General features: G+C 71.5%; 56 protein-coding genes and 1 pseudogene (1 of these 57 cut by a window edge). 24 read left to right on the top strand and 33 right to left on the bottom strand.

Features of this window, described 5'->3' with window-relative positions; translation table 11 throughout:
- The 4 genes from ABZ193_RS00285 to ABZ193_RS00270 all read right to left on the bottom strand — a co-directional run.
- Positions 1-403, bottom strand: the 5' end (the start) of a protein-coding gene (locus tag ABZ193_RS00285) for an SMP-30/gluconolactonase/LRE family protein (RefSeq protein ID WP_354708289.1). The gene continues 707 nt to the left of window position 1, outside the view; only the first 403 of its 1,110 coding nucleotides appear in the window; the start codon lies at positions 401-403; the stop codon falls past the left edge of the window.
- 12 nt (positions 404-415) lie between these two features.
- Positions 416-2,617, bottom strand: a complete 2,202-nt coding sequence (locus ABZ193_RS00280; protein ID WP_237337093.1) for an SMP-30/gluconolactonase/LRE family protein — start codon at positions 2,615-2,617, stop codon at positions 416-418.
- A gap of 69 nt (positions 2,618-2,686) precedes the next feature.
- Entirely contained in the window at positions 2,687-3,763 is a 1,077-nt protein-coding gene (locus ABZ193_RS00275) for a sugar ABC transporter substrate-binding protein (RefSeq protein ID WP_354708288.1), read from the bottom strand.
- 44 nt (positions 3,764-3,807) lie between these two features.
- On the bottom strand, positions 3,808-4,806 hold the full coding sequence (locus tag ABZ193_RS00270; protein ID WP_354708287.1) for an ABC transporter permease: 999 nt from the start codon (positions 4,804-4,806) through the stop codon (positions 3,808-3,810).
- Between the two features lie 293 nt (positions 4,807-5,099).
- On the opposite strand from ABZ193_RS00270, the gene ABZ193_RS00265 reads away from it, so the two are divergent.
- Positions 5,100-5,756 carry a TetR/AcrR family transcriptional regulator gene (locus ABZ193_RS00265; RefSeq protein ID WP_020418636.1) on the top strand — a complete coding sequence of 219 codons (657 nt, stop codon included), beginning with the start codon at positions 5,100-5,102 and terminating at the stop codon, positions 5,754-5,756.
- 228 nt (positions 5,757-5,984) lie between these two features.
- Here the strand turns inward: ABZ193_RS00265 and ABZ193_RS00260 are convergent, their stop codons facing one another.
- Positions 5,985-6,713, bottom strand: coding sequence for a hypothetical protein (locus ABZ193_RS00260; RefSeq protein WP_020418635.1), 729 nt, complete (start codon positions 6,711-6,713; stop codon positions 5,985-5,987).
- Between the two features lie 126 nt (positions 6,714-6,839).
- Here ABZ193_RS00260 and ABZ193_RS00255 point away from each other — a divergent pair, with 126 nt between their 5' ends.
- From ABZ193_RS00255 to ABZ193_RS00245, 3 genes are all read left to right on the top strand, one after another.
- On the top strand, positions 6,840-7,619 hold the full coding sequence (locus tag ABZ193_RS00255) for an enoyl-CoA hydratase-related protein (RefSeq protein ID WP_354708286.1): 780 nt from the start codon (positions 6,840-6,842) through the stop codon (positions 7,617-7,619).
- Positions 7,620-7,734: 115 nt separating this feature from the next.
- Positions 7,735-9,384 carry an AMP-binding protein gene (locus ABZ193_RS00250; protein ID WP_354708285.1) on the top strand — a complete coding sequence of 550 codons (1,650 nt, stop codon included), beginning with the start codon at positions 7,735-7,737 and terminating at the stop codon, positions 9,382-9,384.
- Positions 9,381-10,574, top strand: coding sequence for a helix-turn-helix domain-containing protein (locus ABZ193_RS00245; RefSeq protein WP_354708284.1), 1,194 nt, complete (start codon positions 9,381-9,383; stop codon positions 10,572-10,574). The genes ABZ193_RS00250 and ABZ193_RS00245 overlap by 4 nt, the downstream gene beginning before the upstream one ends.
- Here the strand turns inward: ABZ193_RS00245 and ABZ193_RS00240 are convergent, their stop codons facing one another.
- The 16 genes from ABZ193_RS00240 to ABZ193_RS00165 form a co-directional block, all read right to left on the bottom strand.
- Positions 10,575-12,230: an AMP-binding protein gene (locus tag ABZ193_RS00240; RefSeq protein WP_354708283.1), complete on the bottom strand. Its 1,656-nt coding sequence runs from the start codon at positions 12,228-12,230 to the stop codon at positions 10,575-10,577.
- A 12-nt stretch (positions 12,231-12,242) separates the two neighbouring features.
- On the bottom strand, positions 12,243-12,623 hold the full coding sequence (locus ABZ193_RS00235) for a MaoC/PaaZ C-terminal domain-containing protein (RefSeq protein WP_354708282.1): 381 nt from the start codon (positions 12,621-12,623) through the stop codon (positions 12,243-12,245).
- A 14-nt stretch (positions 12,624-12,637) separates the two neighbouring features.
- Positions 12,638-13,804: a CaiB/BaiF CoA-transferase family protein gene (locus tag ABZ193_RS00230; protein ID WP_354708281.1), complete on the bottom strand. Its 1,167-nt coding sequence runs from the start codon at positions 13,802-13,804 to the stop codon at positions 12,638-12,640.
- 61 nt (positions 13,805-13,865) lie between these two features.
- A complete protein-coding gene (locus ABZ193_RS00225) occupies positions 13,866-14,312 on the bottom strand; it encodes a MaoC family dehydratase N-terminal domain-containing protein (RefSeq protein WP_020418628.1) in 447 nt (148 codons plus the stop codon).
- A 1-nt stretch (position 14,313) separates the two neighbouring features.
- On the bottom strand, positions 14,314-15,297 hold the full coding sequence (locus ABZ193_RS00220) for an NADPH:quinone oxidoreductase family protein (RefSeq protein ID WP_354708280.1): 984 nt from the start codon (positions 15,295-15,297) through the stop codon (positions 14,314-14,316).
- Positions 15,298-15,592: 295 nt separating this feature from the next.
- Positions 15,593-16,492, bottom strand: a complete 900-nt coding sequence (locus ABZ193_RS00215; RefSeq protein WP_354708279.1) for a PhzF family phenazine biosynthesis isomerase — start codon at positions 16,490-16,492, stop codon at positions 15,593-15,595.
- Positions 16,489-16,872, bottom strand: a complete 384-nt coding sequence (locus tag ABZ193_RS00210) for a Rid family hydrolase (RefSeq protein ID WP_354708278.1) — start codon at positions 16,870-16,872, stop codon at positions 16,489-16,491. The genes ABZ193_RS00215 and ABZ193_RS00210 overlap by 4 nt, the downstream gene beginning before the upstream one ends.
- On the bottom strand, positions 16,869-18,341 hold the full coding sequence (locus ABZ193_RS00205) for a leucyl aminopeptidase (protein WP_237340155.1): 1,473 nt from the start codon (positions 18,339-18,341) through the stop codon (positions 16,869-16,871). Before ABZ193_RS00205 ends, ABZ193_RS00210 begins: the two co-directional genes overlap by 4 nt.
- A gap of 329 nt (positions 18,342-18,670) precedes the next feature.
- Complete coding sequence (locus tag ABZ193_RS00200) at positions 18,671-19,759, bottom strand: AraC family transcriptional regulator (RefSeq protein WP_354708277.1); 1,089 nt, start codon at positions 19,757-19,759, stop codon at positions 18,671-18,673.
- 152 nt (positions 19,760-19,911) lie between these two features.
- Positions 19,912-20,955, bottom strand: a complete 1,044-nt coding sequence (locus tag ABZ193_RS00195) for a 3,4-dihydroxy-2-butanone-4-phosphate synthase (RefSeq protein WP_354708276.1) — start codon at positions 20,953-20,955, stop codon at positions 19,912-19,914.
- A gap of 50 nt (positions 20,956-21,005) precedes the next feature.
- The gene (locus tag ABZ193_RS00190) at positions 21,006-21,503 is read right to left on the bottom strand and encodes a flavin reductase family protein (protein ID WP_354708275.1); all 498 of its coding nucleotides are present in this window, start codon (positions 21,501-21,503) and stop codon (positions 21,006-21,008) included.
- Positions 21,504-21,635: 132 nt separating this feature from the next.
- On the bottom strand, positions 21,636-22,445 hold the full coding sequence (locus ABZ193_RS00185; RefSeq protein ID WP_354708274.1) for an alpha/beta hydrolase: 810 nt from the start codon (positions 22,443-22,445) through the stop codon (positions 21,636-21,638).
- Between the two features lie 32 nt (positions 22,446-22,477).
- A complete protein-coding gene (locus tag ABZ193_RS00180; protein WP_354708273.1) occupies positions 22,478-23,209 on the bottom strand; it encodes a dienelactone hydrolase family protein in 732 nt (243 codons plus the stop codon).
- Positions 23,210-23,235: 26 nt separating this feature from the next.
- Positions 23,236-24,189: a 3-carboxyethylcatechol 2,3-dioxygenase gene (locus ABZ193_RS00175; protein ID WP_354708272.1), complete on the bottom strand. Its 954-nt coding sequence runs from the start codon at positions 24,187-24,189 to the stop codon at positions 23,236-23,238.
- A gap of 2 nt (positions 24,190-24,191) precedes the next feature.
- Entirely contained in the window at positions 24,192-25,277 is a 1,086-nt protein-coding gene (locus ABZ193_RS00170) for an LLM class flavin-dependent oxidoreductase (RefSeq protein WP_354708271.1), read from the bottom strand.
- 1,034 nt (positions 25,278-26,311) lie between these two features.
- Positions 26,312-27,238, bottom strand: a complete 927-nt coding sequence (locus ABZ193_RS00165; RefSeq protein ID WP_237339302.1) for a helix-turn-helix transcriptional regulator — start codon at positions 27,236-27,238, stop codon at positions 26,312-26,314.
- A 101-nt stretch (positions 27,239-27,339) separates the two neighbouring features.
- Here ABZ193_RS00165 and ABZ193_RS00160 point away from each other — a divergent pair, with 101 nt between their 5' ends.
- Together ABZ193_RS00160 and ABZ193_RS00155 are read left to right on the top strand one after the other, a co-directional pair.
- Complete coding sequence (locus ABZ193_RS00160; RefSeq protein WP_354708270.1) at positions 27,340-28,257, top strand: MBL fold metallo-hydrolase; 918 nt, start codon at positions 27,340-27,342, stop codon at positions 28,255-28,257.
- A 25-nt stretch (positions 28,258-28,282) separates the two neighbouring features.
- Entirely contained in the window at positions 28,283-29,716 is a 1,434-nt protein-coding gene (locus tag ABZ193_RS00155) for a carboxylesterase family protein (protein ID WP_354708269.1), read from the top strand.
- A gap of 3 nt (positions 29,717-29,719) precedes the next feature.
- Here ABZ193_RS00155 and ABZ193_RS00150 read toward each other — a convergent pair whose 3' ends face one another.
- Both ABZ193_RS00150 and ABZ193_RS00145 read right to left on the bottom strand, forming a co-directional pair.
- Positions 29,720-30,514, bottom strand: coding sequence for an ATP-binding protein (locus ABZ193_RS00150; RefSeq protein WP_354708268.1), 795 nt, complete (start codon positions 30,512-30,514; stop codon positions 29,720-29,722).
- Positions 30,511-31,209: a response regulator transcription factor gene (locus tag ABZ193_RS00145; protein ID WP_354708267.1), complete on the bottom strand. Its 699-nt coding sequence runs from the start codon at positions 31,207-31,209 to the stop codon at positions 30,511-30,513. Before ABZ193_RS00145 ends, ABZ193_RS00150 begins: the two co-directional genes overlap by 4 nt.
- A gap of 142 nt (positions 31,210-31,351) precedes the next feature.
- On the opposite strand from ABZ193_RS00145, the gene ABZ193_RS00140 reads away from it, so the two are divergent.
- Positions 31,352-32,971, top strand: coding sequence for a BBE domain-containing protein (locus ABZ193_RS00140; RefSeq protein WP_354708266.1), 1,620 nt, complete (start codon positions 31,352-31,354; stop codon positions 32,969-32,971).
- Between the two features lie 349 nt (positions 32,972-33,320).
- Positions 33,321-34,370: an NAD-dependent epimerase/dehydratase family protein gene (locus ABZ193_RS00135; RefSeq protein WP_354708265.1), complete on the top strand. Its 1,050-nt coding sequence runs from the start codon at positions 33,321-33,323 to the stop codon at positions 34,368-34,370.
- 2 nt (positions 34,371-34,372) lie between these two features.
- Here the strand turns inward: ABZ193_RS00135 and ABZ193_RS00130 are convergent, their stop codons facing one another.
- From ABZ193_RS00130 to ABZ193_RS00120, 3 genes are read right to left on the bottom strand one after another with little or no spacing between them, the layout of a single operon-like run.
- A complete protein-coding gene (locus tag ABZ193_RS00130; protein ID WP_020418606.1) occupies positions 34,373-35,419 on the bottom strand; it encodes a HAMP domain-containing sensor histidine kinase in 1,047 nt (348 codons plus the stop codon).
- Positions 35,416-36,114, bottom strand: a complete 699-nt coding sequence (locus tag ABZ193_RS00125; RefSeq protein ID WP_237339295.1) for a response regulator transcription factor — start codon at positions 36,112-36,114, stop codon at positions 35,416-35,418. Before ABZ193_RS00125 ends, ABZ193_RS00130 begins: the two co-directional genes overlap by 4 nt.
- A 7-nt stretch (positions 36,115-36,121) precedes the next feature.
- Entirely contained in the window at positions 36,122-37,474 is a 1,353-nt protein-coding gene (locus ABZ193_RS00120; RefSeq protein WP_354708264.1) for a hypothetical protein, read from the bottom strand.
- Positions 37,475-37,640: 166 nt separating this feature from the next.
- Between ABZ193_RS00120 and ABZ193_RS00115 the strand changes: the two genes are divergently transcribed.
- The 3 genes from ABZ193_RS00115 to ABZ193_RS00105 are packed head-to-tail and all read left to right on the top strand — an operon-like array spanning position 37,641 to position 39,546.
- Entirely contained in the window at positions 37,641-38,282 is a 642-nt protein-coding gene (locus ABZ193_RS00115; protein WP_354708263.1) for a glycosyltransferase family 2 protein, read from the top strand.
- Complete coding sequence (locus ABZ193_RS00110; protein WP_354708262.1) at positions 38,279-38,941, top strand: DUF2064 domain-containing protein; 663 nt, start codon at positions 38,279-38,281, stop codon at positions 38,939-38,941. The genes ABZ193_RS00115 and ABZ193_RS00110 overlap by 4 nt, the downstream gene beginning before the upstream one ends.
- Positions 38,938-39,546 (top strand): class I SAM-dependent methyltransferase, encoded by a 609-nt coding sequence (locus ABZ193_RS00105; RefSeq protein WP_020418601.1) that lies wholly within the window; start codon positions 38,938-38,940, stop codon positions 39,544-39,546. Before ABZ193_RS00110 ends, ABZ193_RS00105 begins: the two co-directional genes overlap by 4 nt.
- Here ABZ193_RS00105 and ABZ193_RS00100 read toward each other — a convergent pair.
- On the bottom strand, positions 39,530-39,931 hold the full coding sequence (locus ABZ193_RS00100) for a hypothetical protein (protein WP_354708261.1): 402 nt from the start codon (positions 39,929-39,931) through the stop codon (positions 39,530-39,532). The two genes, ABZ193_RS00105 and ABZ193_RS00100, sit on opposite strands and share 17 nt — an antisense overlap.
- Positions 39,928-41,172, bottom strand: a complete 1,245-nt coding sequence (locus tag ABZ193_RS00095; protein ID WP_354708260.1) for a molybdopterin-dependent oxidoreductase — start codon at positions 41,170-41,172, stop codon at positions 39,928-39,930. Before ABZ193_RS00095 ends, ABZ193_RS00100 begins: the two co-directional genes overlap by 4 nt.
- A gap of 240 nt (positions 41,173-41,412) precedes the next feature.
- Between ABZ193_RS00095 and ABZ193_RS00090 the strand changes: the two genes are divergently transcribed.
- The 3 genes and pseudogenes from ABZ193_RS00090 to ABZ193_RS00080 form a co-directional block, all read left to right on the top strand.
- Positions 41,413-41,805 carry a hypothetical protein gene (locus ABZ193_RS00090; RefSeq protein ID WP_354708259.1) on the top strand — a complete coding sequence of 131 codons (393 nt, stop codon included), beginning with the start codon at positions 41,413-41,415 and terminating at the stop codon, positions 41,803-41,805.
- A gap of 121 nt (positions 41,806-41,926) precedes the next feature.
- Complete coding sequence (locus tag ABZ193_RS00085) at positions 41,927-43,402, top strand: glutamate--cysteine ligase (protein WP_354708258.1); 1,476 nt, start codon at positions 41,927-41,929, stop codon at positions 43,400-43,402.
- Between the two features lie 126 nt (positions 43,403-43,528).
- A pseudogene (locus ABZ193_RS00080) lies at positions 43,529-43,647 on the top strand (IS630 family transposase); the annotation flags it as partial.
- Here ABZ193_RS00080 and ABZ193_RS00075 read toward each other — a convergent pair.
- The 4 genes from ABZ193_RS00075 to ABZ193_RS00060 are packed head-to-tail and all read right to left on the bottom strand — an operon-like array spanning position 43,648 to position 47,246.
- Positions 43,648-44,424 (bottom strand): colicin immunity domain-containing protein, encoded by a 777-nt coding sequence (locus tag ABZ193_RS00075; RefSeq protein WP_354708257.1) that lies wholly within the window; start codon positions 44,422-44,424, stop codon positions 43,648-43,650.
- Between the two features lie 3 nt (positions 44,425-44,427).
- Positions 44,428-46,029: a phosphoenolpyruvate--protein phosphotransferase gene (ptsP, locus tag ABZ193_RS00070; protein ID WP_354708256.1), complete on the bottom strand. Its 1,602-nt coding sequence runs from the start codon at positions 46,027-46,029 to the stop codon at positions 44,428-44,430.
- Between the two features lie 12 nt (positions 46,030-46,041).
- Positions 46,042-46,983: a sugar-binding transcriptional regulator gene (locus ABZ193_RS00065; protein WP_354708255.1), complete on the bottom strand. Its 942-nt coding sequence runs from the start codon at positions 46,981-46,983 to the stop codon at positions 46,042-46,044.
- Entirely contained in the window at positions 46,983-47,246 is a 264-nt protein-coding gene (locus ABZ193_RS00060) for an HPr family phosphocarrier protein (RefSeq protein WP_020418593.1), read from the bottom strand. Before ABZ193_RS00060 ends, ABZ193_RS00065 begins: the two co-directional genes overlap by 1 nt.
- Before the next feature lie 128 nt (positions 47,247-47,374).
- Here ABZ193_RS00060 and ABZ193_RS00055 point away from each other — a divergent pair, with 128 nt between their 5' ends.
- The 10 genes from ABZ193_RS00055 (at position 47,375) to ABZ193_RS00010 (ending at position 55,591) form a co-directional block, all read left to right on the top strand.
- Positions 47,375-48,010 (top strand): PTS glucitol/sorbitol transporter subunit IIC, encoded by a 636-nt coding sequence (locus tag ABZ193_RS00055; protein WP_223843126.1) that lies wholly within the window; start codon positions 47,375-47,377, stop codon positions 48,008-48,010.
- Positions 48,007-49,032, top strand: coding sequence for a PTS sorbitol transporter subunit IIB (locus ABZ193_RS00050; RefSeq protein WP_354708254.1), 1,026 nt, complete (start codon positions 48,007-48,009; stop codon positions 49,030-49,032). Before ABZ193_RS00055 ends, ABZ193_RS00050 begins: the two co-directional genes overlap by 4 nt.
- Before the next feature lie 10 nt (positions 49,033-49,042).
- The gene (locus tag ABZ193_RS00045; protein ID WP_020418591.1) at positions 49,043-49,420 is read left to right on the top strand and encodes a PTS glucitol/sorbitol transporter subunit IIA; all 378 of its coding nucleotides are present in this window, start codon (positions 49,043-49,045) and stop codon (positions 49,418-49,420) included.
- Positions 49,417-49,806 (top strand): transcriptional regulator GutM, encoded by a 390-nt coding sequence (locus tag ABZ193_RS00040; protein ID WP_354708253.1) that lies wholly within the window; start codon positions 49,417-49,419, stop codon positions 49,804-49,806. The genes ABZ193_RS00045 and ABZ193_RS00040 overlap by 4 nt, the downstream gene beginning before the upstream one ends.
- A 175-nt stretch (positions 49,807-49,981) precedes the next feature.
- Positions 49,982-51,283: an SAF domain-containing protein gene (locus ABZ193_RS00035; RefSeq protein ID WP_354708252.1), complete on the top strand. Its 1,302-nt coding sequence runs from the start codon at positions 49,982-49,984 to the stop codon at positions 51,281-51,283.
- A gap of 11 nt (positions 51,284-51,294) precedes the next feature.
- The gene (locus tag ABZ193_RS00030) at positions 51,295-52,257 is read left to right on the top strand and encodes a thiamine pyrophosphate-dependent dehydrogenase E1 component subunit alpha (protein ID WP_354708251.1); all 963 of its coding nucleotides are present in this window, start codon (positions 51,295-51,297) and stop codon (positions 52,255-52,257) included.
- On the top strand, positions 52,254-53,258 hold the full coding sequence (locus ABZ193_RS00025) for an alpha-ketoacid dehydrogenase subunit beta (RefSeq protein WP_020418587.1): 1,005 nt from the start codon (positions 52,254-52,256) through the stop codon (positions 53,256-53,258). The genes ABZ193_RS00030 and ABZ193_RS00025 overlap by 4 nt, the downstream gene beginning before the upstream one ends.
- Positions 53,258-54,526: a dihydrolipoamide acetyltransferase family protein gene (locus ABZ193_RS00020; RefSeq protein WP_354708250.1), complete on the top strand. Its 1,269-nt coding sequence runs from the start codon at positions 53,258-53,260 to the stop codon at positions 54,524-54,526. Before ABZ193_RS00025 ends, ABZ193_RS00020 begins: the two co-directional genes overlap by 1 nt.
- Complete coding sequence (locus ABZ193_RS00015) at positions 54,523-55,251, top strand: IspD/TarI family cytidylyltransferase (protein ID WP_354708249.1); 729 nt, start codon at positions 54,523-54,525, stop codon at positions 55,249-55,251. The genes ABZ193_RS00020 and ABZ193_RS00015 overlap by 4 nt, the downstream gene beginning before the upstream one ends.
- Positions 55,252-55,258: 7 nt before the next feature.
- Positions 55,259-55,591 carry a hypothetical protein gene (locus ABZ193_RS00010; RefSeq protein ID WP_237339276.1) on the top strand — a complete coding sequence of 111 codons (333 nt, stop codon included), beginning with the start codon at positions 55,259-55,261 and terminating at the stop codon, positions 55,589-55,591.
- A 20-nt stretch (positions 55,592-55,611) separates the two neighbouring features.
- On the opposite strand, the gene ABZ193_RS00005 is transcribed toward ABZ193_RS00010, so the two are convergent.
- A complete protein-coding gene (locus ABZ193_RS00005; protein WP_354708248.1) occupies positions 55,612-55,791 on the bottom strand; it encodes a helix-turn-helix transcriptional regulator in 180 nt (59 codons plus the stop codon).
- Between the last annotated feature and the right edge of the window lie 130 nt (positions 55,792-55,921).

The following is a 55,921-nucleotide window of genomic DNA, read 5'->3' as shown; positions in this document are numbered from 1 at the left end:
TCGGGCAGTGGATCGGCACACCGGACTCGTCGGCCGCGGTCACCAGCTCCGCCGCCCCGTCACGGCCCACCCGCATCAGGCCGGTCCCCGCCACACCCACCAGCAGGCCGTCGGGACCGGGCTCCAGCGCGCCGGCCGGCCCCGGCAGGGTGGCGAGCACCTCGGAGTGCCGGAAGTCCGGACCGGACACCCGCACCACCCGGTCGGCGGTGCTCACGTACAGGTCGCCGCGCTCGTCCAGGCACACGTCCTCGGGCTCGGTCAGACCGCCGATCGCGGTCGCGACGGCGTCGAGCTCGTCGTTCGGCGTGAGCCCGCCGTCCAGCGGCGGGATGGCCCGGTGCTCGGACCTGCCGGGAAAGAGGAACTCCTTGACCAGTTCCCAGGCTTCGACTCGGGGCATCGGTCCTCCTCCTCAACCGACCGTGGCGGGACGGCCCGCCCGCTCGGTGGTGGCCATTTCGGGTCGACCGGCGCGGAGCTCGACGCGGCCGATCCGGTTGTTCTCGAGCCCCCCGATGTAGAGGTAGCCGTTGTGCTCGCGCATCGACGTGATGGTGGAGTGCTTCTCCCCGCCCGGATCCCAGTAGGCTTCCAGCACCTCTCCGGCGTCGGACACCTTGACCACGCAGCCGTGGTTCATGCTCGGGTAGAGCCATTCGTCGCGCGGAATGCGCTTCATCATGCGGCGCCGGAAGGTGGGCATGCGCATCGCGAGGTCGTAGGCGGGTGAACGCATCCCGTTGAGCGCCACCCAGTAGGTGCCGTCGGAGGCCCGGTTGATGTTGTCCAGGTAGCCGGGGAAGTTGTCCATGAAGATCTCCAGCCTGCCCTTCTTCGGCCCGCTGTGCCAGTACCGCAGGATGCGGCACAGCCAGGTCTGCGCGATGAGCAGCGACTCGCCGTCGTGGCAGCTGCAGATCCCGTTGGGGAACACCAGATCCCGGATCACCGTCCGGGTCTTCCCGGTGGCGGGGTCGTAGCAGAGCAGCCGCCCGTTGGGCCTGCCCTCGACGCCGTCGAGGATCCAGTCGGCCATGTCGAAGCGGGTGGTGGCCTCGCTGAACCAGACCTTGCCGTCCGGTGTGATGTCGAGGTCGTCGGCCATGCGCAACCGCGAGTCGTCCCGCAGCTGGACCCACGTCCGGTTGGTCTCGTCGGAGAGCTTGCGGTGCTTTCCGTCCGGGGACACGGAATACAGACCCATGCCGCCGACGCACACGATCAGGTTCTCGTCGGCGTCGAACGCCATGCCCAGCGGGTGCCCGCCGATGCGGGCGAAGACCTCGCGCTCGCTGAAATCGGGTCCGGAGAAGCGGAGGATCCAGCCTTGCCGGGTGCCGCAGTAGACGCGTCCCCGCGAGTCCACGATCACGTCCTCGGGACCCTCGACCTCGCCGAGCCCGATCGCTTCCGCGTCGCGCAGCCGGTCGTTGATCTCGAACGGGCTGCCCGAGCCCGGCCGGACGTCCGGCAGCGGGCCGTACTCGACCAGGGTCGGGTTGACGTAGGTCTTCTGGATGGCCTTGCCGCGGTTCTTGCCCCACTTGGTGTCCAGACCCACGGCGACGATCAGCACCACCGCGAGCACGGTCTGCAGGACCTCGCCGCCCACGTCCATCAGCAGCAAACCCTTGCCCAGCAGGCTGATCGTCGCCGCGCCGATGAAGGCACGCCAGACGGTGCCCTTGCCGCCGGTGAGGCTGATGCCGCCCAGGATGACCGCGGTCAGCACGTTCAGCTCGAGACCCTCGCCGACGCGCGCGCTGGCGCTGCTCAGCCGCGCCGCGTAGAAGACCCCCGCCAGCGCGCACAGCGCCCCGGCGAACACGTAGCTGATCAGCAGGACCCGCTCCACGCGGATGCCGGCGTGGCGGGCGGCCCGACGGCTCGCGCCGACCGCGGTGATGTGCCACCCGAGCCGCGACCTGCTGAGCACGATGTGCCCGGCGACGAGCACCACCAGCAAGGTGACGAAGCTGAACGGCAGGCCGGCGACCTTGCCCGTGCCGAACCAGTCCCACACCGGGTCCATGACGAACACCGACGCGGTCTTGGCCGAGTAGTGCAGGTCGAGCAGGTTCAGCACACCCCGGAAGATGATCAGCGTGACCAACGTGGTCAGGAATGGCCGCGCCTTGAGGTAGGCGACGATCGTGCCGTTGGTGGCGCCCAGCAGGGCACCGGCCACCAGCGTCAGCAGGATCGCCGGCACGACCGGCACCCCGGCGACGGTGATCAGCAGGATCGCGACCATGTTGCACAGCCCGAACATCGAGCCGACGGACAGATCGATGCCCCCGGAGATCATCACCACGGCCATGCCGAGGCAGATCAACGAGATCTCCGCGAGCTCCGCCGCCGTCGACAGCAGGTTCGCGGAGGTGGCGAAACCCGGGGCCGCGACGGAGAAGAACACGATCACCGCGATCAGGATGGCCAGCGGGATGGCCGGCTCCATCCACCTCTTCTCGAACAGCTCGGCGAAGAACTGTTGCGGCGAGGCGCGGTAACGCAGGTGGCGAAGCCGGTCGCGAACGGTTTCGTGCTCTCGGACGTTGCGCTCAGGTGGGCGGCGCCGCGGTGTCGCGGGCCGCACGTCCGCAGTTGCCGTCATGGTTCTCCCTCTCCGGAGCTGGGGCGCGCCGGGACGCCGCGGGCGGGAGGCGTCCCGGCGGGGATGGGATCAGCGAACGGTCAGCCCGTCGTTCTTGCCGTCGTAGCACATGTTCGGCTGGTTCCAGTTGGACTTGTCGATCTTCACCAGCGGCGTGTAGTCGGCGATCCGGGCCGTGCCGGGGGCCTGCCCGGACTGGACCAGGTACTTCGCGATCGCCACGATGTCCGTGCCCTGCGTGGGCACCGAGTAGCCGTAGGACTGGAAGAACATGCCGTCGCGCACGCCCTCGCAGGCGATGTTGCTGTGGTCGGAGGTGAACACCTTGACCTGGCCGAGCTTGCCCGCCTCCTTGATCGCGGCGGCCGCTCCGTACTGCATCTGGTCCCAGAAACCCCAGCTGGCGCACAGGTTCGGGTGCTGCTGGATCACCGTCGCGGTGATGTCGTGCGCCTTGGTGCGGTCCCAGTTCGCCGCCTGCGTGGAGACGATCTTGATTTCCGGGTGCTGGTCGAAGACCTGCTTCGCACCGGCCATCACGTCGAGCGTGAAGCCGGAGGTCGCGTCGCCCTGCACGATCTGCACCTCGTGCGACGTCTGCGTGTTCGCACCGCACTGCGCGACGATGTCGGTGGCGATCCGGCGGCCGAGGTCGATGGTGTCGGCGCCGACGAAGGCGTCGGACTTGTAGTTGCTCACCATGTTGATCTGGATGACGTAGATCCCGGCCTGCTGCGCCTGCTGGATGAGCTTGGCGAGGATCTGCACATCGAAGTTGTGCACCACCAGCACCGCGGGCTTCTCGTTGATCAACGACTGCACGGCCTCGGCCTGCTTCGCGGTGTCCCAGTTGGGATCGCGCAGCACGTAGTTCATGCCGGCGGCCTTGAACCCGCGTTCCAGCTGCCGGTTCCACTCTTCCATCAGCGGGGTGCCCATGCCGACCGGCACGAACGCGGCCGTCTTGCCCTGCAAGCTGTTCAGCGCGTGGTCGCGCAACTCGCCCGCGGAAGCCGTCGGCGGCACTTGGTTGTTCCCCGCGGCCGTGGTCTGGGCGCTGCCCCCGGTCGAGCAGCCGGTGACAGCCAGCACGGCGGCCGCGGCGAGCCCGCTGATCCGCAGCATCCGCGATTTGCCGATTCGCATGGCAGGACCTCCTTGTCCTTGTGTCGAAATCCGTTGTCCGGGGTTCAGTCGCCCTGGCGGACGGTCTCCTCGTCACGCGGGTGCAGCCGGTTGTCCAGCACGAGCGCCGCGAGCAGGATCAAGCCCTTGATGATGTCCTGCTCGTGCGTGTTCATGTTGAGGATCGTCATCCCGTTGAGCATCACACCGATCAGCGCGGTGCCCACGACCACGCTCAGCACGCTGCCCCGCCCACCGACCAGGCTGATGCCACCGACCACGACGACGAGCAGCACGTCGTAGATCAGCGAGCTGTCGATCACCTGCGTGTTGAGCCCGCCGACGGAACCGGCGACGATGAGGCCGCCGACGAACCCGATCGCGGCGCTGGCCATGTACTCGAAGATGGTGAGTGGCCGGACGGAAACACCCGACAGGGCCGCCGCGCCCGCGTTGTCGCCGTGCGCGTAGATGAACCGGCCGGTCTTGGTCCGCGACAGCATGACCTGCGCCAGCACCGCGGTCACCACGAACACGATGATGGGGACCGGGATGCCGAACAAGGTGCCCTGACCGAGGGCGACGACGAAGTGCCGGTCGCCGGGAAGTTCAGCGATCAGTCCATCGAGGACGGTCGTGCGCGCCAGGCCGTAGACGAGCAGGCCGGAGGCCAGCGTCGCGAACAAGGCCGGGATCTCGGCGAACGCGATCAGGAATCCGTTGAACAGCCCCATCACGAGCACGATCCCGATGCCCACGATCAGCGCGACGGGCGTGCTGACTTCGGCGCGCATCAGCTGGATCGCCACCGCGGTCGCGACGCCCATCGAAGCGATGAGCGAGAGGTCCATACCGCGTGCGATCACCACGACCGCCATCGCCACGCCGAAGATTCCGAACGACGACACGCTGCGGACCAGGTTGACGAGGTTGTTCAGCTCGAGGAAGCCGTTGAGGGTCAGGCCGAAAACCACGAAGAGCGCCACGACCACCACGAGGACGATTTGCTCCTGGGAGATGGTGGCCGGCAGGCCGGATCGCCGCCGCAAAAGAGTTCCGCTCATCGCCACTCCGTTGTCCGATGACTCTGTATCGATCGGTCAGTATCAACGTCGGACCGAACGGTACAGGTGATCTGCGGCGAGTCAATCCCTGATCGAGCAGCCGCGTCCGGACTTCACCCAGATGAGTGACGGCGCTCACAAAATGCTGGTTACACCGCCTGGCGGACCTGCTGCCACATGCTACGCGTGGGTACGTGGACCGCCCTGCCGTCGGCGTCGCGGCCAACCGCTGCCCGTTGCGATCTCTATACTGATCGGTACGCTGACATCGATCGGCGAATCGGGGAGGAACGATGGCACACCGGCGGGACACGTCGGGCGAGTCGACCCACGAGCGCATTCTGCGCGTCGCGGCCGAGATCTTCGCACGCAAGGGCTATCACGCCACCGGCGTCGCCGAGCTCGGCGAGGCGGCCGGCCTGCAGCGCGGCGCTCTCTACTACCACATCCGGTCCAAAGAGGACCTGTTGTACGACCTGTCGAAGCGCCACGTCGAGGAGGCGCTCGAACGGGGCAGGGCCGTGGTGGCGCAAGACATCCCCGCGACGGAGAAGCTGCGCGCGCTCGCCAGGGAACACTTGCGCATCATGGCCGCGCGCTGCGACGAGGTGACCGTGGTGATCCGGGAAATGCACGCGCTGAGCGGCAAGCGCGCGACGCAGCTGACCGCGTTGCGCGACGAGTACGAGAACCTCTTCGCCGAGGTGCTGCGCGCGGGGGTACGCGAGGGAGTCTTCGCCAGCGCGGACCGCGTGGTCGTGCTCGGCGTGCTGGGCATGTTCAACTGGACCCACGTCTGGCTCGACACCGAGCGCGGTCCGCTGTCCCCGGAGGACATCGCCGACCGGCTCACCGACCTCGTGATCCACGGCCAGCTCCGGCCCACCGGGCACGTCGCCCAGCCGACGGCGGCACCCGCCGCGGAACCGGCTCCGGCCACCATCCCCTGACCACCACCGCGGCCGCCGGCCCGGTCACCGGCGCAACCGGCGAGTCCGTCGCGGCCACGATCTCCTGGCCGGCCGCGCTACGCCTTCTCCCGGCCGCGGCTCCCACCGCATCGAACGGCCGCCGCACGACCGGCCCATCGGCCACGTCCCGAGCCACCGGCCGCCGCCGGCGGATCGCGTCATCGCCGAACCCGCCCGCAGCCTCCGCGGCCCGGCCGACCGGACCGCCTACTTCTTCTGGCGGCGGCTCCCGCCGTGCCAGTCCTCCTGCCGCCCCACTTCACCCTCCCGCACGCCGAACGACAGCAGCTGGGGACGTTCCCGGAGGCTGCGCTTCAGCTCCGTGAACCCGGGGAACCGCGCCAGCGCCACCACGTGGTCCCAGAGCTCGAGCGCCTCCTCCTCGGTGGGAAGACGGCTGATCACCGGCCCGAAGAGCGCGGTGCCCTCGGGCGGCTCGAAATGCAGGATGGGCGTGCCGACGTCCTTGCCGGTGAGCGCCAGGGCGGTGTCGGTTTCCGCCTGGATCTCCGCGTCCCAGCCGGAGTCCTCCAGCGCGTCCGCGTAGTCCTCAGGCAGCCCGCACTGCCGCAACGCCTCGATCGCGAGCGCCCTGGTGCCCCGGTGCACCGCGGCGGCACTGCCGCCCGGCACCGGTTCACGCTCGAAGGTCTCCGCACCGAGCACCTCGTAGAACGGCCCGATCGGGTCAGGCCCGTGCGCCTGACGGATCCGCGCGGCGACGCGCAGCAGCTTCAGCCCGGCGGTGTGCGACGCCTCGTACTCGGGCGGGAAGTGCGCGGCGTAGTCGATGTGGCTGTTGAGCAGCCGCAGCGAAATGAACCGCCACTCGACGTCGTAGCGCTTTTGCCGGGCGACGATCCGGACCCATTTGCTCGCCATCCAGGCGAAGGGGCAGACCGGGTCGAAGTAGAAGTGCAGATCAGCGTCGGCCATGGCCCCACCCTACTCTTCTGGACCACTCGGTCTGCCCGGTCACCGAGTTATGTCAAAGCTCACAGCACGTCCTCGGATCGCACCCTTACCCTCCTTTGTACCGATCGATACAGACAGGAGTCGCCCATGCCCGAGCACGTCCAGCTGACGGTGGAGGACGGCGTCGGCGTCGTCCGCCTCGACCGGCCGCCGGTGAACGCGCTGAACCGGACCGTGCGGGAGGAACTGGCCGAGGTCGCCGTGACCCTGACCGTCCGCGACGACGTCCGGGCCGTCGTGATCCACGGGGGACCCAAGACCTTCGCCGCCGGCGCCGACGTGCGTGAGCTCGCGTCGGCGTCCCACGCCGAGATGGTCGCGCGGTCGCGGCGGATCTCGGCGGGCATCGGTGCGCTGGCGTCCGTGCCGAAGCCGACGGTCAGCGCGATCACCGGGTACGCGCTCGGTGGCGGGCTCGAGATCGCCTTGAGCACCGACCGCCGCATCGCCGCGGACGACGCGAAGCTCGGGTTGCCCGAGATCCTGCTCGGCGTGATCCCGGGAGGCGGCGGAACCCAGCGGCTCGCGCGGCTGGTGGGCGAGGCCGCGGCGAAAGACCTCGTTTACACCGGCCGCTTCGTCGGCGCCGCCGAGGCCCTGGAGATGGGTCTGGTCGATGAGGTCGTGCCCGCCGAGGAGGTCTACGACCGGGCCCACGCCTACGCGGCCCAGTTCGCCGAGGGGCCGGCACTGGCCTACGCGGCGGCGAAGAAGGCGATCGAGGGCGGGCTCGACCGTGACCTGACCGCGGGCCTGGACCTCGAGTCGGAGGTGTTCGCCGAACTGTTCGCCACCGAGGACCGCACGATCGGCATGGAGTCCTTCCTCGAGCACGGCCCGGGCAAGGCCCGGTTCACCGGACGGTGAACGCACGACCGGCGGTACTTGTTTATACCGATCGGTACACGCATAATCAGCATTTGACAGGCGATTCCAGACCGATCAGTACACCAGCTGTTCCGGGCGAGGAGGTTGGGCGACGATGCTCAGCGGAACGACCCAGGTGGGTCAGGGCACGTCCGGGGGCTCCGGCGTGATCGGCCCCGACGGACTGGATCATCGGCAGCGTGCCACCCAGGTCACGGTCGCGGACCTCTACGAGCGGGGGTACCGGCAGTACGGCTCCCGGACCGCCGTACGGCACGGGGACAGTGCGATCACCTACCGCGAGCTGGGCGAGCGCGTCCACCGCATCGTCGGCGGGCTCACCGGCCTGGGCGTCCGGCGGGGCGACCGGGGCGTCCTGCTGCTGGGGAACTGCCCCGAGTTCTTCGAAATCGAGCACGCGTTGTTCCTCGGCGGCTTCGTCCGGACCGCCCTGAGCATCCGGCTGCACCTGCGCGAGGTGGTGCACATCCTCACCGACTGCGCCGCCACGGTGGTGTTCGCCGCGCCGGAGTGGGCCGAGCGGCTGGCCGGGGTGCGTGACCAGCTGCCCGCGCTGCGGCACGTGGTCACCGTGGACGGCGGCCCGGGTGACACGACGCTGGAGGAGTTGCGTGAAGCGGCACCCGCGCCCTACACGCGGCCACTCCCCCACGAGCCGGCCGCGATCCTGTACACGAGCGGGACGACCGGGATGCCCAAGGGCGCGACGCTCAGCCACGCCAACTGGGCGGCGATGGTGCGCAACGAGCTCCTGGAGCTGCCACCGGCCCGCGACGACGACCTCGTGCTGCACGTCGCGCCGTTGAGCCACCTCAGCGGGTACGTCGCTCCGTCGTACTTCGTCCGGGGAGCGACCCACCTGACCTGCCCGAAGTTCGACGCCACCGAAACGCTGGAGCTGGTCGAGCGGCACGGGGTGACGATCCTGCCCATGGTGCCGACGATGCTGAACCTCCTGGTGCTCGCAGCCGAGCAGCGCACCGGGGACTACGGGTCGCTGCACACCGTCGTGTACGCCGGATCGCCGATCGCGCCCGACCGGCTGGCCCGGGCACGCCAGGTGTTCGGGGACGTGTTCATCCAGTTCTACGGTCTGAGCGAACTGCCCATCCCCATCGCCTGCCTGTCGCGGCAGGACCACTCCTTCGACCCGGCGGGCGGGATTCCCGCACGCCTGGCGAGCGCCGGCAGGATCAGCCCGTTCGTCGAGGTCAAGCTGGTCGACGACGCCGGCACCGAGGTTCCCCACGGCGAGGTCGGCGAGATCACCGTGCGCGGCGACCAGACGATGATGGGTTACTGGCAGCTGCCCGGGGCGACGGCGGACATGGTCGACGCCGAGGGCTGGGCGAGCACCGGTGACCTCGGGCGGTTCGACGAGGACGGCTACCTCTACATCGTCGACCGCAAGAAGGACATGGTGGTCACCGGCGGGTTCAACGTGTACCCCACGGAGATCGAGAACGTCGTGTCGACGTTGCCCGCGGTGTCCGAGGTCGCCGTCATCGGCGTTCCGGACCCGGTCTGGGGCGAGGCGCTCAAGGCCGTCGTCGTGGTCCGCGACGGGTACTCGCTGACCCCGGAGGAGGTGGTGGCGGTCTGTTCGGCGAACCTCGCGAGCTACAAGAAACCCCGGTCCGTGGAGTTCGTGACCGGGCTGCCCAAGACGGGGTCGGGCAAGATCATGCGGCGGCAGCTGCGGGACCGGTACTGGACCGCCGGTGACCGCAAGGTCGGCGGTTGAGCGAGCTCCCGGCGGAGCCCGGGCCCGTCGAGGACCTGTTCGAGGTCGTCGACACGGCCGCGCGGCTGCTCGGCGGCCCCGTGGTGGTCGAGGACGCGGACTTCCGCGTCCTGGCCTACTCGGCGGTCGCCGGGCAGCCCAACGACGAGGCGCGGCGGTCGGCGATCCTCAACCGCCGCACCCCCGACCGTTGGTTGCGGTGGATGGAGGAGTCCGGGATCCGCCACCGCCTGCAGCGCGACGACCGGCTCATCCGGCTCGACGCACCCTGGCCGTCGCCGCTGCGGCGCTACATCCGGCCGGTCCGATCGGACGGGCACGTGGTGGGCTACCTCTGGCTCATGAGTGACGACGCGGAGCCGGCCCCGGACGTCGAACGCCTCGCCCGCGACTTCGCCGACATCGTGGCCCCCGAACTCGCCCGCCGACGCCGCGCACGAGTCGAGCACCCAGGGGCACGGCTGCTCCGCCGGTTCCTGGGCGGGTACCTGCCCGCCGCCCAGCTGGCCCAAGAGCTCGGGGTCGACGGGGACGACGCCGGCGCCGTGATCCTGGTGTTCGGGACCGGGACCCAGCCCCTCGGCGCGGTGGCGCTGCGCGCGCTGTCCCGGTACACGCGGATGAAGCCGCACACCTGGCTCGCGGGCGCCCTCGGCGCGCGGATCTACCTGCTGCACGTGGCACCGGAACTGTCCGAGGCCACGGTGGGCCAACTGGTGCGGGAGACCTCGGCGGAGCTCGAGCGGGCGGCGCGGGCACCGGTGTGCGCTGCCGCGGGTTCGGCCGTGCACGGGCTCGCGTCCGCGCTCCGGTCCCGCGAGGAGGCCGACCTGACGTTGCGCGTCCTCCAGGCGCGCGAGCGCCGCACCGGCTGCTTCAGCGCCCTGCGGCACGAGGTCCTCCTCGACGAGGTCGTGTCCTTCCTGCGGTCGCGCCCCGTCCTGACGCGCGGTCTGCTGGACGGGCTGAGCACGCACGATCGCCTGCACGGCACCGACTACCAGCGGACCCTGCGGGTGTACCTCGACTCGTTCGGCGACGTCCGGCGCGCGGCGGAGGTTCTGCACATCCACGCGAACTCGCTGCGGTACCGGCTCAAACGGCTGGCCGACCTGGCCCCGCTCGATCTGGACGATCCGGACGCCAGGCTGGCCGTGCAACTCGTTCTCGCCGCGATCCGGTCGCCCTGATTACCCGGCGTCCGCGAGCCGCGGCGGCTGATCCCGCAGCGATGCGCGCCGGACCTTGCCCGTCACCGTCTTGGGCAGATCGGGGACGTAGTCGACGATGCGCGGGTAGGCGTGCCGTCCGATCTCCCGGCGCACCAGGTCCTGGAGCTCGGCGGTGAGGGCCGCGGACGGGGTGGCCCCGGCGTCGAGGACCACCACGGCGCGCACCACCGATCCGCGCCGCGGATCCGGGGCCGCGACCGCCGCCGCCTCGAGGACCGACGGGTGCGAGGTGAGCACCGACTCGATCTCACCGGGGCCGACGTTGTACCCGGCGGTGACGATGACGTCGTCGCCCCGTCCCACGAACCACCACCGGCCGTCCTCGTCGAGCCGGACGACATCCATGGTCCGGAACCACTCCCCGCCGACCAGGCGGGACTCCCACAGGTCGCGGGCGTTGGCGTAGCTGCTCGTCAGCTGGTAGGGCGGGCGCCGGAAGACGATCTCGCCCTGGCCGGGGCCCTCGACGAACTCCCCGTCCTCGCCGAGCAGGCGCGCCTCCCAGCCGGGGACGACACCGGCGAGCGAGCCGGGCACCGTCTCCCCGCCGTCGTCGGCGAGGTCGGCGAGCACCATGCCCAGTTCCGTCTGGCCGTATCCGTCGCGCAGCGGTGCCTCCGACAACCGCCGCCACCGCGCGGCCGTGTCCGCGTCCAGGGGCTCCCCCGCGCTCACCGCACAGCGCACCGAGGACGGGATGCCCCGCTCGGCCGCGGCCACGACCAGCCGGCGGTAGGCCGTTGGCACGGAGGTCAGGCAGGTGACCCCCTCGCGTTCCACGACGTCGAGCCAGGCATCCGGATCGAAGTCGCCGGTGTACATGACCCGGGCGACCCCGCGCACCATCGGGGCCGCACCGGTGGACAGCAGGCCGAACGACCACCCCGGGTCCGTGGTGGTGAACAGGAGGTCCCGCTCACCGGCCGTCACGCTGTGGTCGAACCAGGGCAGCAGCGAGATCACGCCCGCGTGCGGGATGACGCACCCCTTGGGCTCGCTGGTCGTCCCACTGGTGAACATGACGACCGCCGTCTCGTCCGCAGCCGTGCCGGCCATCGGCGTGACCGGGTGACCGGCGTCGAGCTCGGCGGCGAAGTCCCGGTCCCCCTCGAGCAGACCCGCCCCGTCGGCGCCGGCGACGGTGAACACCTGGATGTCGCGCCGCAGCAGCGGCCGGGCGGCCTCCAGGACCTGCCGCCAGCGCTGGTCGACGACGACGGCCTCGACTCCGGCGGCGTTGAGCCGCTGCGCGATGGCGTCGTGCCCGAACCCGCAGAAGAGCGGGACGTAGACCATCCCGGCGTGCCACGCGCCCAGCGCGGCGATCCAGGCCTCGACCTGGCGGGTGAGGATCGCGCCCACCTTCGCCCCGCCGCGCAGCCCCGCGGCGACGAAGGCATCGGCGGCCCGGCTCGCCTGGCCGAAGAGGTCGCGGTAGGTGTGGCGCTGTGCGCTGCCGTCCGGGTGGCACACGACCAGTGCGAGCCGGTCGGCGTCGGCGGCCCAGCGTCCACAGCACTCGTGGGCGAGGTTGAAGCCCCGTTCCGGGTCCTGGTCGAGCGTGCCCAGGACGCGCTTCCACTCGTCCGCGGCAGAGCTGCCGGACTGTCCCATGTGTACTCCTCCTCAGGACCGGGTGACCGCTTCGCCACCACGGATCAGCGGACGGCCGTTCTGGTCGGCGGCCAAATCGGCCACGATCCCCGCGCCGTCCGCCGAACGGACCGAGCCGCGGACGACGATTTCCTCTTCCGGCACGCCGAAACCGCGGAACTGCACCGCGATCCGGCGCAGGGCACGGGGATCACCACCGGCCGCCGTCATCACCGCGCGAGCAGCGATGCCCATCGTGTACAGACCGTGCAAAATGTTGCCGGGCAGGCCCACTCCGCGCGCGTACTCCTCGTCGACGTGGATGGGGTTGAAGTCCTCCGACGCCCCCGCGTACCGGTGCGGCAGGTACCGGTCCGGGGTCACGGCGAGCTCGAAGGTTTCGCCCGGTTCCACAGGCCCGCTCCCCGTCATGCCGAGGTGACCCGGGGACGGTCGACCGCGACGCCCGCTTCGATCAGCTCCGCGATCTCCCGCTCGGCGAAGCCCCAGTCGGCCAGCGCGGCCCTCGTGTGCTCACCGGGGGAACAGGGCGGTGACTGGATCGAGCCCGGTGTGCGGTCGAAGCGCGGGACGGGAGCGGGCTGCCGCATGCCGAACTCGGTCACGTAGGTGCCCCGCGCCTTGAGGTGCGGGTGCGCCATGGCCTCGTCCACGGTGAGCACCGGCGCGAAGCAGACGTCGGTGCCCTCGAACACCTCCACCCAGTGATCGCGGGTCGCGGAGGCGAAGATCTCGGTGAGCCGGACCCGCAGGGCGGGCCAGCGGGACCGGTCGTCCTGCGGCCACTCGCCGGGGTCCAGGCCCAGCCGGTCCAGGAGGAGGGCGTAGAACTGCGGTTCGATCGAGCCGATCGTGATGTGCCGGCCGTCGGCGGTGGCGTAGGAGTCGTAGTACGGCGCGCCCCCGTCGAGGAAGTTGTCCTCCCGGTTGCCGTTCCACACGCCCATGTTCATGAATCCGACGATGCTGGCGAACAGCGCCGCGGTGCCGTCGACCATCGCGGCGTCGATCACCTGGCCCCGGTTGGACCGGGCGCGCTCGAGCAGGGCCGCCAGCACACCGACGACCATGACCATGCCGCCGCCGCCGAAGTCGCCGACGAGGTTCAGCACGGGCGGGGGCGGTGTGTCCCGGCGCCCGATCGCCGCCAGCGGACCGGCCAGCGCGACGTAGTTGATGTCGTGCCCGGCGGCGGTGGCCAGCGGCCCGGTCTGGCCCCAGCCCGTCATCCGCCCGTAGATCAGCCGTGGGTTGCGTTCCAGCACCGGCCCCGGCCCGATCCCGAGCCGTTCGGCCACGCCCGGGCGGAACGGGTCGAGCAGGACGTCGGCACGGTCGAGCAGGCGCAGGACGGTCTCCTGGCCGCGACGCGCCTTGAGGTCCAGGGCGATCGACCGGCGCCCGCGCAGCAGCAGGTCCAGCTCGTGCCGCTGGTGCTCGCCGAGGTCGCCGCCGAGGGGCCGGTCGATCCGCACGACCTCGGCACCGAGGTCGGACATCATCATCGCGGCGAACGGGGCGGGCCCGATGCCGCCGAGCTCGACGACCCGCACACCACTCAGGGGTCCGGACATGTCACCTCCGCATGACTGGGACTGTTTCGGATTTCGGCGTGCGGCTCGGCCGCTTCCGGGATCACGCCTGGCCGTCGGTGCCGCGGACGATCATCGTCCACCGCCCGTCGGCGACGGTCTCACCGAACTGGTTCGCCGAATGGGACGAGAACACGAAGAACTCGAGGTCCCCCTTCGCGTGGACGTCCGCGACCGCGGCACTGGTCGTGATGACGTCGCCGTGGCAGACGGGCGCTCCGAACTCGAACTCCTGCCCGCCGTGGAGCATGCGCGCGTAGTCGATGCCCACGTCGGGGTGCCGGACCGCCGGCCCCATCCACTTGCAGAACACCACCGCGAACATCGGGGGCGCCACGACGTCGCGGAAACCCATCGACCGGGCGACCTCGCGGTCGAAGTAGCAGGCTTCGCCGTGTCCGAGCGCGGTGGCGAACTCCCGGATCTTTTCGATCCCGACCTCGTAGGTCCACGGTCGGAAGGTGCGCCCGGTCAGGTTCCGCTCGGTCATGTCAGCGCAGCCTCAGCACGCTCTTGCCGACGGTCTTGCGCGCCTCGAGGTCCTTCAGCGCCTGCGCGCCGTCTTCCAGCGCGTAGGTCGCGCCGACGAGCGGACGGACGTGGCCCGCCTGGGCGAGCTCGTTCAGCTTCCCGCCGACGCGGCGGATCAACGCGGGGTCGTGCGGCACGTAGTGTCCCCACGCGACGCCGACGGCGTCGATGTTGCGGAGCAGCAACCGGTTCGCCGCGATCTGCGGGATCCGCCCCTCGGCGAACCCGATGACGAGGATGCGGCCCTGTGGCCGGATCAGGCGCAGGCTGGCGTCGAAGCGGTCGCCGCCGACCGGGTCGTACACGAGATCGACGCCTTCGCCGGCGGTGCGCTCGCCGACCTCGTCGATCCAGTCGTCGACGAGGACGACCTCCTCCGCCCCGGCTTCCCGGGCGATGCCGGCCTTGCCCTCGTCGCTGACGACCGCCAGGACGCGAGCGCCGAGCCCGCGGGCGATCTGCACCGCCGCGGTGCCCACACCCCCGGCCGCTCCGTGCACCAGCACCGTCTCGCCGGCACGGAGCCGGCCGCGCTCGGCGAGTCCGAAGTAGGCGGTCTGGTAGTTGACCATCATGCCGACGGCCTCGTCGAAGCCTATGGTGCCCGGGACCGGCACGACGTGCTGCGCGGGCACCGCCACCGTCTCGGCGTAGCCGCCGCCGTGGCCGGCGAACGCGATGACCCGGTCACCGGGCGCGACACCGGCTCCGGCGGGGGCCGACCGCACGATCCCGGCGACCTCCAGCCCGGGCGCGAAGGGCGGCTCGGGCTTGACCTGGTACCGCCCGTGGGTCAGGAGCAGGTCGGGGAACGTCACGCCCGCCGTGTGGACGTCGATGACGACGTCGTCCGGTGCGGGCGAGAGGCTGAGCGATCCGATCCTGAGCGCATCGGGCCCCGTCGGCTCGCTGACGATCAGCGAACGGACATCCTCGCCTCTCATCGGTGTTCTCCTCACTGGGATTTCCGGGCGTTCCTGCAGATCCTGCCCGGGCGCGCGGCACCGTGTCTTCGTCCGAACACCAAAGAGACCGGCGGGTGGTCTTGGTGGATCGTCAAAACCGGGCGGCCAGGTGCGCGCGCAACCGCCGGAACGGATCGGCGGCTGTTCTTCGGGCACCCAGTGACCCGCGCAGTGACTCGGCTCCAGCCGGCCGCCCCGCCCAGGGCCAGAACGGGGATCGTGACGCGGTACTCGCGTGGGACGGTGCGCGTCGCGCGGTGACCGGCTGTCGCTGTCACAGGGTGAACGTGGCGCGGAACGCCGTGACCGCCTCGCCGGTGATCGAAACCGTCAGGTCGCCCTCCGGGGACCTCATGACGCACACCCGCACCCGCCCGGGCCGCCCCATGGCCTCCCCCTGCCGGCCGGTGAAGGTGAACCGTCCATCGTGGACCGGCGCGATCCCGTGCCGCACCAGGTAGGCGCCCAGCGGGCCGTGCCCGTTGCCGGTCACCGGGTCCTCGTCGATCCCGATCGCCGGCGCGAACATCCGCGACCAGGTCAGGGCATCGGGCGACGCGCCGTCCAGCGTGAAGACGAAGTACCCGTTGCACCCCGTCTCGCGGCTCAGCGACACCAGCGCCTCCCGGTCCGGACGCAGTCCGTCGACCGTGGCGCGATCGCGCAGCCCGACGAGCACCTTGCCGTGCCCGGTCGAGACGATCTGCACCGGCCCGTCCCCGGCCAGGTCGCCGCGGGCCACGCCCAGCGCGCGCAGCAACCGGTCCAGCCGCGGGCCCTCCAGTTCCGGCCCGAACCCGGCGGCGCCCTGGTGCATCCGAATCGCGATCCGGTCGCTGTCCCGCACCACGTCGACCGGCTGCCGCAGGCCGCCGCCTGTCTTCTGCACCAGCGAGCCGGCGGGCAACCCGTACTCGACCGCTCGGGCGAAGTGCGCGGCGATCGTCGCGTGCCCGCACGTGGGCACTTCCGCGGCCGGGGTGAAGAACCGCACCCGGACGTCGTGATCCGCCGAGTCCGCGGGCAGCACGAACGCGGTCTCGGAGTTGTTCAGCTCCCGCGCCACCGCGAGCATCTGCGCGTCCGTCATCCCCTCGGCGTCGAGCACCACCCCCGCCGGGTTGCCGGTGAACGCGGTGGTGGTGAAGGAGTCGACCTGGTACAGCACCCTCACGGCGCCACCACCAGCGCCACCGCGTCCGCCGCGACGCGGTAGCCGTGGTGCAGGCCGGCCACCTGCACCACGGCGCGAGCGGGGCGGTGCGCGCCGAGCACCCGCGCGTACGCGGCGTCGGCTTCGTCCCAGTCGGCGATGTCCGCCACGAACAGGGTCATGCGGGCGATGCTCGCGGCGGTCCCGCCGGCCTCCCGCACGATCGCCACGACGTTGCCCACCGCCCGCGCCACCTGCTCGGCCACCGGCGCGCCGGGCGGGATCCCGGCCGGAAGCTGCGCGGACACCCAGATGGTCCCGCTGTCGGCGACGACGGCCTGCGCGTAGTGGCCGAACGGCCGCGGCGCCGCGGCCGTGACCACCGGGCGCAGGGACGTCACGACCCCGCCTCCGCCAGCTCGCGCACCAGCTGCACGAGCGTCCGCACGCCCGCGCCGGTGCCGCCCCGCGGCGTGTAGCCGTAGGGCTCGCCCTCGTGGAAGGCGGGGCCGGCGATGTCGAGGTGCGCCCACGGCGTGCCGTCCGGCACGAACTCCTTCAGGAACAACCCCGCCACCAAGCCACCGCCCAAGCGCTCCCCCACGTTCGCGATGTCGGCGACCGGCGAGTTCAGGCTGGGGCGCAGGTCGGCGGGCAGCGGCAGGGGCCACGCCTGCTCACCGGCGCGGCGGGCGGCGGCAGCGACCCGGCCGCCGAATTCCTCGCTGGGCGACATCACGCCGAACATCCGGTTGCCCAGCGCCATGCGCATCGCGAACGTCAGGGTCGCGACGTCGACGATCACGTCCGGCTCGTCCTCCGCGGCGCGAGCGATCGCGTCGGCGAGGACGATCCGCCCCTCGGCGTCGGTGTTGAGCACTTCGACGGTGCGGCCGTCGTACATGCGGAGCACGTCGCCGGGGCGGGTGGCCGATCCGGACGGCATGTTCTCCGCGAGGGCGAGCCAGCCGCTCACCCGCACGGGCACCTCGAGCCGCGCGGCCGCGACCACGGCGGCGAACACGGCGGCGGCACCCGACATGTCGCGTTTCATGATCTCGTTCGACCCGACGGGCTTGAGCGACAGCCCGCCGGAGTCGTAGGTGATGCCCTTCCCGATCAAAGCGATGGTCCTCGCCGCATCCGGGTGCGCGTAGGAGATCCGCACCAGCCGCGGCGGCCGGACCGAACCCTGGCCCACACCGAGCAGACCACCGAAGCCCGCCGCCGCAAGCGCTTTCTCGTCGAGGACCTCGACCGCCAGGCCGTGTCCGGCGCCCACCGCCTCGACTTCCGCGGCGAAGACCTCGGGGTAGAGGTCGTTCGCAGGCGTGTTGACCAGATCGCGCGCGCGGTTCACCTCCTGCGCGAGGACCACCGCGCGCCGTACCGCGGCATCGGCCGCCGCTTGTTCCACGCTGGTGAGCACGCCCAATTCGGCCGTCGCGGGCTGTCGCGCACTGCGGTAGGCGTCGAACGAGTACTGGCCGAGCACCGCGCCCAGCGTCACGGCTTCCACCGCGTCCGGGGTGCGCGCCGGCAGAGCCAGCACCACGCTCGTCACGCCGGCCAGGGCCCGCGCCGCCACGCCGGCGGCTTGCCGGAGGGCGTCCGGCCCGTACTCGCCATCGCGGTCCGGCTCACCGAGGCCGACGAGCAGGACGGACCCGGCGTCGAACCCCGGCGGCGCGGGCAGCCTGAGAGTCTCGCCGGCCGCTCCGGTCATCCCCCACGCGGTCGCGGTCGCGATCAGCGGCGTGGCGTCGGCCGGAGCGGCGAGTCCGGCCGGTCCCCGCCCGGCCCCGATCACCACCACGTCGGAGTGCCGCCCGGCGGTGAGGGCGGTCACCTGTGTTGTCGTTGTGCTCACTCGAACCTCCGCCACCACGGTGCCGGAGGTGTCACGTAAGGACAAGTGAGGGTTTTTACAAGATCCTTAAGCGGCACTGAAGTGTTGTGTCCTCGGAGCAGTGGGCGTTGATCGAGGACTCGTTGGCGGTGCGGACTGGGCTGGTGGCGGTCGGCCGCTGGTGACGTTGGTCGACCCTGGGCGGGCCGGGGCGGCTCACGCGGTGGCCGCCCACCGGCATTCGACCCGATCGATTACCGCGACCGCTACGACGAACTCGCCACCGCCCACCGCTCAGCAGTAGTACTCCACGCCGTGATCACCTGGACCAGAGCTTTGTCGGACACGGTCTAACCGTTGCCGAGTTCGCCTTCGAACCAGGGCGGTCGCGAAACCACGAATTCGAGTCCTCGCTTTCCGCGCCGCAAGGTGTGCGACGGTGGCTCCCCGTACCGCTCCTGATACGCGGCCCCGAACCGGCCGAGGTGGCCGAAACCCCAGCGGAGCGCCACCGCGGACACGGTGAGGACATCGGGGTCCCCGTTGATCAGGTCGTCTCGTGCGCGGGCGAGCCTGACCTGCCGAAGGTACGCCATCGGCGGGATGCCGAACTCCCGGACGAACGCCTTCTCGAGCGCTCGCAGGCTGATACAGGCGATCCTCGCGATGTCAGCCGCGCTGCCGACCTGCATCGGGTCGTCTTCGATCACGTCGACGACCCGCTGTATGGCGGAGGGCAGGCACGAGCCCCGGTCTTCGTCGAGCTTGTCCGAGTAGTTGTGCGGTTGCGACATGAGCAGCGCCGACCGCACCAGTTGTCCCAGGTGCGATGCCATGACCGGATGCTGCTGGGCGAGCTGGCTCGGCTGTCCGACGTCGTCTTGCAGGAGTCGCAGCACACGGGCGAAGTCGGCGCCTCGTCCCTTGGTGAGGTCCAGTTTGTCGCCGAACTCGATCGGCTCGACAACCCTCCTGCCGAGGATGGCAGACAGATCGTCCTCCAGATCGGCGCGGTCGATCCGCATCGCCATCAACGTGCTGTCGTCGGTCCAGCGTTCGAACCGCCACGGCGCGCTGGGCGACAGGACAGCAGCAGTGGTACGGGAAACGGATGCGGACCGGCGGCCCGAAACGACGTCGACGGATCCCGATGGCGCGTAGCAGAACACGTAGAACGACGGCGGCGGAACTTCCAGCCGGACGTCGGAATTGAAGTTGCTGTACCCGATCCTGAGCCGCTCGGCGTTCAGCACCCGCATGCTGAATCCGAATCGGCCTCGTTCGACCGCCGTCATGTGGTGGGGTGCGTACACGCTGGTGAGGAAACCGCGGGCCTCATCGAGGTCGTCGGTGCGCAGGAGGCCTCCCGAAGTGGCTCGTTGCCCCTTCGCGATCTGTTTCGCGAGCGCGTAGGCCTCAGACGCGTGCCTCGACGTCATCGTCGAGTACCTCCCACTCGGCTTTCGGGTGGCACAGCAAAGGATGGTCGGTGATCACCCTTCGGCAACATGGTAGTGCTTCGCACTCCGGCCGACAGTCCGGAAAACGAACCGCATCAGCCGGAGTTCGACCGGAACCCAAAGCCGGCCGTTCAGGTCAGCGGGCTCACAGGTCGATTCTGCACGGCGAGGACGGTGAGGCCGGGCCGGGCGAGCTGCACCGCCGTCCCCGGCCCGGTGAGCAGCCGGACAGACCGGTACCCGAGGTCAGCGACGATCGCGCCGGCAGCGCCGTCGTCGGCGGTCGTCCAGGTGTGCCCGTCGAGCGCGCCGAGCACCCGCGCTCCCAGCCTGCGCAGGTAGACCAGCACACCACCCTCCTGGGCGATGACGGCCGCCGACTCCGCGATACGGCGAGCGCAATCACAGCGCGTAGTCTTGAAGATGTCGCCGGTGACGCACTCGGCGTGCACCGCCACGAGCGGCACACTCGTCCGCGGACGTCCGACCAGCGCGACGTGCTCGGCGCCGGTGACCTCGTCGCGGTATCCGACGGCGTCGAGCTGCCCGTGCACGGTCGGCAACCGAGCGTTGGTGACGCGGGTGACGCGTCCTCGCTCCCCGTCGCCGAAGCGCAACCGGTGCTCGACGAGCTCCGGTATGTGAATGACAGGCAGGTCGTGCCGGGCCGCGAGCAGGGCCGCGTCCTCGTCGCCGGCCGTGCCCACGCCGTCGCCGACCAGCCGGGCGGTCAGCGCCACTGGCGGAAGCCCTGCGAGGCGGCACAGGTCCACGCCTGCCTCGGCGTGCCCGGGCCGTCCGACGACACCATTGGCATGGACCCTCAGCGGCAGCAGATGACCGGGCCGTATGAGGTCGGCGGGCCCGCTGGCCGGATCGGCGAGCACCCGCGCGGTGCGTGCGCGGTCGGTCGCGCTGATACCGGTGGTGATGCCGTGTGCCGCGTCGACCGAGACGGTATACAGAGGACTTCGTGGATCCTGGTTGTCATGGACCATCGGGGGCAGGCCGAGTGCGCCGGCGCGCTCCGCCGGAAGGGGTGCGCAGAGAACCCCCGACGTGTGGCGGACCGTCCACGCGGTCCACCGCGGCTCGGCCAGTGCCGCGGGGAGGACGACGTCGTACTCGGTGCCGCCACCCACGAGAACCGGGCGTCCGGCGCGCAATGCGGCCACGGCGTTGGCTACTCGGTCGTCCGTGAAAAGGGGGGCCGGCTGGGCGGACATCAGGACGCCAACGTGGACAGCGCGTGCAGCCGGCTGCCGTGGAAGACCAGCGGGGCGACCTTGTCGTGTGGCTGCATGCCCTCGACGCGGAGCAGCACCAGGTCGTGGTCCCCCGCGCTGATGACCCTGTCGATCGAACAGTCCAGCCAGGCGGCCGCGCCGTGCAGGAGGACCGCACCCTCGCCGGTCGTGGTGTAGCCGATGCCGGCGAACCGGTCCCCCGTCTTCGAAGCGATCTGCCGGCAGGCCCGGTCATGCGTCGTCCCGAGCACCGACAGCCCGAGCCGGGGACGGTCGGCCAGAAGCGGCCAGGTCGTGGAGGTGTGCTGCACGCACACCGACACCAGCGGCGGGTTCATCGAGACCGCGACGAACGAACTCGCGACGATGCCGACCGGAGCGGCGTCGCGCAGCGCGCACACGGCCACCACCCCGCTGGGAAAGGTGCCGTAGACCTGCCGCAGCGGGCCGGTCTCGTCTGGATCGGGAACGATCAACGCGGGCCTCCTGTCACGGCCGCGGGGTTCAGTCTCAGGAGTGACCGTGGCACGGCGCCGTGCACCGACGGTCTCGACCGATGGCATTGTTTTCTCCTCGTCAGCGGTTCAGCGGGTTCGGCGTTCCCCGGCCTACGCCGCTGCCAGGAACTCACGGATCAGAGCACCGAGCCGGGCCGGCACCTCGAACTGGAGCAGGTGCCCGCAATCCGCGAACAGGTGCAGGTCCGCGTGCGGAAGGTGCTCGGCCAGGAAGAGCCCCGCGGCGGGCGAGATCGTCCCGTCGTCCTTCCCGTGCACCGCCAGGACCGCGTGCGGTATGCCGGCGAGCACCGACTCGTCGTAGACCGGTGCGGGCTCGCCGGCCGCCATGGCGGCCTCGAACGACCGCCGCACCTCCGGCCTGATGGCGACCGCGAAACGCTCCCTCACGTAGTCGTCGATGCCGCCGCCTCGGGACAGCTGGGCGGTCACGAGCGCGTGCATCGCCTCCTCGCTCGGGCTCTCGTAGAACGCGGTGAGCGTGCCCAGCTTGGCCTTGACCGGTGTCCCGCCCGCGCCCATCAGGACGATCCGCCCGAGCCGCTCGGGTGCGTGCACGGCCAGTTCGAGCGCCACGCGGGCGCCGTAGGAGTGTCCGGCCACGTGAACCCGGTCCAGTCCGAGCTCGTCCAGCAACCGGAGCACCGCGTCGACGCGCCGCCGGAACCACGGCCCCGGGCCCGGGGGCAGGGTTTCCGGATGGCTGCTGCGGCCGAATCCCACCAGATCGGGCATGATGCACCGGTACGTCGCGATGCCGGGCAGGAGCGGCCGGAAGCTCAGCGCTCCGGTCGCGCCCGGTCCGGTCCCGTGCAGGAGCAGCAGCGGTTCGCCACCGGGGTCTCCCGCCGTCGCGACGTGCGTCGTGTCCGCGCCGGTGGCCAGGTCTTCCGTCCGCACGGGAGCGAGCTCCGCAGATCGCATGATCGGCGCTACCTCTTCCCCAGGGTCCGGTGGAACAACTCGAGCGTGCGGTCCCACGAAACGGACGCCGCGTGCTGCTGGTAGGCGGGCAGCTGCGGGAACATGAAGCCGTGATCGGCACCGTCGAAGATCTCGACAGTCGCTTTCACCGGGGGCCTGCCCAGCTCGTCCCGGAGCGGCTTGTTCAGCTCGAGCGGGGAGAGCCTGTCGGCCGCGCCGAGTCCGACGAACAGCTCGGCGGAGATCTTCCCGACGCTCCGATGGGGCGAGTCCGGGTCATCCGTGACGCAGTTCGACGGGTGCAGCGCCGAGCCTGCCGCGTATCCCGCGGGGTCGGCGGCGAGCAACCGCAGCGTGAAGCGCGCGCCCATGCAGAACCCCATGGCGGCTTTGGCGCTCATGTCGGCGGCGGGGTCCTTCGCGGTGACCTCCAGCATCGCGGCCGTGTCGGCAAGCACCATGTCGTCACTGAGCGAGGTGACCGCCGCCATCAAACGATCGAATTCCGGTGATCCCGGCCCTTGACCGATACCGGCCAGGTCGAAGGAAATCCGATGGCCGAGCCGGTGGTAGAGATCCGGCAGAACTGCGTAATAGCCGGAATCCGCCAATTTGCGGCTGACGTCGTGAATGTCCGCACGCAGTCCCGGTCCGTCGTGGTAAACGATGACCACGGGGAACGGGCCACTGCCGTCGGGATGGCGAACCGTGACCGTCATCGGCCCGTCATCGGTCGGCACGACTTCTTCTTTCTCAACCAATTCTCTCACCTGGTCGTTTCTCGTGGTCGCGCGGTGGTCACCGCGAAGCCGATGATCCACTCGGGGACCGGTTGGTAGAACGAAGACTCGGTCCGGTAAGGCCCTGCGGTTTGCAGCGCGGCATGGGCCGCGATCCACGAACGCACCTCGTGGATCGAACTGCCGCCCTGCTTGCCGAGCCACTCGACGCTCATCGCGTCGAACCAGGACAGGTCGCCCTTCTCGAACTGCCGGAGGATCTGCTCGTCGAGATCAGGATTCAGTGGCAGCAGCGGGGACTCACCGCGCGCGAAGGCCTGGCCGGCCTGAAACACCGCCTCCTCGCGCGCCTCCTGCTCAGCCGGCGTCCGGCGTTTGTCCACGATGTACGCGACATCTTCCGGTGGCGACTGGCGCAGCCGCGGGACCGGCACATCGTGTGACAAGCCGCCCGAGCCGACGAGCAGGACCTTCTGATCCAGGTTCCGGACGAACTCGCCCACCGCCGCGCCGAGGCGCCTGATCCGGCGCAGAGGTCCCAACGGCTCGGCGACCGAGTTGATGAAGACAGGGATCACGGGTTTGGCCGCGCTCGAGCCGAACAAATTTTCCAGCGGCTGGGCGATGCCGTGATCGACGACCATCTTCTCCGACATGGCCACGTCGAGATCCGCCGCCAGCAGGTGGACGACCAGATCGTCGGCGAGTGCCTGTGGCACGTCGAGCTCACCGGGACTGGTGTTGTAGTCACCGATGGCCGTAGCCGACAACCCGACGCAGAACGGTGGCATGAGTTCATACCGGAAGCCCTGGTAGTGGTCAGGGCCGAAGATGACGACGAGGTCCGGGTCGAAGGCTTCCACGAACTGCCTGGCGTCGCGGAGAGCGCCGTCGACCCGCTGCACGACCGACTCGCCCGGGTCGCCCGACCCCAGCAACGGCGTGTGCGACATGCAGCACAAGGCCAGCTCGGACGTCACGACTACACCTTCAGGGAGCGCAGAGCCGGCACCACGTGCTCGCCGAACAACTGGTAGGAGCGCATCGTCTGTTCCTTGGTGAGGGTGCCGAACGACCCCCAGTTGAGGAAGTTCCCGCAGCCGATGTGCTCCATCTGGCTCACGATCTGGTCGCGGACGGTCTCCGGCCTCCCCACGCAGATCGCCCCGATGTCGATGAGAGCGTCGAACGACACGTCCTCCCCGGCGAAGGGGCGGAAGAAGGACTGGTAGTGCTCGTAGCCGGCGGGCACGTTGTCGAGATCGTGGAACACAGCCGCTTCCTTGAACGCCGCGAACAGCGCGTCGAAGGCGGGCTCGGCGAGATCGCGCGCCTCCTGTTCGGAGTCCGCGATGAACACGTTGCGGCACACGCCCATGTCAGTGGGTTCGGCTTCGCGGCCGGCTTCCGCAGCCGCCTTCTTGTACTGCTCGAAAATCGTCCGCATGTTGTCGGTCGGTGAGAAGACCGAAGTGAACCGGAAGCCCTGCCGGGCCGCCCAGCTCACTGTCTGCGGGCTCAGTGCCGTGACCCAGATCGGCAGCTCGGACCGCAAGGGCCGGGGCCAGAGACTCACGTTGTCGTAGTTGTAGAACTCGCCCTTGAAGGTGAAGGTGTGTTCCTTCCAAGCGGACTGGATGAGCGCGACGGACTCCTCGAACCGGGCGCGCGTCTCCTCCATCTTGACGCCTTCGCGGATGAACTCGGGCTCGTCCACGCCACGTCCCAGGCCGACCTCGAGCCGGCCGCCGGTGAGGTAGTCGAGCATCGCGCCCTCTTCGGCAAGCCGGCGCGGGTTGTGGAACGCGGTGATGTTCGCCATCACCCCGATGTTCATCCGGCTGGTCCGCTGGGCCAGGGTCGCCACCAGCAGGTTGGGCGAGGGGCTGATGCTGTACGGCGTGAAGTGGTGCTCGGAGAAGAAGACCCCATCGAACCCCAGGTCCTCGGCGGCGACCCACGATTCCAGCTTCCAGTCGTAGAGATCCTTGCACAACCGCGGGTCGAACTTCGCGGGGTCGGGATCGTACGGGTAGCTGAAAATCTCAAAGAGCCAGGACTTGACCACTTGATTCTCCGTCCACTCTGACATTCGGCCGGTGTCCGCATCACGGTTCACGACCGGATCCGGTGCCGATGACGTTAGGGCGGAGTGCCACGGTCCGACGAGCCGTTCTTCGCTCGAGTCTGTCCACTTTTCGCACCGGTCGCGGCCGGAGACACGGTAGCGATCATCCCCGATCCGGTATCGGCGGAGGCCCAAGGCGACCCAGGCATCGCCCTCGGCACCGGGGCGCGGGAATTACAATTCATCCAAGTCGATGCCGAAGCCCGAGCCATCGTCGTAAGGGACTGCGTTCCAGAGTGACTTGGCGGCTTTCCAAATGGCTCTGACCACTGACCAGTCCACGTCGGAGCCGGTCAGAGTGAGAGTCACCACCGCGTTCGCCGACCTGATCCGGCCGGATGGTTCTGCGTCAGCGACCTGGCGATCATCGCCGCCGCCAAGGGTGACTGCGCATGGATCTCGATGTGGCAGCCGCTGGTACCGACGGGCTCGTCAGCCCGGTCGAGTATCGCCGACACCCAGGAGCCGCCAGACTCACGAGCACCCGGCCGAAGGTCAGCCCCCTCCTCGCGTGCCGCTGCCACCAAGGCGTCAAGCCCTCCGGCAGCGTCACTTTCACCAAATGCACAGTAGAGCCTTACCGCATGAGCCATGCCCACCCGCCGCCTCCCGGCCACTGGCAACAATTCGTACACCGAACGCCAGTGGTCCACTCTTTCCACGTCACTGTGGTCGGTCAGCCGTGGTTGCACCATGGCCGCCAGGGCGAGGAGATGCTTCAGCCGCTTCGCCTCGGCGATACGTTCGTCCGTGATCTCCGCCGAAAGCAGCGGAAACAGCCGGTCCGCGTCGAAACGGCTACTCCGTCCAGATTGCGGAGGTACCAGTCCAACTCGACCCCCGCCAGGAACCGCCGATCAGCGGACAGAGACCGGTTCAGCTCCGCCCTGAACTCCGCCAGCACCGTTTGCACCAGACCGGACCAATGGTTCACACCCTTGTCCGCACCGGGCCGGCCACCCGATTCCCACCAGTCAAGCGCGGGCCGGATGCGACCGTGCCCGATCCCGTCCATCGGCGGATACCTCCATGGCACCAAGGGCGTGCTCACCGCCGCTCGTCTGGCGGAGAAGTGCGAGCGCCTCTTCGGAGGGAGAACCGGCGGGCGTCGTGCACACGATGAGCACCTGGTCGGGCGAACGGGCGATCGACAGCGTCTGCTGGGTCACCGTCACCGCGCCGACGACGGGGTGGTGCAGGTCGTAGGACGCGGCGTCGCAGGGTGCCACGCGGTGGTCCCGCCAGAGCTCCACGAACTCCGGGCTCCGCATGGTCAGTTCGCCGATCAGCTCCGCGAGCAGCGGGTCCTGCGGGTGCTTCCCGGCGGTGATCCGCAGGTTGCCGACAACCGCGCTGGCCTTGCGCCTCCAGTCGGTGTACAGCTCCCGGCAGTGCGGGTCGAGGAACAGCATCCGGGTCATGTTCGGCCGCCGCGCCGGGTCGTCCGGGCTGTCGAAGTCCAGGTGGCCGGCCAGCAGGCTGTGCCCGAGAGCGTTCCACGCCAGCACGTCCGTGCGCCTGCCGAGCACCAGCGCCGGGACGCCGTCCACGGCGCGCAGCAGGTCCCGCGTCTCATCAGCGAGCTTCTCGGGCCGGGGGCGGCGTGCTCGCGGGGCGCGGCGGGCGGCCTCGGCGAGCCGGACGAGGTGCTCGCGCTCGTGGTCGTCGAGCCGCAGGGCGGAACCGATCGCCTCGAGCACTTCGGCCGAGGCCCCGCGGGACAAGCCCTGCTCCAACCTGGTGTAGTACGACACGCTGACCCCCGCCAGCCGCGCCAGTTCCTCACGCCGCAACCCGGCCACCCGCCTGCGGGGTCCGACGTCGCGCAGACCGACGTCCTCCGGTCGCAGCAGCGCCCGCCGGGCCTGCAGGAAATCGCCGAGTGGGCCGGGTCCGTCCATGCACCCAGTATCCAGCGCACGGCCGGTCCCAGCCACACCCTGCGAGGGGTAGGACAACGCGGGAGTGGTCCGCACCCGCCCGCGTTCCCAGACTCGGCGTCATGGAGCACAACCCCGAACAGATCGCACTGGGCGAGGTCACCGTCACCCGCATCAAGGAGTTCTACGGTCCGGTCGAGATGAGCCCGGACCAATTCTTCCCGGACAGTCCGGACGGCGCGTGGGACGAGCACCGCGACTGGCTGGTGCCCGACTTCTGGGACCCCGAAACCGGCCAGTGCCGGTCGGCGATCCAGTCCTGGCTGCTGCGCAGCGAGGGGCGCACGATCCTCGTCGACACCGGTGTGGGCAACCACAAGGACCGGCCGTACGCCCCGGTCTGGAGCCGCCTGGACACGAGCTACCTCGACAACCTCGCCGCCGCCGGAGTGCGGCCCGAGGACGTCGACCTGGTCGTCAACACCCATCTGCACATCGACCACGTGGGCTGGAACACCCGGCTCGACGGCCGGGTCTGGGTGCCGACCTTCCCCAACGCCACATACCTGATGCCGAAGCGGGACTTCGACTTCTGGAATCCCGCCAACGACAACGAAACCGTGTTCGGCCGGGGGAACCAGAACGTCTTCGAGGACAGCGTCACGCCGGTCCACGAAGCCGGCCTGACCCGGCTGTGGGACGGCTCCTACCGGATCGACAAGAACCTCAGGCTCGACCTCGCTCCCGGGCACACCCCCGGCTCGTCCGTGCTCGTTCTGGAGTCCGGCGGCGACCGGGCCCTGTTCGTCGGGGATCTGGTGCACACCCCGCTGCAGATCCCGGAGCCGGACACCAACTCCTGCTTCTGCGAGGACCCGGCCGGATCCCGGGCCACCCGGCACAAGCTGCTCGGCCACGCCGCCGAGACCAACGCGCTCGTGTTCCCCGCGCACTTCGCCGGCGCGGGCGCCGCCGAGGTCGTGCGCGACGGATCGAAGTTCGCGATCAAGGAGTGGGCGGCCTTCTCCCGCATCCGCTGACTCGCCTGGAAAGGAAGCGTTTTCCATGACCCACCACGCGCATCCCGTGGTCGAAACCCCGGCGGGCGCCGTGCGCGGCGTCCGCGACGACTCCGGTGAGTTCTACCGTGCCATCCCCTACGCGGCAGCACCGATCGGCGCCCGCCGGTTCGCCGCGCCCGAGCCACACCCGGGCTGGCCGGGCGTCCGCGACGGCACGCGGCCCTCGCCCACAGCGCCCCAGCCCGCCCGCGACTTCGGCAAGCTCGACATGACCCCGTACTTCGGGCCGGGCTGGATCCGGGGCGAGGAGTACCTGACCGTCGACGTCCGCACACCCGCCGCGGACGGCGGCAAGCGACCCGTCCTGGTCTTCGTGCACGGCGGCGGATTCGTCACCGGCTCGACCCGCGCCGCGCTCTACGACGGCCGCGCGTTCGCCCGCGACGGCATCGTCCTCGTGACGGTGAACTACCGCCTCGGCATCCCCGGGTTCCTCGACCTGGACGGCGCGCCGGCCAACCGCGGCCTGCTCGACGTGCTCGCCGCGCTCGGCTGGGTGCACGCCACCATCACGGCGTTCGGTGGTGACCCGGACAACGTCACGATCTGCGGCCAGTCCGCGGGCGCCACGCTCGTCGGGGCGCTGCTCGCGACACCGGAGGCGGGCGGCCTCTTCCGGCGGGCGATCATGCAGAGCGGCAGCGGAACCGGCGCCTTCACCCCGGAACAAGCGCGACGCGTCACCGCCGCGGCCGCTGCCGCGCTGGGTGCCGAACCGACCGCCGAGGCGTTCGCCGCGATCCCGGACGAGCGTTTCGTGGAGATCCTGCCCGCGTTGGCCGGACTCGACCTGCGCACCAGCACCGCCACGGACCCGCTGGCCGGCCTCAGCCAGTTCAGCGTCGTCCGCGCGGTGCAGCCCGCCGACGCCCTCGCCGACGGTCCGGCCCGCGACGTCGACCTGCTGATCGGCACCAACACCGAAGAAGGCCGCCTCTACCTCGTGCCGCAGGGCATCCTGGAGACCACCACGGAGGCGGACGTGCGCGCCCTCGCCGCGCGGGTGCACCCGGACCCGGAGACGGCGCTCGCCGCACTACCGGACGCGTCCCCGGGCGAACTCCGCTCGGCACTGCTCGGGGAGGCCCTGTTCGGCGCCGGGACGCAACGCTTGGCGCAGGCCCATGCGCGGCTTTCGGGCGGCCGCACCCACGTCTACTCGTTCGGGTACCGCTCGACCGCCCTCAATGGACGGCTCGGCGCCGCCCACACCGTCGAATTGCCGTTCGTCTTCGACATCGCCGACGAGCCGTGGCTGCACGGTGACACCGGCCTGCTCGGCCCGGACCCCGTCCCGGACGGCCTCGCCACCCGGATGCACGCCGCCTGGGTCTCCTTCGCCCGGACCGGGAACCCGGGCTGGGCCGCCTACGACCCGCGACGACCGGCAGTGGAGACGCTCGGCACCGCGCGCTGACGGTCAGGCGGGGCTGTCGACGGGGAAGGTGACCCGGACCGTGGTGCCCTGCCCAGGCGCCGAGGTGACGTCGACACTGCCGCCGTGTGCGGTCACGATTCCCTCGACGATGGCCAGGCCCAGCCCGGACGAGCCGCCACCGTCGCGGCTTCGGCTGGGGTCGGCGCGGTAGAAGCGCTCGAACACGTGCTGCAGGTGCTCCGGCGCGATCCCGTCGCCCTCGTCCCGCACCGCGATCAGCACGTCGCGCTCACGGGCGCTGACCGTGACGGTGACGGGCGTGCCGGGCCGGGTGTGCTGCACCGCGTTGCCGACGAGGTTGCGCAGGACCTGCTGGATGCGGGGACCGTCACCGTCGACGACCGCTTCCGCCGCCCCCTCCAGGGTGATCTTCCGGTCGGTGCTGACGATCCGGGCGTCGTCCACCACCTCGGCGGCCAGCTCGACCACGTCCACCGGCGCGCGGTTCAGCGGCTGGGCCGCGTCGAGCCGGGCCAGCAGTGCCAGCTCGTCGACGAGCAGCCGCATCCGGCCCACCTCGGCCTGCATCCGCGCCATGGCGTGGTCGAGCTCGTCGCGATCGCGCAGGCCGCCCTGGACGTACAGGTCGATCCAGCCGTGCATGGTCGTCAGCGGCGTGCGCAGTTCGTGGCTGGCGTCCGCGACGAAGCTCCGCAGCCGGTCCTGGGCCCGCTGCTGGGCGTCGTACGCCTTCTGCAGCCTGGCGCTGAGCACGGCGGCGCGCGGGCCGGCGAGCAGCGCGACGAGGGCGGGCCGCCACCGGGAGCGCCAGTTCACCGCTGCTCCGCACGCAGGCTGTACCCGAAGCCCCGCACGGTGCGGATCAGCGACGGGCCGCCGAAGTCGATCTTGCGGCGCAGGTTGGAGACGAACCGCTCGACCACACCCGCGTCGCCGCCGAAGTCGTACTGCCAGACGTGGTCCAGGATCTGCGCCTTGGACACCACCCGCCCGGAGTTGATCATCAGGTAACGCAGCAGCCGGAACTCGGTGGGTGACAGCTCGACGGGGCGCCCGCCCCTGGTCACCAGGTGCCTCGATTCGTCCACCTCCAGGTCGCCGCACGACAACACGCCCTCCGGCGCCGCGGACGGCACGCGGCGGGCACGCCGCAGCAGCGCCTCCAGCCGCGCGGCTACCTCCACCACGTCGAACGGCTTGGTGAGGTAGTCGTCGCCGCCCATGCGCAGCCCGCGCACCCGGTCGTCCAGCTCGTCGCGCGCGGTCAGGAACATCACTGGCACGTCGACGCCCCGCGAACGCAGCAGCTGCAGCAGGTCGAACCCGTCCGTGCCGGGCAGCATCACGTCCAGCACGATCACGTCCGGTGGGCGCGCCTCGATCGCGGCCAGTGCGGCCGGTACATCGGCGGCGGCCTCGACCTCGAAGCCGGCGAACCGCAGTGCGGACAACAGCAGCTCCCGCAAGCCCGGGTCGTCGTCCACCACGAGAACCTTGTCCACGTTCCCCATCACACCACGTCCCGCGTGGCTGCCGCGAACCTGACGGTTCGCTGAGGGTTGCCTGACGGTTGGTCCGCACCACTGGTGCCACCGGCGCGGCCGGTCCTAACGTTCCTGCCGGCACACCGGAAAACAGTGGGGAGAAATGGAAATGCCGACACGTCGTGGATTTCTTGCCGGCACAGCAGCGCTGGGCGGCGCGGCACTGGTCGCTCCGGCGAAGGCGGAGGGGATTCCGCTCGGTCAGGCGCCGGATCCGGTCACGATCCGGCCGGGTGATCCCCGCTACGAAGACCTCGTGCTGCGCCGGACGAGCGAGCGGTTCTTCCCGCGTCCCGGCTCCTTCCGCCTGCCCACCACCACCGAGCAGGTCGTGCGGGCGGTCGCGGACGCGACGCGCGAGGGCAAACGGGTGACCATGCGAAGCGGTGGGCACTGCTACGAGAACTTCGTCGGCGACGGCGCGGAGGTGATCATCGACATGTCCGCGATGCGGCAGGTCACGTTCGACCGGCGGCGCAACGCCTTCATGATCGAGCCGGGCGCGACCCTGTGGGAGGTGTTCGAGCGGCTCTACCTCGGCTGGGGTGTCACGATCCCCGGCGGCCAGTGCGGCGGTGTGGCCGCGGGCGGGCACATCCAGGGTGGCGGTTACGGGCCGCTGTCCCGGAGTCTCGGATCGGTCGTGGATTACCTGTACGCGGTGGAAGTCGTGGTGGTGGACCGCTCCGGACGGGCACGCGCGGTGGTCGCGACCCGCGAGCAGGACGACGAGAACCGGGACCTGTGGTGGGCGCACACCGGTGGTGGCGGCGGGAACTTCGGCGTGGTCACCCGGTACTGGATGCGCTCGCCCGGCGCGACCGGTGACGATCCCGCCCGCCTCCTGCCGAAACCACCCGCGGTGACACTCGGTGCGACGATCGGGTGGCGCTGGCAGGACACCACCGAGGAGTCGTTCCACCGGCTGCTGCGCAACTACGGCGAATGGCACGAGCGCCACAGCGCACCCGGCTCCCCCTACGCCAGCCTCTTCAGCCCGATGCTGATCACCCGGCGCAACACCGGCGCCGACCCGGGTGCGTTCGTCATGGTGGCCACAATGGACGGAACGCTGCCCGACGCCGACCGGCTGCTGAGTGAATACGTGCAGGAGATCACCGCCGGCGTCCAGGGCACGATCACGGTGGAGCCGCCGCACCGGCTGCCGTGGCTGGCGGCGGTGAAGGCCGGATCGCTCAGCCAGGAAGACGAATCCGGGATGTTCAAGGCCAAAGCCGCCTACCTGCGCAAGCGGTTCACCGACGTGCAGATCGGCACCGCCTACCGCTACCTGACGAGCACGGACCACCACAACGAGCGGGCGGTGCTGCTGCTGGTGCCCTACGGCGGCAAGGTCAACACCGTCGCGCCGGACGCGACCGCGCTGGCCCAGCGGGACAGCATCATGAAGGCGATCTACACCGTCACCTGGACCGACCCCGAGGGCGAGCAGGCGAACCTGGACTGGATCCGGCGCTGGTACCGCGCGATGTACCAGGACACCGGAGGGGTGCCGGTGCCGGGCAGCGTGAACGACGGCTCGTACATCAACTACCCGGACGTCGACACCACCGATCCGGAGTGGAACAGGTCCGGAGTCCCCTGGCACACCCTGTACTACAAGGACAACTACGCGAGGCTCCAGCAGGTCAAGGCACGCTGGGACCCGCGGGACGTGTTCCACCACGCCATGTCGGTCAGGCTGCCGGACCAGGCTGTGTCCGGCTGAGGCCCCCGCCAATTACGGCTCACGAGGTTCGAACTTCCCGGGAGCGGGATCCGCCCACATCTTCCGCCGCTCGGCCAGAAAGCCCCGCACCAGGCCGAAAAACAGGTTCAGGCTCTCCTCGTCCACGTCGCCTAGTCCGGATTCGCCTGGATGTCGGCCGATCATCCTGGTCACCAGCGAGGCCGGCTGGCGTTGTCCATCACTCAGCCTCCCGATGTGAACCTACCGGGATTCAGCCTCACTGCCCGCGATCGTTCGCGGAGCAGCGAGGCGCTCCCGGCATTACCGAAGTCTGACGTGTGCGCCGCGGCGGCTGGGTGGCTGCCGAGACGCCCCTAGGGTGGCCGCCATGCGGGTTCTTCTCACCGGGGGCGCCGGGTTCATCGGTTCGTGCGTTGCCGATCTCCTGGCCGCCGATGGGCACGACGTTCTGGTGCTCGACGACCTCCTTCCCCAGGCGCACGACAGCGACACGGTGCCGGCCTACCTCGCGGGGCACCGGTTCGTCCGCGGCACCCTCACCGACGCCGAAATCGTGCGTGATCTCCTGGACGGGGTGGACGCCGTGTGTCATCAGGCGGCCGTCGTGGGGCATGGGCTCGATCCGGCGGACGCTCCGCTCTACGCGTGGCACAACGACTACGGCACCGCGGTGCTGCTGGCCCAGATGCACACCGCCGGGGTCGGGCGGCTGGTGCTGGCCTCCTCGATGGTCGTCTACGGCGAGGGGCGCTACCGGTGCCCGGCTCACGGCCTGGTCGATCCCGCCGCTCGCACACCGGCAGCGCTCGACGCCGGCCGGTTCGAGCCGCCCTGTCCGCACTGCGGCGTCGACCTCGAACCGCTCCTCGTGCCGGAGGACGCGCCCCTGCGCCCGCGCAGCACGTACGCCGCCACGAAGCTCGCGCAGGAACACCTGGCCGCCGCCTGGGCGCGGCAGACCGGCGGCAGCGTGTGGGCCCTGCGCTACCACAACGTGTACGGGCCCCGGATGCCGCGCGACACCCCGTACGCCGGCGTCGCGGCGTTGTTCCGCTCCGCGCTGGAACGCGGTGAAGCGCCGACCGTCCTCGAAGACGGGCGGCAGCGGCGGGACTTCGTGCACGTCGAGGACGTCGCCGACGCGAACCTGCGCGCGCTGACCACTCCGCGCGCGCCGGGCGAGCTGACTCCGGTCAACGTCTGCTCCGGCACCCCGCACACCGTCGGCGAGCTGGCCACCGAGCTGGCCCGGGCCTTCGGCGGTCCGCCCCCGGTGGTGGCCGGGGGCGCGCGGCCCGCCGACGTCCGGCACGTCGTGGCCGACCCGGCCCGCGCCCGCGACCTGCTGGGGTTCACCGCGAAGATCCCGTTCGCCGAGGGGATCGCGTCCTTCGCCGCCGCGCCGCTGCGTGCCTGAAGTCAGTGCGCGGCGAGCGGGAGGCGGACCTCGAACCGGCAGCCCGCGCCGTGGTTGCGCACCCCGATCCGGCCGTGGTGCGCCTCCACCAGCCCCTTCGTGATCGCCAGCCCGAGCCCGGCGCCGGTCGCGCCGGACGGGTCCGGGGTGCGGGCCGCCGTGCCGCGGAAGGCGACGTCGAACACCCGGGCCAGCTCGTCGTCCGGGATGCCGCCGCACCCGTCGTCCACGGCGAGCAGCGCGTCGCCGCCCTCGACGGCCACCCGCACGGACACCGTGCCGTCCGGGGGCGTGTGCCGGATCGCGTTGGAGACCAGGTTCTGCACGATCCGCGCCAGTTCCGGGTCGCTGCCGAACACGACCGGCCACGACTCGGACTCGGCGCGCACGCACACCTGCTTCCGCCGCGCGATCGGCGCCTGCGTGGCGACCGCATCGCTCACGACGTCGCGCAGCGGCACCGCGGACATCGACAGCCGCAGCGCGCCCGCCGTGATGCGGGACAGCTCGAACAGGTCGGTCACCATGCCGGAGAGCCGTTCGCTCTCGCCGCTGATCCGCTGCGCGTAACCGGCAACCTCGCGCTGGTCGGAGACGATGCCGTCGGCCAGCGCCTCGGCCATCGCCCGGATCCCGGCCAGGGGGCTGCGCAGGTCGTGGCTGATCCACGCCACCAGGTCGCGCCGCGCGGCCTCGGCCATCCGCTCACGCTCGCGCGCCTCGCGCTCCCACACCGTGCGCCGCGCGATGGTCCGGCCCAGCACGATCGCGGCGGGCACGGTGACCAGCCCGACGAGCAGGCACACCAGCATCATCGTGGTCATCGCCGGGGTGAACATGAAACCGCTGACGCCGAGCACGCCGGTCAGCGTCGCCAGCACCGGGATCAGCACGAGCACCGTCAGCGTGGTGGCGAGCGAACGGCGCCGCAGGACGTACAGGACCAGCCCGCCGGCGAGCGCGACCGGCAGGGCGAACAGCAGCGCCACCGGCAGGATGTGCCAGGCGTGCAGGAGCATGTCCCGCCACGGTTCGGTGGGTTCGATCATGGCCGCACCGGGTCGTAGCGGTAGCCGACACCCCACACGGTCGCGATCCGGGTGGGCTTGGCCGGGTCGTCCTCGATCTTCTCGCGCAACCGGCGCACGTGGACGGTCACGGTGGACTGGTCGCCGAAGTTCCAGCCCCACACCTTCTCCAGCAGCTCCTCGCGGGAGAACGCGGTGCCGGGCTGGGCGAGGAAGAACGCGAGCAGGTCGAACTCGCGGGTGGTCAGCGACAGCGGCCGCCCGTCGAGGGTCGCCTGGTGTGCGCTGAGCCGCAGCCGCAGCCCGCCGTCGGTGAGCACGTCGGGCGCGGGTTCGCGCGCCGGCAGCCGCGCCCGCCGCAGCACCGACATCACCCGCAGCGCGAGTTCGCGCGGGCTGAACGGTTTGGTGACGTAGTCGTCGGCGCCCAGGCGCAGGCCGGCGATGCGGTCCTCCTCCTCGCCGAGCGCGGTCAGCAGGACCACCGGCACCGCGGTGCGTTCCCGCATCCGGCGGCACACTTCCAGGCCGCTCATGCCGGGCATCATCACGTCGAGCACGACCAGGTCGGGTTCGCGCCCGGCGAAGCGGCGCAGCGCCTCGTCGCCGTTCCCGGCGAGTTCGACGGTGAAGCCGCCCGCTTCGAGGTAACGCCGCACGACGTCGCGCACCGTCTCGTCGTCGTCCACGACGAGGATGTGGCCTGTTCCAGTCACGTCCGCCCTACCAGTACGTCAGCACGAGGTGGTTCACCGCGAGCGCCGTGACGGCCTGGCCGGCCAGCCAGACCCGGCGCCGGCCCGGCAGCAGCGACACCGCGGGCACCAGCCACACCAGGAATGGTAGCCAGATCCGCTCGGTCTCGGCCTTGGACAACCCGGACAGATCCGCCAGCACGACGGCCAGCGCCGCGGCGGCGACCAGCAACAGCACCGGGTCGCGCCACCGCCGGGCCAGCACCGCGCGCCGCACCCCGGCGACCACCGCGGGCCCGGACGCGATCACCAGGCACGCCAGGTTCGCCCACACCCAGTAGGAGTACGGCCGCTCGGCGGCGATGCCCTGGTAGTACCGCTCGACGACGAGGTGGTAGCCGTCGAGCCACCAGAACCCGGCGAGCGCGAACACGCCGGTGACAGCGAGCGCGCCGGCCAGCGCCAGCGGCAACGCTCGGGTGACGCTCCGCCCGGCAACCGCCACCGCCAGCGCGACCACCCCGAGCAGGACGAGCCCGTAGGACAGGAAGATCCCGAACCCCAGCACCACGCCACCGGACAACGCGGCCGGGACCGCCGAACGCCGCCCGGTCCGGAAGGCCGGCGTCGCGTGCGCGAGCAGGGCGATGCCCACCGCGGTGACCCCGGCGAACAGCCCGTCCGCGGAGGCGCCGATCCACACCGCGCCCGGGAAGAGCACCAGGAACGGCAGGGTCGCGCGCGCCGCGTCGGCCCGGCCCAGCGCGGACAGCGTCACCGCGACCGCGGGCACGACGAGGCACCCGGCGAGCACGCACACCACGGCGGCCCATCCCCCGCCGGACAGGCCGAGGCGGTCGAGCCACACGAACACCAGGGTCGCGCCCGGCGGGTGCCCGGACACGTGGGTGGTCCACGAGTCCGGCTGGAAGTCGAGGATCCGCGCGGTGAACCCGCGCAGCATGGCCGGAATGTCCTGGATGCCCGGCACCTCGCGCAGGTACTCGTTCGGGTTGGTCAGGCGCCCGGCGAGGCCGCGTTGCCAGCCGTCGACGAGCGCGAGCGCGAACGTCCAGGCCAGCGCCGCGAGGTAGGACCCGGCCAGCAGTGGCCGCCACGCCGTCGTCCGCGCGAGCGACGGTCCCCAGCCGACCACCGCGAACGCCACCATGACGGCGAGAACCGTGCCCGGTCCGGCGTGCGGCGACCAGAACCCGAACAGCGGCGCGGCCGGTGCGAGGAGGGTGACCCCGGAACCGGGCCGGTTGAGGTAGGCGCCGACCGCGACAGCCACCGCGACCAGCACGCCCGCGCACCCCACGGTCACCAGGTCCGCCCGGCGGCCGCTGCTCTCCGGCGCCCGCACCGCGTCCACCCGCACCTCTGTCCCCTTCCGCGCCGGCTTCGCGCACCGTAGCCCGTCGCGCGCGCCGACGACGGCGGTCGCGCCGATCCGTCAGGAGTCGGTAAGAATTGTCAAGGCGTCATGATTCGGTAAGGGCGGCAACGGTTCTCAAGTCTCCACGGTGGACATACCGTCCGGTGTCGTGGATGTGATCCTGCCCTGTCTCGACGAAGCCGGTTCCCTGCCCGGCGTGCTGTCGGCGCTGCCGCCCGGGTACCGGGCGATCGTGGTCGACAACGGCTCGACCGACGGCTCGGCCGAGGTCGCCGCCGCCGCGGGCGCCAAGGTGGTCAGCGAACCGCGCCGCGGCTACGGCGCGGCCGTGCACACCGGTCTGGAGCACGCGACCAGCGACCTCGTCGCCGTCCTGGACGCCGACGGCTCGCTCGACCCCGCCGCGCTGACCGTGCTCGCCGGGGTGGTCGAGCGCGGTGAGGCGGACCTGGCGGCCGGGCGGCGCCGTCCGGTTCCCGGCGCCTGGCCGCGGCACGCCCGCGTGGCCAACGCCGTGTTGTCGGCGCTGCTGCGGCTGCAGGGCGTGCCGGTGCACGACATCGCGCCGGTCCGCGTGGCCCGGCGGGAAGCACTGCTCGGGCTCGGCGTGACCGACCGCGCGTCCGGCTATCCGCTGGAACTGCTGATCCGGGCGGGACGCGCCGGGTGGGTGGTGCGCGAGTGCGACGTGGTCTACCGGCCGCGGTCCGCGGGCCGGTCGAAGGTGTCGGGTTCGGTGCGCGGAACCGTGGGCGCGGTCCGCGACATGGCGCGGGTGCTGCTCGGATGACCGCCCGGTTCTGCCTGCTGGTGGTCGCGAAGGCGCCGGTGCCCGGGTTCGCGAAGACCCGGTTGTGCCCGCCCGCGTCGCCGGAACAGGCCGCCGAGATCGCCGCCGCCGCGTTGCTGGACACGCTCGACGCGGTCGCCGCGACCCCCGGGGCGGTGCCCGTGGTCGCCGTGACCGGGGATTTCGTCGCGGCCGCGCGGTCGGCCGAGATCCGGCACGCGCTGGCGCGGACGACGGTCCTGGATCAGCGCGGCGGGCCCTTCGGGGAGCGGCTGGCGAACGCGCACGCCGACACCGCCGCCCGACACCCGGGGCTGCCCGTGCTGCAGATCGGCATGGACACCCCGCAGGTCCGTCCGGAGCTGCTCGCGGCGGCGGCCGCGGACCTCACCGCGCACGAGGCGGTGCTGGGCCGCGCGCCCGACGGCGGCTGGTGGGCCCTGGGCCTGCGGGACCCGGCGGCCGCTCGCGTGCTCGAAGAGGTGCCCATGTCGCGATCGGACACCGGCGACCGCACGCACGCGGCCCTGTCCCGGCGTGGTGTGGTGCCGCGCGAGCTCAGCGAACTGTCCGATGTGGACACGATGGCGGACGCTCGTGCGGTGGCTTCGGTGTGCGATGGACGGTTCCCCGTCGCGGTGGCGGCGGTGACGCGGTGAGCGGGCACTTCGACAGCGCGCTCCTGGGCGGGCACTGCCGCCTGGAACTGGCCGACGGCAGCCGGATCGAGCTGCCCGCTGGGCGCTGGCTGCGCGATCCCGGCGCCGCCGACGAGCTGCTGCTCGGCCGCTGCTGGGGTCCGACCCTGGACATCGGGTGCGGTCCCGGTCGTCTCACGGCCGCGCTCGCGCGGCGGGGTGTCCCGTCGCTGGGCATCGACGTGTCCGGCACCGCGGTCCGCCTGACCCGCCGCCGGGGCGGGGTGGCGCTGCGGCGCGACGTGTTCGACCGCGTTCCCGGGGCCGGCCGGTGGCGGCACGTTCTCCTGGCGGACGGCAACATCGGCATCGGCGGTGATCCGGTGGTGTTGCTGCGGCGGGTGTTCGAACTGCTCGGTCCCGGCGGCCGGGCGCTCGTCGAACTGGACCCGCCCGGCGCGGCGGTCCGGCGGGAGCGGGTGCGGGTCGACGGGAGCCCGTGGTTCCCGTGGGCCTGGCTGGGCGCCGACGCACTCGCCGGCGTCGCCGCGGCCGCCGCACTGGCGGTGTCCTGGACCGCGGCGCACGGCGGGCGGCACTTCGCCGAGCTCAAGCGCGCCGGCTGAGGATCAGGCGCACCCCGTAGACGAGCCCGGAAACCACGAACATGCCCAGGACCAGCCACAACCAGCGGCCGAGGTAGGGCTGCTGGTCCAGGCCCGTGGCGGCGAGGTGGGTGGCCTCGCCCTGGCGGACGATGCCGGGCAGGAACACCAGGAACGTCAGCCCGGCGCCGAGCAGGGGCAGGCGGACGTGGTTGACGATCCGGACGGGCAGCCGCGCCAGTGCCCGTCCGGCCACCGCGCACAGCGGGAACACCACGAGGTCGTGCACGACGGCGGCTCCGGCGAACCAGACCAGTATCGTCGGCAGATCCGGCTCGCCCAGCAGGAAGGATCCGGCGTAGGCGGCGAGCGCGAGGCCCGCAAGCAGGGCGATGAGCCGTTTCACGGGGCGCTCCGGAAGGCGATCGAGCGCACCCACTTCGTGCAGTGCACGCCGGGCAGCGCGGGGACGATGATCCGGGCCGGGAAGCCGTGGTCGGGGCTGAGGTCTTCGCCGTTGACCCGCAGCGCGAGCAGCGAGTCGGGATCGGTCGCCTGGCCGGAGTTGAGGGTCGCCTGGGCGAACGGTCCCCGTTCCAGCGAAGTCACCGACGCCGAGGCGGGGTGCGGGATCCCGGCGAGCGCGGCCAGGTCGCGCAGCCGCACCCCGGTCCAGGTCTGCACGGTCGACCACCCCTCGACGCAGGCGATGGGCAGGCGCGCGGTGTGCTGGGGCAGGGCGAGCAGGTCGTCGCGGGTGAGGACGCGCTCGTGCCCGCCGGTGAGGGTCAGCCGCCAGCCCGTGCCGGTGCTCTCGGCGGTGATCCCGGCCGCGACGGCGGTTCTGTTGACGGGGAACCCCTCCCCCGATTGCCTGCCGCGCGGCAGGAGCAGTGCCAGGTCCCGCAACGGGCCTCCGGTCGACTGTCCCGCGGTGAGGAGGCCGACGAGCAGGGCTCCGCCGCCGACGGTGCCGAGCAGCCCGCGGCGGCTCAGGGTCGGGGGTGCGGGGTCGGCGGCGACGAGCCCGGTGTCGTCGGGTGGCTCGGGCACCGTGTCCTCGCGCGAAGTGGCCAGTTCGCGGCGCAGGGAGCGGGATCGCAGCGCGCGCACCGTGGTGGGGAGTTTGAGCGCGACGTGCGTGACGAAGGAGGCGAGGAAGACCCACGCGCCGATGTAATGCCCGGTGTAGAAGCTGAACCCGAAGACGTAGTCGTACTGGATGTTGAGGATCCCGGTGGCGAACTCGAACAACGTGCTGCCGACCAGGAGCAGCAGGGAGATCCGTTCCAGCGCGTGGGTGAGCGAGCGGACCGGTGGCCAGGCGAACAGCTTCGGGATGACCGACCACAGCTTCGCCAGCACGACCGGCGCGAGCACCAGCCCGAGCCCGACGTGCAGGCCCTGCGTCAGCTGGAACAGCCACGCCGGACGCGTCGGCCAGTCGAACGCCGGCAGGCGCAGCCAGCCGACGTCCGCGGGAATCCCCTGTCCCGGCCCGTAGGCGGCGTGGTCCAGCAGGCCGGTGACGATCACGAGCGGCAGGCAGGCCAGCAGCACCACGCCGAGGACGGAGGTGAGCCAGGGGCCACGCAGCGGGCTGCGGAACCGGATGTGCCGCAACACGCGCGGCGGTGGCGTTGTCACGCAGGCGATGCTAGGTCCGCGCCCGCGCCGTCCGGCCGTTTCCGGACGTTGCGTTGAGACTCTCGTAAGATCCGCGGCCGCCCGTACCCGGCCCGCACCGGAACCGCACACCGCGCGGGGAAGGGGCGCGGACAGTGTCAGCGGAACGTCGCCGCCACGCACGCCACGAATGCGAAGATCCTTTCGATTCGGGCCGCCTCGCCGAGGACGGCCGTCGTTGCCAGCGAATACGAAGGTGCGATGAAACACTCACGCAAACTCGCCGGGCTGACCACCGCCGGCGCCCTCGCCGTGTCCACGCTGCTGTTCGCCCCGGAAGCCGCCGCCATCGACCACGAGGTGTGGACCGCCGACGGCGACCCGGGCGGCGTCGCCTGGTTCACCGAGCACGGTGACTACGTCTACGCCTGTGACATGGAGGCGGACGGCTGGGCCGTGGGCCTCGACGTGTACTGGAACGGCGGCTCCTACACGCTGAGCGCGGGCGGCAGCGGGAACTGCGACCTCGCGGACGCCAGCGAACCTGGGCACAACCTGCCGGAGAACGCCTACATCAACTTCCGCGTCTACCTGCACAAGTCCGGCACGCCGTACGCCTACCAGCGCACCGCGCAGTGGTACAACGACAACTGACGCGCTCGCCGGGTCTCCGGGGCCGCGAGCGGTAGCGCCGCTCGCGGCCCACCCCGTCACTCCTCGTATCCGCTGTGCCGCCGGTCGTCCGGTGGGACAATGCAGGGATCCGGAGGGTCGCATGGGCGAGGAAGTCGGGCAGCACACTTTCACGAGGGCCGACCGCACGAGGTACCGGGCCCGGTTGCGGCGCTGCCTGGAGGCGTTCGCGCGGATGCTGCGGGAGTCGCACTTCGAGTTCGAGCGGCCGATGACCGGGCTGGAGATCGAGCTCAACCTGGTCGACGAGCGCGGCGAGCCGACGATGTGCAACGTCAGGACGCTGGAGGCGATCGCCGACCCGGACTTCCAGACCGAGCTGGGCCAGTGGAACCTCGAGATCAACGTCTCGCCCCGCCGGCTCAACGGCGACGGCGCGAAGACGTTCGAGGACGACGTGCGCGCCAGCCTGAACTCCGCCGAAGCGAACGCCAACCGCATCGGCGCGCACCTGATCATGGTCGGCATCCTGCCCACCCTGCGGCAGGACCACCTGACCGGCGCGTCGCTGTCGCTGAACCCGCGGTACGAGCTGCTCAACGACCAGATCCTGGCCGAGCGGGGCGAGGACCTGCACATCGCCATCGACGGCGTCGAACGCCTGCGGGCCACGTGCGACACGATCGTGCCCGAGGCAGCGTGCACGAGCACCCAGTTCCACCTGCAGGTGAGTCCCGCGCAGTTCCCCGCCTACTGGAACGCCGCGCAGGCGATCGCCGGGGTGCAGGTCGCGGTCGGCGCGAACTCGCCGTTCCTGCTGGGCAAGCACCTGTGGGCCGAGACGCGCATCGCCCTGTTCGAGCAGGCCACCGACACCCGCCGCGAGGAGCTGAAGGCACAGGGCGTGCGGCCGCGCGTGTGGTTCGGCGAGCGGTGGATCACCTCGATCTTCGACCTGTTCGAGGAGAACGCCCGGTACTTCTCCGCGCTGCTGCCGATCTGCTCCGAGGAGGACCCGTTCGAGGTGCTCGACCGGGGCGACACGCCGTCGCTGCAGGAGTTGCGGCTGCACAACGGCACGATCTACCGCTGGAACCGGCCGATCTACGCGGTCACCCGCGACCGGGCGCATCTCCGGGTGGAGAACCGGGTCCTGCCCGCCGGTCCCACGGTCATCGACACGATGGCCAACGGCGCGTTCTACTTCGGACTCGTCCGCACCCTGGCCGAGGACGAGCGTCCGATTTGGACCCGGATGTCGTTCAGCGCGGCGGAGGAGAACTTCCACGCCTGCGCGCGCAACGGCATCGACGCCTCGATCTACTGGCCGGGGCTGGGCACCGTCCCGGTCGCGGAACTGGTCCTGCGACGGCTGCTGCCGATGGCCGACGAGGGGCTGCGCAAGTGGGACGTCGACGCCGCCGAACGCGACCGGCTGCTGGGCGTGATCGAGCAGCGCTGCCTGACCGGCACCACCGGCGCGAGCTGGCAGCAACGACGTTTCCACCGCCTGTTCGACACGACGGGCCTCGACAGGTTCGACACGCTGCGCACCCTGGTCGGCGAGTACCGGGAGCACATGCACACGAACGAGCCGGTGCACAGCTGGCCGGATTAGGGTCTTGGCGCCACTGACCTGTCCGACGACGAACGTCGAACGCTGAAGGGCCGGACCCGGCGGCCTGCGCCGAGGGTGGATCGAACACCGCGCGGCGTCCAACGCTCAGTCACCGCCCTCGAACGCGACATCCGCGGCTGGATCCAGCAATGGAACGCCACCCCAGGCCCTGCGTCTGGACCCGCACCGCCGACCAGATCCTCGACTCCCTCGCCGCCCACTGCCGACGAACTAACCACTCAGGACTAGCCGCGATCAGGTGCCTCCAACAGCCGGAGTCGTTGCACGACGGCTTGCACTCCGTGGAGGAGGTCTTCGTCCGTCAGGTCGCCAGGGTCGCGCAGCGCGGGATCGATCACGTAGTCCTCGAGCAGGAAGAACACCTCCGCGAGCAGGCGTTCGAACGGCTCGTCGAGCAGCTCCTCCGGGCGCGGTCTCCGACGGCGCGCGGTCAGCCAGGCTCGCGCGAAATCGGGCGCCGCGATCGAGCCTTCCGCGAACGATTCCATCAGCCGCACTTGCTCGGCGAGCGCGGAGCCAGGCTCGATCTCACTCGGCGACGCCAGCACCGGCCGGGCGGGCGGTAGTCGCGTCGCCACTTCGAGCAGCTCCGGATACACCTCCGCCAGCCGCCGGGCGTCTCGGCCGAAACGCGCACGTGAGCGGTCGACGCCCCACGGCACTGCGGCGGCGAGGAACTCCCCGGTACCCGCCAGGAGGGAGTACCGCGCGTCCGTGATGAGCAAGGCCCCGTCCCGGTTGGGCACAGCGAGCAGGACCTCACCACGCACACCGAGAGGATCTACGTCGCCGAGCACCCGCGGGCGCTCATCGCCGAGGGGAAAGACGAACACCGATGCCGCACCGACCGCACGCGCGCCGTCCCGGAACCTCTCCAGCACCTGGTCGTCGGCGCCGAACGGAGTGGCGAAGGGCACGACCGCCTTGGAGTGGAGCCACGCCGCGCTGAACCAGCGGCCATCGGCGGTCAGCAGCCGGCCGGCCTCCGGCGATTGGGCCACGGCTCAGGCACCAGACCCCAGCGCGCGGCGGGCCTCCGCCTCGCAGTCGGCGAACGTCGCCGTTGCCAGGGTGGCTCCGACCGGGCGGATGGCGGCCGCCGTCATCGACAGGCTCGTCATTCCGAGGCCGGTCAGCACGCGGGCCAGGCGCGGGTCCGCCGCCGCCTCCCCGCACACCCCGGCCGGTTTTCCGGCATCCCGCGCCGCTTCGCCGACCAGGGCCAACAGCCGGAGCAACGCCGGCTGCCACGGGTCGTTCAACGCGGCCACCGCGCCGAGCTGGCGGTCGGCGGCGAACGTGTACTGCGCGAGATCGTTGGTGCCCACCGACACGAAATCCGCCACCTCCAGGATCTCCCGCGCGGCCAGCGCCGCCGCGGGCACCTCGATCATCACCCCGGCCCGCGCGATCCCGGCGGCCCGCGCCCGCTCCGCGAACCACGCCGCCTCCGCGGCCGTCGCCACCATCGGCGCCATCACCGACACTTCCGCACCCGACTCGGCGGCCGCGGCGGCGATCGCTTCGAGCTGGCGGTCCAGCACCTCCGGCCGGGCGAACGCGACGCGCACGCCCCGCACCCCCAGCGCGGGGTTCGGTTCGGGCTCCGGGGCCAGGAACGCCAGCGGCTTGTCCGCCCCCGCGTCCAGCGTCCGCACCACCACGGGCTTCCCGGCGAACGGCGCGAGCACTGCCGCATACGCCGCACGCTGCTCGGACACCGAAGGCTCGGACGGCGCGTCCAGGTAGCAGAACTCCGTGCGGAACAAGCCGATCCCCTCGGCGCCCGCTTCCGCGGCAGCGCGGGCGTCGGCCACCGAACCGACGTTGCCGAGGATCCGGATCCGGCGCCCGTCCGCCGTCGCGCCCACGCCGTTCCACTCCACCGCCACCCGCCGGTCCGCGACCACCACCGGCCCGCGCGAGTCGGCCGGCTCGACGACACCGGTGTCGCCGTCCACGAGGAGTGCCTCGGCCCCGCACTCCAGCAAGCCGCGCACCGCGACGACGGCGGGAATCCCGAGCGCCCGCGCCAGGATCGCGGTGTGGCTGGTCGGCCCGCCCTGCTCGGTCACCAGCGCCAGCACCTTCGCCGGGTCGAGCCCGGCGGTGTCGGCGGGCGCGAGATCGCGGGCGACCAGCACGCTCGGCGACGCCAGCTCCGGCACCCCGGGCGGCTCGACCCCGAGCAGTTCGGCCACGATGCGGTCCCGCACGTCCTGGATGTCCCGCACGCGCTCGGCGAGGTACCCGCCGGCGGCGGCCAGCGAGCGGGCGAACCCGTCCGCGGCCTCGTGCACCGCGCGCGGCGCGGGCACGCCTTCGACGGTGACCAGCCGCTCGGCCTCGGCGACCAGACCGGGGTCGTTCGCCATCGCCGCGGTGGTGAACAGGATGTCCGCCGCCTCGCCTTCCGCGGTGGCGGCGAGCTCCTCCAGCCGCCGTGCGACGGCCGCCGCGGCGGGCGCGATCCGCGCCGCGTCGGCCGCGGGATCGGCGGGCGCTGGGGTGCGCGGGGGTTCGCCCAGCGGCTCGGCGACCCGCACCACCGGACCACTCGCGCGTCCCGGGCTCACCGCGACCCCGGACAACCTCGTTCCCAGCATGCGCAACACCTTTCAGTCGAGCAGGGCGCCGGCCAGCGACTGGTCGCAGATCAGGACGTCGAGGACACCGGTGCGCAGCGCGCCCAGCGTGCCGCGCGCCTTCTCCGCCCCGGCCGCGACACCCGCCACCGTGGGGATGCCGGCCAGGTCGGCGAACGTCGTGCTGATCACCCGGTCGTCGACCGGCCCCGGCACCGGGCGCCCGTCGGCGTCGAAGAACCGCGCGCAGAAGTCCCCCACCGGGTGGTGGCCCTCGAACTCCGCGCGTTCCTCCGGCGTCAGCTCCATCGCCGTGAGCAGGGCCGCCGAGGACCCGACCCCGACGCTGCCGATGCCGACGACCGCGACGTGCACCTTGCGCGCCCGGTCCAGAGCGTCCCGGATGGACGGTTCGGCGAGCAGGATGTCCCGACCTGCCCGGGAAGTCAGCAACGCGGGCGCGTGCAGCAGCTGGAACCGGCCGCCGAGTCGCGCGGCCAGGTCGCGGACCAGCTCCTCGCCGCTGATCGCCGATTCCACCGACGACAGGCCGCCGACGAGCGGCAGCACCTCGACGTCGACCGCGCTTTCCTCGGGCACGTGCTGCACGACCGCCTGCAGGCTGCGGCCCCACGACACCCCGACCCGCTGTCCGGAGTGGACGTTCTCCAGCAGCCACCGCGCGCCGAGCTCACCGACGCGCGGCAGCGGCCGCTCCCCCGCGGCGTTCTCCGCGACCCGGCAGTCCCGCAACCCGAACCGCGCGGTGAGCTCGCCTTCGGTGTCCAGGTCCCGCCCGGCGGGGTCGTTGATGCGGATCTGCACGATGCCGCGCTCCCGCGCCGCGGTCAGCATCCGGGACACGCTGGAACGGCTGACGCCCAGTGTCTCGGCGATCTGGTGCTGCGACCGGCCTTCCTCGTAGTACAGCCGCGCCGCCTTGACGAGCAGCTGCTGTTCGCGGGGCGGCGGCATCAGGCGTCCGCGGTGGACACCAGCCGGGACAGCTCGGCGAGCGTCGCGTCGGCGTCGTCCCCTTCGGCGCTGATCACGACCTCCTCGCCGTGCCCGATCGCCAGGCTCAGCACCGAAAGCATGCTGCGGGCGTCGACGGGTTCGGCGCCCGGCCGCGCGATGGAGACCGGTCCGCCGTGCCGGGCCGCGGCCTTGACGAACTGGCTCGCGGGCCGGGCGTGCAGGCCGACCGGCGAGGCGATCCGGACTTTGATCTCAGGCATGTCGCTCCTTCGCGTCGGGGGTTGTGACCCGCTGGACCGGCATGTTACACACATCACTGTCAAACGTGAAGAAGCTTTGCACTTATGTGCAGACGCGTTTGGCTCAGGGGGCCGACAAGGAGGAAAATATGGAGGAGCTTGCTGTAATGGCGCAGCAGGCGGACACCGGGTCCAGTTCCGGTCCCCTCGGTGTCCTCGAGTGGCTCGGCAGCCACTTCATCGGGCTGTTCAACGCCTCCGGCGAGCAGTTCGTGAGCCTGGTGACCGGCATTCTGCCCACCCTGATCGTCCTGCTGACCGCGATGTACGCGATCACCACGTTCATCGGCGAGCAGCGCGTCACCAGAGCCGTCCGGTGGTCGGCGCGGTGGTGGATCACCCGCTACACGATCATGCCGGTGCTGGCCGTGCTCATGCTGACCAACCCGATGGCCTACTCGTTCGGCCGGTTCCTGCCGGAGCGGCACAAGCCGGCGTTCTACGACTCCGCGGTGTCGTTCGTGCACCCGGTGACGACGTTCTTCCCCTACGCCAACGCCGGCGAGTTGTTCGTCTGGCTGGGCGTGGCCAACGGCGTGGCCCAGCTCGGGCAGTCGACGGTGCCGCTGGCGCTGCGGTACTTCCTGGTCGGCATCGTGGTGATCTTCATCCGCGGCGTGGTCACCGAGCGGATCACCGCGTTCATGATCAAGCGGACCGGGCGGACCGAGGTGTTCGCGGACTTCGACCGGCAGTTCGAGGCGGCCAAGGCGGGTGCGAAATGACCGAGACCCACACCACCCGCGCGGTGTTCGTCCGCCCCGGCGAAGGCGGCTGGGGCAAGGGCCTGCTGCTGCGGGTCGACGGCAAGCGCGACAAGGTCCTGTCCGTGACCGGCGGCGGCATCCACCCGGTGGCGGCGCGGATCGCGGAGCTCACCGGCGCCGAGGCGGTGGACGGGTTCCACACCTCCGTGCCGGACGACGAGGTGGTCGCCGCGGTGATCAACTGCGGTGGCACCGCCCGCATCGGCGTGTACCCGCGCAAGGGACTGCCCACTGTGGACGTCTACCCCGGCGCGCCGGGCGGTCCGCTGGCTAAGTTCATCACCGAGGAGCTGTTCGTCTCCGCTGTCGGCGTCAAGGAGGTGACCGAGGCGGACGGCGAGACGGGCACCGCGCCGCCGAAGGTGCCGCCGCGGGAAGAACGCCCGTCGGCCCGGGACGTCGCGGCGACGGTCACCGGCGGGCAGTCGACGGGGTTCGGGCGCGCGTTCGACTCGGTGTCCGGGGTGTTCGTGAAGTTCGGCTCGGGCGTCGGCTCGTTCGTGAACACGATGCTGGCGTCGGGCAGGCAGACGGTCGAGCTGACGCTCACCACGATCCTGCCGTTCATGGCCTACGTCAGCCTGCTGCTGGGCATCGTGAACTACACCGGGATCGCCCGCGGGATCGCGAACGTGCTGTCCCCGATCGCGAGCAACCCGCTCGGGCTGGTCGTGATCTCGCTCGTGGTGTCGCTGCCGTTCCTGTCCCCCATCCTCGGGCCCGGCGCGGCGATCGCGCAGGTGGTCGGCACGCTGATGGGCAGCCAGATCGCGATCGGCGCGCTGCCCGTGCAGTACGCCCTGCCGACGTTGTTCGCCATCAACGGGCAGGTGGGCTGCGACTTCATCCCGGTCGGCCTCGCGCTCGGCGAGGCGAAACCCGAGACCGTCGCGGTCGGCACCCCCGCGGTGCTGATCAGCCGGTTGATCACGGCGCCGCTGGCGGTCATCATCGCCTGGGGCGCGAGCTTCGGACTGTGAGGTGTCGACGATGACGGTGTACTACGAGAGCACGATCCTGCGGGCCGGCGAGGAGGCGCAGGACATGGTGGACGGCGGCGTGGTGATCCTCTACGCCGATCCGATCCCGGACGCGCTGGAAAGCGTCAGCGTCGTGCATTCCCCCGCCGCGAAGCCGGAACGGGAGGTGCGCGTCGGCGACATCTTCCGGCTCGGCGACGCGGAGGTCGAACTGACCGCGGTCGGTGAGCGCGCCCACGAGAACCTGCAGACGCTGGGGCACATCGTGGTCTACCTCAACCCGGACGAGGGCACCACGCTGCTGCCCGGCGCGGTGCACGGCAAGGGGACGGTGTCGCTGCCCGCCGCCGGGGCGACGCTGACGCTCAGCGGCGGGAGCACGACGTGACCTGGCAGGCCGCCGCGATCCTGGTCGCCGGGTTCGCGGTGGCGGGTTTCTTCAGCTACCGCCAGCACATGCGGTACGCCCGGGTGGTCAACCAGGTCGCGGCGGAGGAGAACCGCGGCGGCGCGCTGCTGGTGACCGGGCGGGCCAAGGGCAAGCTGCGCGGCGCGGTGGTGCTGCTGGTGGTCGACCGGCGGCGGAACGCGGTGACCAGGGCACTGGTCATGGAGGGCGCGTCGGTGTTCGCCCGGTTCCGGGAACGCCCGGAGCTGGCCGGGCCACTCGGCACGCTCACCGAACGGGCGCCGTCGAAGGCCGTGGCCAAGGCCGCCGCCGACGCGCTGACGATGGTGTCCCGGCTGACCGCGGGACAACGCGCGGCCGCCTGAATTCCGGCGCGGAAAGGGCCGGCTTCCATTGTGGGAGCCGGCCCTTTTTCATTCTCCGTCGTGCACAAATGTGCAAACAACGTGAAGGGTTGTGCTGGTTATCGCCAGCGTGGTACCAAGAAATCACTGAAGTGCACATGGAGTGCACATTTGTGCAGACGGGGAAGGTGTCGAGATGAGCTACGCCGATCGGCTGCGAGCCCGCGAACGCGAACTGGGCCGCCCGGTGCGCATCGGACTGGTGGGCGCCGGCCAGATGGGGCTGGGTTTCGTCGTGCAGGCCGCCCGGATCGACGGCATGGAGGTCGCCGCGATCGCCGACATCGCCCCGGAGCGCGGGGTGCGGGCCTTCGAGCGGGCCGGGCGCGCGGACGTCCGGACCGGCGGGGACCTGGCGGCCGCGGTGGAGCTGGGACAGGCGGTCGTGGTGGACGACGCGCTGGCGCTGACCCGCCTGCCGGTCGACGTGATCGTGGACGCGAGCGGCGTGCCCGAGGTCGGCGCCCGGGTCGCGTTCGCCGGGCTGCTGGCGGGCAAGGACATCGCGCTGCTCAACGTGGAATGCGACGTCACGGTCGGCTTGCTGCTGTCGAAGATGGCCACCGGACTCGGCCGCGTCTACACCGTGTGCCGCGGCGACGAACCCGTGGAGTGCAAGGCGCTCGTCGACTACGCCCGCGACATCGGCTTCACCGTCGTGTGCGCCGGGAAGGGCAAGAACAACCCGCTCGACCCGGCCGCCACGCCGGATTCGGTCGCGGCGGAGGCCGCCGCGAAGGGCATGAACCCGCACATGCTCGCCAGTTTCGTGGACGGCTCGAAGACCATGATCGAGATGGCCGCCCTCGCCAACGGGGTGGACCTGAAGGTGAGCCGCCGCGGCATGACCGGACCGTACTCCACTGTGGACGATCTGAACCGGATCTTCCGCCCGGAGTCCGACGGCGGGCAGCTGCCGGAACCCGGCGTGGTCGACTACTGCACCGGGCCGGTCGCGCCGGGCGTGTTCGTCGTCGGCCACAGCGACGACCCGGTGGTGGTGGAGGAAATGGCTTACCTGGGCATGGGGCCTGGCCCGTACTACACCTTCTACCGGCCCTACCACCTGGCGAGCGTGGAAGCGCCGCTGTCCGTCGCGCAGGCGGTGCTCGACCGCACCCCGAGCCTCGCGCCCGTGGCGTGGAACGCGGAGGTGCTGGCGGTGGCGAAGCGGGACCTGGCGAAGGGCGAACTGGTCGACGGCATCGGCGGCGAGACCGTCTACGGCGTCACCGACTCCGCCCAGGCCGCCCGCGCGGGCGGTCACGTGCCGCTCGGCCTGGTCAGCGGCGCCCGCGTGCTGCGCGACGTGCCCGCCGGCACGGTGCTGACCGCCGCGGACGTCGCCGTCGACGAGACCACCACGATCGCGTCCCTGCGGCGCCTGCAGGACCGGCTCCTGCAGGGCGAGCCGGTGCGGGACCTGGTTCCGGCGTGAGGGGGACGACCATGGATCTGATCGGCGACGCCGGGCCGGCCCGCGAGGCACTGGTCACCATGTGGACGATCCGGCGCTTCGAAGAAGCGGTGGACGACCTGTTCGCACGCGGGCTCATGCACGGCACCATGCACCTGTCGATCGGGCAGGAGGCGGTGCCGGTGGGCGCCTGCCTGGCACTGTCCGAAGGGGACTACATCACCTCCACCCACCGCGGCCACGGGCACTGCATCGCCAAGGGCGCGCGGCTGGACGAGATGACGGCCGAGCTGCTGGCGAAGGAGACCGGGTACTGCCGCGGCCGGGGCGGGTCGATGCACATCGCCGACGTGGCGACCGGCAACCTCGGCGCGAACGGCATCGTCGCGGGCGGGGTGCCGATCGCGGCGGGCGCCGGGCTGGCGGTGCGGATGCGTGGCGGGCAGGAGGTCGTGGTCAGCTTCTTCGGCGACGGCGCGGTCAACGAGGGCGCCTGGCACGAGGGCGTCAACCTGGCCGCGATCTGGGACCTGCCGGTGGTGTTCGTGTGCGAGAACAACCACTACGGGATGTCGATGTCGGTGAGCCGCGCGTTCCGGGTCAAGCAGCTGTCCGAACGGGCCGCCGCCTACGGCATCCCCGGGGTGACCGTGGACGGCAACGACCCGCAGGCCGTGCACGACGCGGTCGCCGACGCGGTGGCGCGGGCCCGCGCGGGCGAGGGCCCGACGCTGGTCGAGGCGACCACCTACCGTTGGAAGGGCCACTCCAAGAGCGACAAGAACCTCTACCGCACCCGCGAAGAGATCGAGCAGTGGCGCGAACGCGACCCGATCGCCCGGTTCGAGCAACGGGTCGCGAACACGCTGGGAGACCAGGAAATCCAGGCCTGCCGGGACGAAGCCCGCGAGCGGGTGCGGGCGGCGATCCGCGCCGCCAACACCGCGCCGGACGCCTCGGCGGACTCGCTGACCGAGGCGGTGTACGCGAAATGACCGCGGTGGCGGAACAGACCCGCACCCTGACCTACGCCGAGGCCGTGCGGGAGGCGCTGGCCCAGGCGATGACGGCCGACGAACGGGTGTTCCTGCTCGGGGAGGACGTCGGCACCTACGGCGGCGCTTTCGGGGTCACCGGCGATCTCGTGCACCGCTTCGGCGAGGAGCGGATCCGGGACACCCCGATCAGCGAGCTGGGCATCGTGGGCGCGGCGGTGGGAGCCGCGCTCGCCGGGATGCGGCCGGTGGTGGAGATCCAGTTCTCCGACTTCACCGCCCAGGCCATGGACCAGATCGTCAACCAGGCCGCGAAGATCCACTTCATGCTCGGCGGCGCGGCGACCGTGCCGATGGTGCTGCGCGCGCCCACGGGCTCCGGCACCGGCGCCGCCGCGCAGCACTCGCAGAGCCTGGAGGCGTGGTTCGCGCACGTGCCAGGGCTGAAGGTGGTCATGCCGGCCACCCCGGCCGACGCGAAAACCCTGCTGCTGGCGGCGATCGACGATCCGAACCCGGTGATCGTGCTGGAGCACAAGCTGCTCTACAAGCAAAGCGGTCCCGTGCCGGAGGCCGCCACGCCCGCCCGGCTCGGCGAGGCAGCCGTGCGCCGGACCGGGGCGGACCTGACGATCGTGGCCACCGGGGTGATGGTGTCGCGTGCGCTGGAAGCGGCGGAGCAGCTGGCCGCGGACGGGGTCGAAGTGTCGGTGATCGACCCGCGCACGCTCAAACCGCTCGACGCGCAGCCGATCGTGGACGACGTGATCCGCACCGGGCGCGCGCTGCTCGTGCAGGAGGCGCCGAAGACGGCCGGGTTCATGGCCGAGATCGCCGCGACCATCGGCGAGTCCCCCGCGTTCGGGCACCTGCGCGCGCCGATCGCCCGGCTCTGCGGGCTCGACGTGCCGATCCCGTACGCGCCGCAACTGGAGCGCGCGGCGGTGCCGCAGGTCGAGGACATCGTGCGGGCGGCCGCGGACCTGGTGCGGAGGTGGTGATGCCGGAAGCGCCGCTGGTCATGCCGAAGATGTCCATGACCATGACCGAGGGCACGCTGGTGGCCTGGCACAAGTCCGAGGGGGACGAGGTCCGCGCGGGCGAGGTCGTGTGCGAGGTGGCCACCGACAAGGTCGACATGGAGGTCGAGGCGCCCGCCGACGGCACCCTCGCCCGGATCGTCGCGCAGCCGGACGACGTGGTGGCCGTCGGCGAGCCGATCGCCTACCTCGCCACCGCGGCCGAGGACCTGCTGGCGGGCCTGTTCGACGGTCCCGCACCGGAACCGGAACCCGAACCCGTGCCCACGGCGCCGCGGCGGGTCGCGGCCGAACCCGCGCCTCCGCCCGCGGCGCGCGAGCCGCAGCCCGGCCCCACACCCGCGGCACCAGCGCGCGTCACGGCTGAACCCGCACCCGCGTCCACAGCGCTGAGGCGGATCGCGGCCGAATCCGAGCCGGGGCCCGCGGCGCCGACGCGCGTCGCGGCCGAACCCGAACCCGCGCTCGCGGCGCCAGCGCGCGTCGCGACCGCACCCACGGCCACACCACCGAGGCGGGTCGCCGCCGTGCCCGCCGCCCGGCGGGTTGCCGCCGAGCGTGGCATCGACCTGGCCACCATCACCCCCACCGGGCCCGCCGCCACCATCCGGCTCGCCGACCTCCCGCCGCCGGCACCGCGGCGCAGCCGGCGCGCGGTGATCGCGCGGCGGATGTCCGCCAGCGCGCAGGTCCCCCAGTTCGTCGTCTACCGCGACCTCGACATGCCGGCGCGCGGCGACTGGACCACGGTGTTCCTGCGCGCCCTCGCCGGAGCGTTGCGGCGGCACCCCGAGCTGAACGCCGAATGGGCCGACGGCGACGTGCGGCGGCACGACCACGTGGGCGTCGCGCTCGCCGTGGACACCGGGCGCGGGCTGCTCGCCCCGGTGCTGCGGGACCCGGACCTCGACGACAGGCTGGCCGAGCGCGTCCGCGACCTGGTCCGCCGCGCCCGCGCCGGGAAGCTCACGCTCGCCGAGATGTCCGGCGGCACCACCACGTTGTCCAACCTCGGCGGGTTCGGGGTGGACGCCTTCCACGCGCTGCTCAGCCCGCCGCAGGCGACGGCGCTGGCCGTCGGCCGGGTGCAGGAGAAGGTGGTCCCGGTGCCCGGCGGCATCGGCCTGTCCCTGCGGTGCACGGTCGGTCTCACTGTCGACCACCGGGTCGGCGACGGCGCGGATGCCGCCCGGTTGCTGGCCTCGGTGCAGGAGCTGCTGACGTTATGATCGGCGGGATGGATCGACGTGCTCACGCCGCCGCCGTCGTGCTGGCCAGCGGGTCCGGGACCCGGGTCGGGGCCGACGTCAACAAGGTCTACCTGCCGCTCGCCGGGCGGCGGCTGGTGTCCTGGTCGCTCGGCGCGTTCGCGCGGGTGCCCGGGATCGGCGTGCTCGTCCTGGTCACCCGGCCGCAGGACCACGAGCTCGTCGAGTGGGTGCTGGAACGCGAGGTCGACGGCGCCGAGGTCGAGGTGGTGCACGGCGGCCGCAGCAGGCAGGAGTCCGAGCTGCGCGCGTTGCGGCACCTCGCCGAACGCATCGACAGCGGCGCGATCGACACGGTGCTCCTGCACGACGGCGCCCGTCCGCTGGCCAGCCCGGCGCTGATCGCCGGAGTCCTGCAGGCGGCGCGGCGGCACGGGGGCGCGGTGCCCGGCCTCGCGGCCGACGACATCATGGCCGTCGCGGACGGCGGGCTGGCGAACCTGCCGCGCGGCACGGCGATCCGCGCGCAGACCCCGCAGGCGTTCCACGCCCGCCCGCTGCTGGACGCCTACGAAGAGGCTGCCCGGCAGCGGTTCGAGGGCACCGACACCTCGTCGGTCATGGAGCGCTTCTCCGGGCTGCCCATCCACTGGGTGGCCGGGGAGCAGGAGAACATCAAGGTCACCTACGCACACGACCTGGTGATCGCCGAGCAGGTCCTGGCCTCGGCGAACTACCGGAGATGAGGCAGCGATGGGCACTGTCCGGCACGCGGAACTGACCTGCTCCCGGTGCGGCACGGACACCGTGCACGAGGTCGTCTACGCCGGGCGGCTCCTCGCCGAGGTCACCTGCACCGCCTGCGGGCGGACCTACGGCCGCGACGTGCGCGCCGACTACCTGGCCGACCTGCGCCAGCGGCTGGTCAGCAAACCGAAGCGCATGCTGCGCCGCCTGCGCAAGGACCCGCTGCGGTTCGCGAGCTCACTGCCGAAGACCGTGCCGGCCAAACCGCTGGAACTGCTCTCGGAGATCCGGGTGGTGTGGCACTCCGGGAAGAACCGGCGGCCGCGGGGCGGCCACTGAACCTCGTCGCGGGCGGGAACTCACATGCCGAGCAGCGCCGCGAACGCCTTCCGCTCCGTCACGCCGAGCTTCGCGCCCGCCCGGTAGAGGTGGCCCTCCACGGTGCGGACCGAGACGACGAGCCGGTCGGCGATCTCGCGGTTGGACAGCCCGTGCGCGGCCAGCGTGACGATCTCACGCTCCCGATCGGTGAGCGGCAAGGGTTGCTCCGCTGACGCCAGGGCGGGTGTTCGCGCGCCTTCACAGGCCTGGGCCAGATGGTGCGCGCGTGTGGCGGCGGCACGCGGCGTTGCTGGGCGGCGTGGACGTGCCGGTGCTGGACCTGGACGG

This window comes from Amycolatopsis sp. NPDC006125, from assembly GCF_040614195.1.
GTDB classification, from domain to species: domain Bacteria; phylum Actinomycetota; class Actinomycetes; order Mycobacteriales; family Pseudonocardiaceae; genus Amycolatopsis_E; species Amycolatopsis_E tucumanensis.
This window is presented reverse-complemented; position numbering and strand designations above follow the sequence as displayed.

Excerpts from the sequence above, each read along its gene's own strand:
- ABZ193_RS00280 (WP_237337093.1), bottom strand. The coding sequence starts at position 2,617 with ATGACGGCAACTGCGGACGTGCGGCCCGCGACACCGCGGCGCCGCCCA.
- ABZ193_RS00275 (WP_354708288.1), bottom strand. The coding sequence starts at position 3,763 with ATGCGAATCGGCAAATCGCGGATGCTGCGGATCAGCGGGCTCGCCGCG.
- ABZ193_RS00270 (WP_354708287.1), bottom strand. The coding sequence starts at position 4,806 with ATGAGCGGAACTCTTTTGCGGCGGCGATCCGGCCTGCCGGCCACCATC.
- ABZ193_RS00265 (WP_020418636.1), top strand. The coding sequence starts at position 5,100 with ATGGCACACCGGCGGGACACGTCGGGCGAGTCGACCCACGAGCGCATT.
- ABZ193_RS00260 (WP_020418635.1), bottom strand. The coding sequence starts at position 6,713 with ATGGCCGACGCTGATCTGCACTTCTACTTCGACCCGGTCTGCCCCTTC.
- ABZ193_RS00255 (WP_354708286.1), top strand. The coding sequence starts at position 6,840 with ATGCCCGAGCACGTCCAGCTGACGGTGGAGGACGGCGTCGGCGTCGTC.
- ABZ193_RS00250 (WP_354708285.1), top strand. The coding sequence starts at position 7,735 with ATGCTCAGCGGAACGACCCAGGTGGGTCAGGGCACGTCCGGGGGCTCC.
- ABZ193_RS00240 (WP_354708283.1), bottom strand. The coding sequence starts at position 12,230 with ATGGGACAGTCCGGCAGCTCTGCCGCGGACGAGTGGAAGCGCGTCCTG.
- ABZ193_RS00230 (WP_354708281.1), bottom strand. The coding sequence starts at position 13,804 with ATGTCCGGACCCCTGAGTGGTGTGCGGGTCGTCGAGCTCGGCGGCATC.
- ABZ193_RS00225 (WP_020418628.1), bottom strand. The coding sequence starts at position 14,312 with ATGACCGAGCGGAACCTGACCGGGCGCACCTTCCGACCGTGGACCTAC.
- ABZ193_RS00220 (WP_354708280.1), bottom strand. The coding sequence starts at position 15,297 with ATGAGAGGCGAGGATGTCCGTTCGCTGATCGTCAGCGAGCCGACGGGG.
- ABZ193_RS00200 (WP_354708277.1), bottom strand. The coding sequence starts at position 19,759 with ATGACGTCGAGGCACGCGTCTGAGGCCTACGCGCTCGCGAAACAGATC.
- ABZ193_RS00165 (WP_237339302.1), bottom strand. The coding sequence starts at position 27,238 with ATGGACGGACCCGGCCCACTCGGCGATTTCCTGCAGGCCCGGCGGGCG.
- ABZ193_RS00160 (WP_354708270.1), top strand. The coding sequence starts at position 27,340 with ATGGAGCACAACCCCGAACAGATCGCACTGGGCGAGGTCACCGTCACC.
- ABZ193_RS00155 (WP_354708269.1), top strand. The coding sequence starts at position 28,283 with ATGACCCACCACGCGCATCCCGTGGTCGAAACCCCGGCGGGCGCCGTG.
- ABZ193_RS00145 (WP_354708267.1), bottom strand. The coding sequence starts at position 31,209 with ATGGGGAACGTGGACAAGGTTCTCGTGGTGGACGACGACCCGGGCTTG.
- ABZ193_RS00140 (WP_354708266.1), top strand. The coding sequence starts at position 31,352 with ATGCCGACACGTCGTGGATTTCTTGCCGGCACAGCAGCGCTGGGCGGC.
- ABZ193_RS00135 (WP_354708265.1), top strand. The coding sequence starts at position 33,321 with ATGCGGGTTCTTCTCACCGGGGGCGCCGGGTTCATCGGTTCGTGCGTT.
- ABZ193_RS00130 (WP_020418606.1), bottom strand. The coding sequence starts at position 35,419 with ATGATCGAACCCACCGAACCGTGGCGGGACATGCTCCTGCACGCCTGG.
- ABZ193_RS00110 (WP_354708262.1), top strand. The coding sequence starts at position 38,279 with ATGACCGCCCGGTTCTGCCTGCTGGTGGTCGCGAAGGCGCCGGTGCCC.
- ABZ193_RS00090 (WP_354708259.1), top strand. The coding sequence starts at position 41,413 with ATGAAACACTCACGCAAACTCGCCGGGCTGACCACCGCCGGCGCCCTC.
- ABZ193_RS00085 (WP_354708258.1), top strand. The coding sequence starts at position 41,927 with ATGGGCGAGGAAGTCGGGCAGCACACTTTCACGAGGGCCGACCGCACG.
- ptsP (WP_354708256.1), bottom strand. The coding sequence starts at position 46,029 with ATGCTGGGAACGAGGTTGTCCGGGGTCGCGGTGAGCCCGGGACGCGCG.
- ABZ193_RS00065 (WP_354708255.1), bottom strand. The coding sequence starts at position 46,983 with ATGCCGCCGCCCCGCGAACAGCAGCTGCTCGTCAAGGCGGCGCGGCTG.
- ABZ193_RS00060 (WP_020418593.1), bottom strand. The coding sequence starts at position 47,246 with ATGCCTGAGATCAAAGTCCGGATCGCCTCGCCGGTCGGCCTGCACGCC.
- ABZ193_RS00055 (WP_223843126.1), top strand. The coding sequence starts at position 47,375 with ATGGAGGAGCTTGCTGTAATGGCGCAGCAGGCGGACACCGGGTCCAGT.
- ABZ193_RS00050 (WP_354708254.1), top strand. The coding sequence starts at position 48,007 with ATGACCGAGACCCACACCACCCGCGCGGTGTTCGTCCGCCCCGGCGAA.
- ABZ193_RS00045 (WP_020418591.1), top strand. The coding sequence starts at position 49,043 with ATGACGGTGTACTACGAGAGCACGATCCTGCGGGCCGGCGAGGAGGCG.
- ABZ193_RS00035 (WP_354708252.1), top strand. The coding sequence starts at position 49,982 with ATGAGCTACGCCGATCGGCTGCGAGCCCGCGAACGCGAACTGGGCCGC.
- ABZ193_RS00030 (WP_354708251.1), top strand. The coding sequence starts at position 51,295 with ATGGATCTGATCGGCGACGCCGGGCCGGCCCGCGAGGCACTGGTCACC.
- ABZ193_RS00025 (WP_020418587.1), top strand. The coding sequence starts at position 52,254 with ATGACCGCGGTGGCGGAACAGACCCGCACCCTGACCTACGCCGAGGCC.
- ABZ193_RS00020 (WP_354708250.1), top strand. The coding sequence starts at position 53,258 with ATGCCGGAAGCGCCGCTGGTCATGCCGAAGATGTCCATGACCATGACC.
- ABZ193_RS00015 (WP_354708249.1), top strand. The coding sequence starts at position 54,523 with ATGATCGGCGGGATGGATCGACGTGCTCACGCCGCCGCCGTCGTGCTG.
- ABZ193_RS00010 (WP_237339276.1), top strand. The coding sequence starts at position 55,259 with ATGGGCACTGTCCGGCACGCGGAACTGACCTGCTCCCGGTGCGGCACG.